The following is a 57,671-nucleotide window of genomic DNA, read 5'->3' as shown; positions in this document are numbered from 1 at the left end:
CTGGCGGTGCTGGTGTTGGCGCTTGGCTATAACTTTTTCATCAGCGACATGGAAAACCAGCTGGAAGCCAAGCGTCAGGAAGAGGACACCTTGAAGGAGCAGTTCGCCAGCAAGGCGCACATGGCCGCCAACCTGGAGCTGTACACCCAGCAGATGAAGGAGATGGAGAACTCCTTCGGCGTACTCCTGCGGCAGTTGCCCAGCGACACCGAAGTCCCGGGATTGCTCGAAGACATCACCCGCACCGGGCTGGGCAGTGGTCTCGAATTCGAAGAAATCAAGCTGCTGCCGGAAGTGACCCAGCCGTTCTACATCGAGTTGCCGATCCAGATTACTGTCACCGGGGCTTACCACGACCTCGCGACCTTCGTCAGTGGCGTCGCCGGGTTGCCACGGATCGTCACCTTGCACGATTTCGAACTGGCACCGGCCAATCCCGACGGCGGGACGAAGCTGCGCATGAGCATTCTCGCCAAGACCTACCGCTATAACGACAAGGGGTTGGACAAATGACCCCGATCCGTTATTTCGCCCTGTCGGTGCTGTTGCTGGGTCTTGGCGGATGCTTTGGTGGAGATGACTTCAGCGACCTCGATGCCTACATGAACGAAGTGCGTCTGCGCCCGGCCGGCCGGATCGAGCCGACGCCGACGTTTCATTCCTATCCTACTTTTACCTACAGCGCGGCCAACCTGCGTAGCCCGTTCTCGCGCCAGGTGCGCGTCGATCTGGCCGGGCAGCAGCGTGGCTCGCGCAACGTCAAACCCGACCCCAACCGGGTCAAGCAATACCTCGAAGGTTTCAACATCGAGCAGTTTGAAATGGTCGGCACGATCTCCAATGCCAGCGGCTCCTTCGCCTTGCTGCGCGGGGCGGGTGCAGTGCATCGGTTGAAAGTCGGCGACTACCTGGGGCGCAACGACGGGCGCATTGTCGCCATCAGCGCCACTCAGGTCGATGTGGTCGAGATCGTGCCCGACGGCGAAGGCGCCTGGCTGGAACGTCCGCGCACCATTCCTTTGAAAGAGCACTCATAGTGGAAGTCGAACAATGAACAGGATTTTCTCCACCCTCGGTTTTTCGCTATGGATAGCGCTGCTTTCACCGATGGTTCAGGCGGTCAGCCTCAAGACGCTGGATGTCGCGGCGTTGCCGGGTGACCGCATCGAGTTGAAGCTGTCGTTCGACAGCCCGCCACCGCAACCCAAGGGCTACACCACCGAATCGCCGGCGCGAATCGCCCTGGATCTGCCGGGTGTCGCCAGCCAACTGACGAACAAGACCCGCGATCTGGGCAGCGGCAATGCGCGAACCGCTACAGTGGTCGAAGCCAACGACCGTACGCGCCTGATCATCAACCTGACGCAACTGACGCCCTACACCTCACGGGTCGAGGGCAACAATCTGTTCGTGGTGGTCGGGCAGGGCGCCAAGCCTGCTGCGCCACGGCCAGCCGTTGTTGCGCCACGACCGGTCGCGGCGCCGGCGAAGGCTTATACCCCCGTCGCCAAAACCATTCGTGGCGTCGACTTCCAGCGCGGCACTGCGGGGGAGGGCAACGTCGTCATCGACCTGTCGGATCCGACCATCGCCCCGGACATCCAGGAGCATGACGGCAAGATCATCCTGAGCTTTGCTCGCACGCAGTTGCCCGACAGGCTGCGGGTGCGCCTCGACGTCAAGGACTTCGCCACCCCGGTGCAGTTCGTCAACGCTGCCGCCACCGGTGATCGTGCGGTCATCACCGTCGAACCCAGCGGTACGTTCGACTATTCCACCTACCAGACCGACAACAAACTGACCGTCAGTATTCGCCCGATGACGGTCGATGACCTGCAAAAGCGCAACGCTGACCGCAACAGCTACAGCGGCGAAAAGCTTTCGCTGAATTTCCAGGACATCGACGTGCGTTCGGTGCTGCAACTGATCGCCGACTTTACCAACCTCAATCTGGTGGCCAGCGATACGGTGCAGGGCGGGATCACCCTGCGTCTGCAGAACGTGCCGTGGGATCAGGCGCTTGATCTTGTGTTGAAAACCAAAGGGCTGGACAAGCGCAAGATCGGCAACGTGTTGCTGGTGGCGCCGGCCGACGAAATCGCTGCCCGTGAACGCCAGGAACTGGAGTCGCAGAAACAGATCGCCGAACTGGCACCGCTGCGCCGCGAGCTGCTGCAAGTGAATTACGCCAAGGCCGCGGACATCGCCAAGCTGTTCCAGTCGGTGACCAGCGCCGAGGCGAAAATCGACGAGCGTGGCTCGATTACCGTCGATGAGCGCACCAACAACATCATTGCCTACCAGACCCAGGATCGCCTCGACGAACTGCGGCGGATCGTGGCGCAACTGGATATTCCGGTGCGCCAGGTGATGATCGAGGCGCGGATCGTCGAGGCCAACGTCGATTACGACAAGAGTCTGGGCGTGCGCTGGGGCGGTTCGATCCAGAACAAGGGCAACTGGAACACCTCGGGGGTCAGCAATGGCTCGTCGACCACCATCGGCACACCGGGCAGCACCAGTACCAACTCGCCTTTCGTCGACATGGGCACGGTGGGTAATACCTCGGGGATCGGCATCGCCTTCATCACCGACAATGTGCTGCTCGATCTTGAGCTGACCGCCATGGAGAAGACCGGCAACGGTGAGATCGTCTCGCAGCCCAAAGTGGTCACCTCCGACAAAGAGACGGCGAAGATCCTCAAGGGCACCGAGATTCCGTATCAGGAAGCCAGCTCCAGCGGCGCGACGTCGGTGTCTTTCAAGGAGGCTTCGCTGTCGCTGGAAGTGACGCCGCAGATCACCCCCGACAACCGCATCATCATGGAGGTCAAGGTCACCAAGGACGAACCGGACTACCTGAACAAAGTGCAGGATGTACCGCCGATCAAGAAGAACGAAGTCAACGCCAAGGTGCTGGTTAACGACGGCGAGACCATCGTGATTGGGGGCGTTTTCTCAAATACTCAAAGCAAGGTCGTAGATAAGGTGCCATTTCTTGGCGATGTGCCGTATCTTGGCCGCCTTTTCCGGCGTGATGTGGTTTCGGAGAAAAAATCCGAGCTGCTGGTATTTCTCACTCCGCGTATCATGAATAACCAGGCGATTGCTGTGAGTCGTTGATTCTGTGCGAAATTTGATTCTTGTAGGACCGATGGGCGCTGGAAAAAGCACCATCGGCCGGTTGCTGGCCAAAGAGCTGCGCCTGCCGTTCAAAGATTCCGACAAGGAAATTGAACTGCGCACGGGCGCCAATATCCCGTGGATCTTCGACAAGGAAGGCGAGCCCGGCTTTCGTGACCGTGAGCAGGCGATGATCGCCGAGCTGTGCGCGTTCGACGGCGTGGTGCTAGCGACCGGCGGCGGCGCGGTGATGCGTGATGCCAACCGCAAGGCCCTGCACGCGGGCGGACGGGTGGTGTATCTGCATGCCTCCGTCGAGCAGCAGGTCGGGCGTACGTCGCGCGATCGCAATCGTCCTTTGCTGCGCACCGCCGATCCGGCGAAAACCCTGCGAGACCTGCTCGAGATCCGCGATCCGCTTTATCGGGAGATCGCCGATCTGGTGGTGGAAACCGACGAACGGCCACCGCGCATGGTGGTGCTCGACATTCTCGACCGTCTGGCACAGCTGCCACCCCGTTAAAGCGCCGCCGGAAATGCGCTATCCTCGGCGTCCTGTCACAACCGCCGAGGTTGTGGCGGATGGCGTGCGAGCGGCGTCAGATTCGCTACAGGCCGCAGACAACCAATAATTCAGGGCAGGACGCCTGCTTCCATCTTCACTGTGGGGACACATGCAGACACTCAAGGTCGATCTAGGCGAGCGCAGCTACCCGATTCATATTGGCGAAGGTTTGTTGGATCAGCCCGAATTGCTGGCGCCGCATATCCATGGGCGGCAAGTGGCAATCATCTCCAACGAGACCGTTGCGCCGCTCTATCTCGAACGTCTGACCCGCAGCCTTGCGCAGTTCTCGGTGATCTCGGTGGTGCTGCCGGACGGCGAAGCCTTCAAGAACTGGGAAACCCTGCAACTGATCTTCGACGGCCTGCTGACTGCCCGTCACGACCGCCGCACCACGATCATCGCCCTCGGCGGCGGTGTCATTGGTGATATGGCCGGTTTTGCCGCCGCCTGCTACCAGCGCGGTGTCGATTTCATCCAGATTCCTACCACGCTGCTGTCCCAGGTCGATTCGTCGGTGGGCGGCAAGACCGGTATCAACCATCCGCTGGGCAAGAACATGGTCGGCGCGTTCTATCAGCCGAACGTGGTGCTGATCGATACTGCATCGCTGAAAACCCTGCCGGAGCGTGAACTGTCCGCCGGTCTTGCCGAAGTCATCAAGTACGGTCTGATCTGCGACGAGCCGTTCCTGACCTGGCTCGAAGACAACGTCGACGCTCTGCGCGCGCTGGACCAGAAGGCCCTGACCTACGCCATCGAGCGTTCCTGCGCGGCCAAGGCGGCAGTGGTCGGTGCCGATGAGAAGGAAACCGGAGTGCGCGCCACGCTCAATCTCGGCCACACCTTCGGCCACGCCATCGAGACCCACATGGGCTATGGTGTCTGGTTGCATGGTGAGGCGGTGGCCGCTGGCACCGTGATGGCGCTGGAAATGTCCGCGCGTCTGGGCTGGATCAGCGAGCAGGAACGTGATCGCGGCATTCGTCTGTTCCAGCGTGCCGGTCTGCCGGTGATTCCGCCGGAAGAAATGACCGAAGCCGATTTTCTCGAACATATGGCAATTGATAAAAAAGTGATCGACGGTCGTCTGCGCCTGGTGCTGCTGCGCCGGATGGGCGAAGCGGTGGTGACCGCCGATTATCCGAAAGAGGTTCTACAGGCCACGCTGGGAGCGGATTACCGCGCTCTGGCTCAGCTTAAAGGTTAATAAGATTCCGATGACTAGTTTGCATGCCGACGAGGCGTTCCTCGGCCATTTCCAGTTAAGTCACGACCCTTTCGCGCCGCGGGTGCCGGGCTTCAAATTCTTCCCGGCCCAGCGCAAACCGGTGCTGGGGCAATTGCACCACCTGGCGCGTTACAGCCAGTTGCTGCTGGTGGTCACCGGCCCGCAGGGCAGCGGCAAGACCTTGCTGCGTCAGGCGCTGGTAGCCAGCACCAACAAGCAATCGGTGCAAAGCGTTGTCGTGTCGGCCCGTGGAGCTGGCGATGCCGCCGGCGTGCTGCGTCAGATGGCTCAGGCACTGAACGTGGCTCAGGCCGAAGTTGGCGCGATTCTGGATCAGGTGGTGCAGCTCGCGCTTACCGGCCAGGAGGTCTATCTGCTGGTGGATGACGCCGAGCAGCTCGACGAATCCGCGCTCGAAGCGCTGATGGCGCTAGGGGCCGGTGCACCGGAAGGTCGCCCGCACGTGTTCCTGTTCGGTGAGTCGTCGCTGATCGCGCAACTGGAGGCCTTGCACCTCGAGGAAGAGCGCTTCCACGTCATCGAACTGCAGCCGTATACCGAAGAAGAGACCCGCGAATATCTCGACCAACGGCTCGAAGGTGCGGGCCGGGGTGTCGAACTTTTCACCGCGGATCAGATCTCTGAGATTCACGAAAGCGCCGAGGGTTGGCCTGGCAACATCAACCAGGTCGCTCGCGATGCACTGATCGAAGTCATGATTGCCAGCCGCTCTGCGGTCAAGCGTCCAAGTATGGGGTTCAACATGCCGAAGAAACACGTATTGGCGATATCCGCCGTCGTTGTGGTCGCGGTCGCCGCCGCCTGGCTGATGCCGGGTCGCAACAAGGCGCCAACCACTGGCGCACCCGCCAACGAACAGGCACAACTGCCATTGGGTCAGGGCGCCAAGGGTGGCGCGCCGAACGTCGAGTTCGCCGGCAATACCCAGCCGATGCCGCTGCCGCTGGTGGGCAACTCGCAACCGGTGATGCGCGGCCCGTTGGCTGAAGCCGCAGGCGGCATCACTGAAGGTGACGACGGCGTGCCGGTCGAAGGCTCCAGCGCAACGCCGCCGACCGTCACGACTTCCGCACCACCGGCAGGTGTTCCGGCCGGCCCGGCTCCGACGCCAGTACCTGTTCCGGCGGCCAAGCCGACCCCGGCACCGACTCAAGTCGCCACCGCCAAGCCTGCTCCGGCAGCGTCAGCGGCCAAACCGGCTCCGGCCCCGGCCAAGCCTGTTGCGGCTGCCAAACCGGCCGAGAAGCCGGTTACCGTGGCCAAGGCTGCCGGTGGCAGCTGGTACGCCGGTCAGCCGACCAGCAATTACGTGGTGCAGATCCTCGGCACCAGCTCCGAAGCGACCGCGCAGAACTTCGTCAAGGAGCAGGGCGGCGAGTACCGTTATTTCAAGAAAGTCCTCAACGGCAAGCCTCTCTACGTGATCACCTACGGCAACTTCGCCAATCGTGATGCAGCCGTTTCTGCCATCAAGGCCTTGCCAGCGAAGGTTCAGGCTGGTAAACCTTGGCCTCGCACTGTCGCCAGCGTCCAACAGGAACTGGCAACAACTCGCTGAAGATTCGGCGGCCTTACCCAGGCCGCCTCTCCAAGCACCTCAAAATTTCTACGAGTGCGCGCCGTCTCTACAGACCGCGTGCCTTGTGGTGTCTGCGTCACAGTAGTCTTTGAGTCGTTGCAGTCAAAATTAAAAAAGTTTTGACTAGCACAGCAGATCGCTTTAAACCTTTCACAAATGCGACATGAATTTGCGACATTTCGTCGTCAAATTTGTGAGCCTCTGTGTCGCTGTGTACAATGACCACCCTTTTGCCCCCGCAAAGCCGGCGTACGTTCGGCGCGGCAAGCAAGTGGTTGAATTGAAAAGAAATTTGCCTCGAAAAGAGGCAGCCTGGTGAGAAAGTGTCTATGAAAGCAGGTCTGTACCAACCAGATGAATTCAAGGATAACTGCGGTTTCGGCCTGATAGCCCATATGCAGGGCGAGCCCAGTCATACCCTTTTGCAAACGGCCATCGAGGCCCTGACCTGCATGACCCACCGCGGTGGGATTAATGCCGACGGCAAGACCGGTGACGGTTGCGGTCTGCTGATTCAAAAGCCTGACGCGTTCCTGCGGGCGATGGCCCAGGAAAACTTCAGCGTCGAACTGCCCAAGCAATATGCCGTGGGCATGGTCTTCTTCAACCAGGATCCGGCCAAGGCCGAAGCCGCTCGCGAGAACATGAACCGCGAGATCCTCGCTGAAGGCCTGCAACTGATCGGCTGGCGCAAAGTGCCGATCGACACCAGCGTCCTCGGCCGACTGGCCCTCGAGCGCCTGCCGCAGATCGAGCAGGTGTACATCGGCGGTGAAGGCCTGAGCGATCAGGACATGGCGGTCAAGCTGTTCAGCGCCCGTCGTCGCTCGTCGGTGGCCAACGCCGCCGACACCGACCACTACATCTGCAGCTTTTCGCACAAGACCATCATCTATAAAGGCCTGATGATGCCGGCCGACCTGGCCGCGTTCTATCCGGACCTGGGTGACCAGCGCCTGCAAACCGCGATCTGCGTGTTCCACCAGCGCTTCTCCACCAACACCTTGCCGAAATGGCCGCTGGCCCAGCCATTCCGTTTCCTCGCCCACAACGGTGAGATCAACACCATCACTGGTAACCGTAACTGGGCACAGGCCCGTCGGACCAAGTTCACCAACGATCTGATGGATCTGGAAGAGCTCGGCCCGCTGGTCAACCGTGTCGGTTCCGACTCCTCGAGCATGGACAACATGCTCGAACTGATGGTCACCGGTGGCATCGACCTGTTCCGTGGCGTGCGGATGATCATTCCGCCAGCGTGGCAGAACGTTGAAACCATGGACCCGGATCTGCGTGCGTTCTACGAGTACAACTCGATGCACATGGAACCTTGGGACGGTCCGGCCGGCGTGGTGATGACCGATGGTCGTTACGCGGTGTGCCTGCTCGACCGTAACGGTCTGCGTCCGGCGCGCTGGGTTACCACCACCAACGGTTTCATCACCGTTGCTTCGGAAATCGGCGTCTGGAACTACCAGCCAGAAGACGTGATCGCCAAGGGCCGTGTCGGTCCGGGGCAGATCCTCGCCGTGGACACCGAGACCGGGCAGATCCTCGACACCGACGCGATCGACAACCGTCTGAAATCCCGTCATCCGTACAAGCAATGGTTGCGCAAGAATGCCCTGCGCATCCAGGCGACCATGGAAGACAACGACCACGGTTCGGCGTTCTACGATGTCGATCAGCTCAAGCAATACATGAAGATGTATCAGGTCACGTTCGAAGAGCGTGATCAGGTGCTGCGCCCGCTTGGCGAACAGGGCTACGAAGCCGTTGGTTCGATGGGCGACGACACGCCGATGGCCGTGCTGTCGCAGCGTGTGCGCACGCCGTACGACTATTTCCGCCAGCAGTTTGCGCAGGTCACCAACCCGCCGATCGACCCGCTGCGTGAAGCGATCGTGATGTCGCTGGAGATCTGCCTCGGTGCCGAGCGCAACATCTTCCAGGAATCGCCGGAGCACGCCTCGCGCGTGATCCTCAGCTCGCCAGTGATCTCGCCGGCCAAGTGGCGCTCGCTGATGAACCTCGACCGCCCGGGTTTCGAGCGGCAGATCATCGACCTCAACTACGACGAAAGCCTCGGCCTCGAAGCGGCGATTCGCAACGTCGCCGATCAGGCTGAAGAAGCCGTGCGCGCCGGGCGTACCCAGATCGTCCTCAGCGACCGCCATATCGCCCCGGGCAAGCTGCCGATCCACGCTTCGCTGGCCACCGGCGCGGTGCACCACCGCCTGACCGAAAAAGGCCTGCGCTGCGATTCCAACATCCTCGTTGAAACCGCCACCGCGCGCGATCCACATCACTTTGCGGTGCTGATCGGTTTCGGCGCCTCGGCGGTCTATCCGTTCCTGGCCTACGAAGTGCTGGGCGACCTGATCCGTACCGGTGAGGTGCTGGGCGACCTCTATGAGGTGTTCAAGAACTACCGCAAAGGCATCACCAAAGGTCTGCTGAAGATCCTGTCGAAGATGGGCATCTCGACCATCGCCTCGTACCGTGGTGCGCAACTGTTCGAAGCCATCGGCCTGTCCGAAGAAGTGTGCGAGCTGAGCTTCCGTGGCGTGCCGAGCCGCATCAAGGGTGCGCGTTTCGTCGACATCGAAGCCGAGCAGAAAGCCCTCGCTACCGAAGCCTGGAGTCCGCGCAAGCCGATCCAGCAGGGCGGTCTGCTGAAGTTCGTCCACGGCGGCGAATATCACGCTTACAACCCGGACGTGGTCAACACCCTGCAAGCCGCCGTGCAGCAGGGCGACTATGCCAAGTTCAAGGAATACACCTCGCTGGTGGATAACCGCCCGGTGTCGATGATTCGCGACCTGTTCAAGGTCAAGACCCTCGACAAGCCGCTGGACATCAGCGAAGTCGAACCGCTGGAATCGGTGCTCAAGCGCTTCGACTCCGCCGGTATCTCGCTGGGCGCACTGTCGCCGGAAGCGCACGAAGCCCTGGCCGAAGCCATGAACCGCCTCGGTGCGCGTTCCAACTCCGGCGAAGGCGGCGAAGACCCGGCGCGCTACGGCACCATCAAGAGCTCGAAAATCAAGCAGGTCGCGACCGGCCGTTTCGGTGTCACCCCGGAATACCTGGTCAACGCCGAAGTGCTGCAGATCAAGGTTGCGCAGGGCGCCAAACCGGGCGAGGGCGGGCAACTGCCGGGCGGCAAGGTCAACGGTCTGATCGCCAAGCTGCGTTACGCAGTGCCGGGCGTGACCCTGATTTCGCCACCGCCGCACCACGACATCTACTCGATCGAAGACTTGTCGCAATTGATCTTTGACCTGAAACAGGTCAACCCGAAGGCACTGGTTTCGGTGAAACTGGTGGCGGAAGCGGGCGTCGGCACCATCGCCGCCGGTGTGGCCAAGGCCTATGCGGACTTGATCACCATCTCCGGGTACGACGGTGGCACCGGTGCTTCGCCGCTGACCTCGATCAAATACGCGGGCGCTCCGTGGGAACTCGGCCTCGCTGAAACCCACCAGACCCTGCGCGGCAACGACCTGCGCGGCAAAGTCCGGGTGCAGACCGACGGCGGCTTGAAAACCGGCCTCGACGTGATCAAGGCGGCCATCCTCGGCGCAGAAAGCTTCGGCTTCGGTACCGCGCCGATGATCGCGCTGGGCTGCAAATACCTGCGCATCTGCCACCTGAACAACTGCGCCACCGGCGTTGCGACGCAGAACGAGAAGCTGCGCAAGGATCACTACATCGGTACCGTTGACATGGTGGTGAATTTCTTCACCTACGTCGCCGAAGAAACCCGTGAGTGGCTGGCCAAGCTCGGCGTGCGTTCCCTCGAAGAGCTGATCGGTCGTACCGATCTGCTGGAAATCCTCGAGGGCCAGACCGCCAAGCAGCACCATCTGGATCTGACCCCGCTGCTGGGCAGCGATCACATCCCGGCGGACAAACCGCAATTCTGCGGCGTTGAGCGCAACCCGCCGTTTGACCAAGGCCTGCTGGCCGAGAAAATGGTCGACATGGCGACGTCGGCGATCAACGACCTCAGCGGCGCCGAGTTCGAACTGGACATCTGCAACTGCGACCGTTCGATCGGTGCGCGGATCTCCGGCGAAATCGCACGCAAGCACGGCAATCAGGGCATGGCCAACGCGCCGATCACCTTCCGCTTCAAAGGCACGGCCGGTCAGAGCTTCGGCGTGTGGAACGCCGGCGGTCTGAACATGTACCTGGAGGGCGACGCCAACGACTACGTCGGCAAAGGCATGACCGGCGGCAAACTGGTCATCGTACCGCCGAAGGGCAGCGTCTATCAGACTCAGAACAGCGCCATCATCGGCAACACCTGCCTGTACGGCGCCACCGGCGGCAAGCTGTTCGCCGCCGGCACCGCAGGCGAGCGTTTTGCCGTGCGCAACTCCGGTGCCCACACCGTCGTGGAAGGCACTGGCGATCACTGCTGCGAGTACATGACCGGTGGTTTCGTCTGCGTCTTGGGCAAGACCGGTTACAACTTCGGCTCTGGCATGACCGGTGGTTTCGCCTACGTGCTCGATCAGGACAACACCTTCGTTGACCGGGTCAACCACGAACTGGTGGAAATCCAGCGGATCAGCGGCGAGGCGATGGAAGCCTACCGCAGCCACCTGCAGAACGTGCTGAACGAGTACGTCAAGGAAACCGAGAGCGAGTGGGGTCGTGAACTCGCCGAGAACCTTGATGACTACCTGCGTCGTTTCTGGCTGGTCAAGCCTAAGGCTGCCAACCTGAAGTCGTTGCTTTCCAGCACTCGTGCCAACCCGCAGTGATATGCGCCTGAAGAGTTTGATGAGGTTTTAACAATGGCTGAACGTCTGAATAACGACTTCCAGTTCATCGATGTCGGGCGCAAGGATCCGAAGAAGAAACTGTTGCGTCAACGCAAGAAAGAGTTCGTCGAGATCTACGAACCGTTCAAACCCCAGCAGTCGGCCGATCAGGCCCACCGCTGCCTGGGTTGCGGCAACCCGTATTGCGAGTGGAAGTGCCCGGTGCACAACTTCATTCCCAACTGGCTGAAGCTGGTGGCCGAGGGCAACATCCTCCAGGCCGCCGAGCTGTCGCACCAGACCAACACCCTGCCGGAAGTCTGTGGCCGGGTGTGCCCGCAGGATCGGCTGTGCGAGGGTGCCTGCACCCTCAACGACGGTTTCGGTGCGGTGACCATCGGTTCGGTCGAGAAGTACATCACCGACACCGCATTCGCCATGGGCTGGCGCCCGGACATGTCCAAGGTCAAACCGACCGGCAAACGTGTCGCGATCATCGGTGCGGGCCCGGCGGGTCTGGGCTGTGCCGACGTGCTGGTACGTGGCGGCGTGACCCCGGTGGTGTTCGACAAGAACCCGGAAATCGGCGGTCTGCTGACCTTCGGCATTCCCGAGTTCAAGCTTGAGAAGACCGTGCTGAGCAATCGTCGCGAAGTCTTCACCGGCATGGGCATCGAGTTCCGCCTCAACACTGAGATCGGCAAGGACGTGACCATGGAGCAACTGCTCGCCGAATACGATGCGGTATTCATGGGCATGGGCACCTACACCTACATGAAGGGCGGTTTTGCCGGTGAGGATCTGCCGGGTGTCTACGACGCGCTGGACTTCCTGATTGCCAACGTCAACCGCAACCTGGGCTTTGAAAAGTCGCCGGAAGATTTCGTCGACATGAAAGGCAAGAAGGTCGTGGTACTCGGCGGCGGCGACACGGCGATGGACTGCAACCGCACTTCGATTCGTCAGGGCGCCAAGTCGGTGACCTGCGCCTATCGTCGTGACGAAGCGAACATGCCCGGCTCGCGCAAAGAGGTGAAGAACGCCAAGGAAGAAGGCGTGAAATTCCTCTACAACCGCCAGCCGATCGCGATCGTCGGTGAAGACAAGGTCGAAGGCGTGAAGGTGGTCGAGACCCGTCTCGGCGAACCGGATGCCCGTGGCCGTCGCAGCCCCGAGCCGATCCCGGGCTCCGAAGAGATCATCCCGGCCGACGCCGTGGTCATTGCGTTCGGTTTCCGTCCAAGCCCGGCACCGTGGTTCGAACAGTTCGAAATCCAGACCGACAGCCAGGGCCGCGTCGTCGCGCCTGAGCAAGGTCAGTACAAGCACCAGACCAGCAACCCGAAAATCTTCGCCGGTGGCGACATGGTGCGCGGTTCCGACCTGGTGGTAACGGCAATCTTCGAAGGCCGCAATGCGGCTGAAGGGATCCTCGATTACCTGGGTGTCTAAGCAAACAACGCAATACCTTGTAGGAGTGAGCCTGCTCGCGATGACGGTAGATCAGTCCCTGATGCATTGACTGAAACACCGCTATCGCGAGCAGGCTCACTCCTACAGTTGTTTTGGGGTGTTGCAAAATCAGTATTCCAACGCAATAAATTGACCCGATAGACAAAAGGCTGACCTGCATCCGTGCCTTTTGCGTCGCGCTCTGAGAAAATGCCCGCACTTTTTTTCCGGATGCCGACATGACTGCCCTGAAGAACGACCGTTTCCTCCGCGCCCTGCTCAAGCAACCTGTAGACGTCACCCCGGTGTGGATGATGCGCCAGGCCGGCCGCTACCTGCCGGAATACCGCGCCAGCCGTGCCCAGGCCGGTGATTTCATGAGCCTGTGCATGAATCCGGAATTCGCTTGCGAAGTTACGTTGCAACCGCTCGACCGCTACCCGCAACTGGACGCGGCGATCCTGTTCTCCGACATCCTCACCATCCCCGATGCCATGGGCCAGGGTCTGTACTTCGAGACCGGTGAAGGCCCGCGCTTCAAGAAAGTCGTCAGCACCCTGGCCGACATCGAAGCGTTGCCGATCCCTGATCCACACAAGGATCTCGGCTATGTGATGGACGCGGTCAGCACCATTCGCCGCGAGCTGAATGGTCGTGTGCCGCTGATCGGCTTCTCCGGCAGCCCGTGGACCCTCGCCACTTACATGGTTGAAGGCGGCTCGTCGAAAGACTTCCGCAAGACCAAGGCGATGCTCTACGACAACCCGCAAGCCATGCACCTGCTGCTGGACAAGCTGGCGCAGTCGGTGACCTCGTACCTCAACGGCCAGATCCAGGCCGGCGCGCAAGCGGTGCAGATCTTCGATACCTGGGGCGGCAACCTGTCGGCGGCGGCGTATCAGGAGTTCTCCCTGGCGTACATGAAGAAAATCGTCAGCGGCCTGATCCGCGAGCACGACGGTCGCAAAGTGCCGGTGATCCTCTTCACCAAGAACGGCGGCCTGTGGCTGGAAAGTATCGCCGACGCTGGCGCCGACGCACTGGGCCTGGACTGGACCTGCGACATCGGCAACGCCCGCGCCCGTGTCGGCGACAAGGTCGCGCTGCAAGGCAACATGGACCCGACCGTGCTCTACGCCAAACCGGAAGCGATCCGCACTGAAGTCGGGCGCATTCTGGCCAGCTATGGCAAAGGCAGTGGCCACGTGTTCAACCTGGGTCATGGCATCACTCCGGAAGTCGACCCAGAGCACGCCGGTGCGTTCCTGCGCGCGGTGCATGAACTGTCGGCGCAGTATCACAAGTAAGATTTTGACACGACCGCCCGAATGCAATGTTCGGGCGGTAATTGATTTTTGTATGTTTAAGTTGAACGTGCAATAAACCTTGTTCGTAAAGATTGTTTACTTTGTGCAGTTTCTGTTAATGGTTTTCTCGTTGACGTTGATAATTAAGAGCCTTGTAATGGCGCCACTTGTTTATCAGGATGGTTGCAATGAAAAGGGTTGGATATTCGCGTCTCCAGATTGCTTTGCACTGGATATCTGCGGCAGTAATTTTATGGGCTCTGTTGTCTGGCTTCTATGTGTCAGTCATTAAAGTTGCAGCGGAAACAAAATCGATAGTCGGATTTATAAATGTTTCGGTGACGGCTTTATTTATTCCGATATTTATACTGAGATTGTATGTTTCTGTCAGAGGCTCTCACACCACTTGCGAGGTGGACAGGACCTTTTTGGAGCGTCTGGCGAGTTGGATGCATAAGTCTATTTATCTGATGACGGCGGTTGTCTTGCTCACAGGAATATTAATGATGGATCGACCGATCAATATATTTGATCTGGTTCTTATTCCGGCGCCGCTGAACGATCTACAGTGGATTGATCGGTTCTTCGTCATCCATGTTTGGGCGTGCGTGATGTTACTGGTTCAAGTAGCGCTACACATCGCAGCCGTTATCAAACACGAAATGTGTGGGCGCCGAATCCTGAAAAAAATGGTGTTCTGACTCAAGCGGGAGCGCTGCCACCGAGGGGCGGCAACTTCGCCAGTTTCAACGCCACCAACAGCGCGATCATCAACAGGGCGCCAATAAACAGGCCGATGCCATTCCACCCGCCGAGATGCCAGAACACCCCGCCAGCCGTGCCGGCAATACTCGACCCGGCGTAATAGCTGAACAAATACAACGACGACGCCTGGCCCTTGGCCTTGGTCGCGCGCCGGCCGATCCAGCTGCTCGCCACCGAGTGCGCGCCGAAGAAGCCGAAGGTGAAGATCAGCATGCCGACGATCACCAGCAACAGCGGTGTGAACATAGTCAGTGCAAGGCCGGCGAACATCAGTGCGATGGTTGCCCACAGCACTTTGCGCCGCCCCAGTTTGTCCGCCAGTGAACCGATCTTCGCCGAGCTGTAGATGCCCGACAGGTACACCAGCGACAGCAAACCGACGAACACCTGATCGAGGTTGTACGGCGCGGCCAGCAGGCGATAGCCGATGTAGTTGAACAGGGTGACGAAAGCGCCCATCAGCACGAACGCTTCAAGAAACAGCAGCGGCAGGCCGGCGTCGCGAAAGTGCATGGTGAAGCCATCAAGCAGGCTGCGTGGATGCAGCGAGCGCGAGCGGAAGTTGCGCGATTCGGGAAGGATCTTCCAGAACACCGCCGCTGCGACCAATGCCAAACCGCCGATCACCAGCATCGCCGTGTGCCAGCTGACAAAGTCGATCAGCACCCCGGTGATCAACCGCCCGCTCATCCCGCCAATTGCGTTGCCGCCGATGTACAGGCCCATCGCCAGACCGATGTGCTGCGGATGGATTTCCTCGCTCAGATACGTCATCGCCACCGCCGCCAGACCACTCAACGACAGCCCGATCAGCGCGCGCATGATCAGCACACCGTGCCAGCTCGGCATCATCGAGCTGGCGATGGTGCACAACGCGGCGGCGAACAGTGCCGCGACCATCACCGGTTTGCGTCCGACCCGGTCGGAGATCGGCCCGGTGATCAACAGCCCGACGGCCAGCATGCCGGTCGCCACCGACAGAATCAGGCTGCTCTGCGCGGCGTTGATCGAATACTCGTGAGACAGCAGCGGCATCATTGGCTGCACGCAATACAGCAAAGCGAAGGTCGCGAAGCCACCGCTGAACAGCGCGAGCACCGTGCGCATGAACATCGGCGTGCCTTTTTCGATGTAGATCTCCTGCAGCTCGGCGATGACATCGTCCGTCGCGGCAGGCGGAACTTCATGGGCAAGAGGGGCGGCGGCGGTTTTCACATCAGACCTCGGAGGGCACGGCCAGGCAGGCAATGAAAAAATCATATAGCTGGCTAATGTTTCTATCCAATATATTGTTCGACCTGTTTGATAGCTTTAACGACCTAGTGGGGTTTCCATGGAATTGCGTCATCTGCGCTACTTCATCGCCGTCGCCGAAGAACTGCATTTCGGCCGCGCCGCACAGGTGCTGGGGATTTCTCAGCCACCGCTGAGCCAGCAGATCCAGGCGTTGGAGCAAGAGGTCGGCGCGCGGTTGTTCGAGCGCACCAATCGTCGGGTCGAGCTGAGCGAGGCCGGCCGATTGTTTCTGCAGGAGGCGCGACTGGTGCTGGCGCAAGTCGACAAAGCGGCGGACGTTGCCCGGCGTGCGCAACTCGGCGAACTCGGCGAATTGAAGATTGGCTTCACCTCGTCGGCGCCGTTCAACTCGACCATTCCCCAGGCGATTTTTGCTTTTCGCCAGCGTTTCCCGGCAGTGCACCTGAACCTGCGGGAGATGAGCAGCACCATGGTCGCGGATGCGCTGGTGGATCAGTCGATCGAAGTAGGGATCATGCGCCCGCTGGGCCTACCGGATTCGCTGAGTGTGGTGGAGCTGATGCGTGAGCCGCTGGTGGCGGTGCTCGGCTCCAAACATCCGTTGGCGCAGGGCAGCGAGGAAGGCTTGTTCCTCTCGGCGCTGGCGCTGGAGCCGTTCGTGTTCTTTCCACGCAGCTATGGCAGCGGTTTGTATGCGCAACTGCTCAGTCTGGCCCGCGATGCCGGATTCAGTCCGCACTTCGCCCAGGAGGCGGGTGAGGCGATGACCATCATCGGACTGGTCGCAGCGGGGCTGGGGGTTTCGGTGTTGCCGGCGTCCTACCAGCGGATGCGCATTGATGGTGTGGTCTATCGACCACTGCTCGATCCGGAGGCGGTGTCGGCGGTGTGGCTGGTGCAGCGCAAGGATCAGAAATCGCCGATGGCCAAGGCGTTTGTCGAACTGCTGACACGCAAGGTTGAGCCTTCAAAAGCTTGATTGCTGCGCAATCAAATCGCGAGCAGGCTCGCTCCCACAGGGGAACGCATTCCAAGGTTGGAGCGAGCTTGCTCGCGAAGGCGTCAACTCGAACACCAACGCCCCTCAGGGCAACCGCACCAGATCCCCCTTCAACGCCACCCGCGTCACAAATACCCCGGCCCGGCACTCATAGGTATTCAAATCCTTGCGCACATGCTGGTCGTAATAACTGACGATATTGACCACCGCATTCGCCCCGACCCGTTTGGCATCGGCCTGCAACTTGATCAGGTTCGACTGCAGCACCCACTCGCAGGAATCGTGATCACTCTTGTTGAAGCCGTTGGTCTTCAGATCACTGACCACATCCCGGCGCAACAAGCGCTGCGTGCCCTGCGGCCCGTTGCCGATCAGATAGAACTTCACACTGCCATCCAGCCGCCCGGCGCGAATCGCATCCGAGAGCACGGTTTCGAACGGCATGTACATCAGGTTGGTGGCGTGGCTGGCGCTAGGCAATAACCCGAGGAGCGTGGCGGCGATCAGGGCTTTCACTTGCATGGTCATCTCCTTGACGGTGAAAGAGAACCGCGAGTGCTCGAACAATGGGCTCGCCGTTCTGGCAGGCGATGGTTGAGGCCCGCAGGGCGAGTGTAGTTGTCGTTCAGGTGATGAGAGGAGTCAGCCCTTTACATTTCTGGTAACGGAACTGCTTTAGGGAAAGTTGCGGTAAATGCGCAAAATCAGTTCTTTTTAGTGAGTGCCATGGATGCCACTTCTCTATCAGCCCAAGGAGGGCAGTGTTCTGATCTGTGATTTCAGAGGTTTTGAAGTACCGGAGATGGTCAAAATCAGGCCCGTGGTGGTGATACGCAAGCACCGATCCAACAGTTTGTTGGTGACTGTGGTGCCGTTGAGTACAACTGCGCCGGATTGTGTGCTGGAGCATCATCTGGAGCTCGCCAGCCATCTTCAAGGTGCCCGTTCAACCTGCTGGGCAAAATGCGACATGGTAGCGACGGTCAGTCTTGCGCGACTGGACAGGATCAGAAGTAAAGACCGTCACGGAAAGCGTGTTTACTTGATTTCACATCTTGCAACAGACGAGTTTTACGCCATCAAGACTGCGGTTAGAAAGGCCTTGGGCGTGTAGTAGCCGTTGAGAGGGTGCACCGAAGCCAATTGCCATCCATTGCTGGTAATGACATTTCAGGCAATACTGCCGGCGTTCCCGAAAGGGGCTTGTGAGACTCTGAGGATCCTGGGCAACCAGCCATCACAGAGCCAGACAGGTGGAAGGGCGATGACAAGCCAACCTGTTTGTGAAAGGGCGCCGCAAGGCGCCCTTTGTCGTTTCTACAGTTCAATCAATCAACGTGCGCCAAATCCCCACGCAACGCCACGCTCGACACCACAAGGCCGGCGCGGCACTGGAATTTCTCGGTGTCTTTGTACAGGTCGCGCTGGTCGACGCTGGCGATGTTGATCACGGCGTTGGCGTCGGCTTTTTTCGCGGCGTTCTGCAGGGTGGCGAGAGCCGACTGCAGGGCCCAGAAGCAGGCGTCGGCGTCGGATTTGTTCGAGCCATTGGTCTTGCGGCTGCTGCTCACGGTGTCGAGTTTGCGCACTTGCTTGGGCAGGGTTTCGCCGGCCAGGTAGAACTTCACGCTGCCGTCGAGCAGGCCGGCGTCGGTGGCGCGTTTGACGCCCTCGCGAAAGCTCAGGTAGGTCGGTTCGTCGGCGCCTTGCTTGACGATGCCCAAGTCGTTGACGAACTCGATGTCCGGGTTGATCGACAGTTCCTTGAGCACGTTGTCGCGCAGGCGGTTGACCCAGCGATTGTAGTTGCCGTGGATCTTGCCGTCCTTGGCGTCGAGGCCGTAGCTGCTGCGGTAGTCAATTTCAAACGAGGTCGGGCTGAACGGGATGTCGACTTCGGCGTGGTGACGGCCGCGTACGGTAATCGCCGCTTTGATCATGCCCGGGCGCACCGACTGCACCACCCACTGGCGATCATTGAGTGCGGTGACGATGGCGCGGCTCATCTGTTGCTGGGTGAAGCCGAGGTTGGGCGAGAACTCTTCCTTGGCGTTGTAAACCGGTTTGCTGGTGCAACCGCCGAGCACAAAGGCCAGGGCCAGCAGGGCGGCGATGCGGTGAAACTGAGTCATTCCCTTCACTCCAAACGTGTTGCGGTCAGTGCCAGCGGCGGAAAATCAACGAGGTGTTGACGCCACCAAAAGCGAAATTGTTGTTCATCACGTACTCGTGATGCATCTGGCGGAATTCGCCGCGCAGGTAATCGAGCTTGCCGCAGTGCGGGTCGACCTCGTCGAGGTTGAGCGTGTGCACATACAGGTCGCGATTCATCATCTCGATGCTGAACCATGACTCCAGCGCCCCGCAGGCCCCCAGCGTGTGGCCGAGGAAACTCTTCTGCGAGCTGATCGGCATGTGTTCGCCGAACAGACTGCTGGTCGCTAGTGTTTCGGCAATGTCGCCCTGTTCTGTAGCGGTGCCGTGACCATTGACGTAACCGATGGCATCCGGCGTCAGCCCGGCGTCTTCCAGCGCCAGTTCCATGGCGCGGCGCATGGTCACCTGCTCGGGGCGGGTGGTGTGCTGGCCGTCGGCGTTGCTGCCGAAACCGACAATCTCGGCGTGGATCCGCGCACCGCGCGCCAGCGCATGCTCCAGCTCTTCGAGCACCAGCATGCCGCCGCCTTCGCCGATCACCAGACCGTCGCGGCCCTTGTCGTACGGACGTGGGCTGGTCTGTGGCGCGTCGTTTTTCAGGCTGGTGGCGTACAGCGCGTCGAAGACCATGGCTTCGGTCGGGCACAGCTCTTCGGCACCGCCGGCGAGCATCAGCGGCAGCCGTCCGAACTTGATCGCCTCGTAGGCGTAACCGATGCCCTGACTGCCGCTGGTGCAGGCGCTGGACGTCGGGATCAGGCGTCCGGTGAGGCCGAAGAAAATGCTGATGTTGGCCGCGGTGGTGTGCGGCATCATCCGCACGTAGGAGTTGGCGTTGAGGCCTTCGGCCACCGAGTTGAGCAGCATGTTGCCGAACGCCTTGATCTCGTCGGTGCTGCCGGTGGATGAGCCGCAGGCCACACCCATGCGTCCGTCCTTGATCGATTCGTCACCGAGCAGGCCGGCGTCAGCCAGCGCCTGTTCCGCCGCACCCACCGCCAGCCGTGACACCCGGCCCATGCTGCGCAGTTGCTTGCGGGTCCAGTGCGGCGGCACGACAAAATCATCGATCGGCCCGGCGAGACGGGTGTTGAGTTCGCTGAAGCGGTCCCACTCGTCCATCCGGCGGATGCCGCTGCGGTTGGCCGCGAAGTTGCCGGCGATGGTCTGCCAGTCGCTGCCCAGCGAGGTGATGCCGGCCATGCCGGTGACGACAACGCGCTTCATCAGCACAAGCCTCCGTTGACCGCCAGGACCTGGCGGGTGATGTACGAGGCTTCCGCCGACATCAGGAAATTAACCGCAGCAGCGACCTCTTCCGGGGTGCCCATGCGTTGTGCGGGGATCATTTTCATCAGCTCTTCCACCGGCACGTTTTCGTCGAGCATCGCCGTGTCGATCAGGCCCGGCGCGACGCAGTTAACGGTGATTTTGCGCTTGCCCAGTTCGATCGCCAACGCTTTCGCCGCACCGATCACCCCGGCCTTGGAGGCGCTGTAGTTGACCTGGCCACGGTTGCCGATCAATCCCGACACCGAGGTGATGCAGACGATCCGACCGGCGGCGCGACGACGGATCATCGGCATCATCACCGGGTGCAGGACGTTGTAGAAACCATCGAGGTTGGTGCGCAGCACCACGTCCCAATCGTCATCGCTCAGCGCCGGAAAAGCGCCATCGCGGGTCAGGCCGGCGTTGAGCACCACGCCGTAATAGGCACCGTGGGTTTCGACGTCGGCTTCGAGGATGGTTTTGCAGGTTTCGCGGTCGGCGACGTCGAATTGCAGGATGCGCGCGTTGCGGCCCAGCGCTTCAACTTCGGCTTTCACCGCCTGGGCTTCAGCCACGCCGCTGCGGCAGTGCAGGACGATGTCGTGCCCGGCCTGCGCCAGACGCAAGGCAATGGTGCGGCCGATGCCACGGCTGGAGCCGGTGACCAGTACGGATTCAGTCATCGTTCGACTCTCTGGTTTGTTCAAGGTATTGGCTGGGCTGCGGCGGGCGGAAAACGTTCAAGCGTGCACTGGCCTCGATGCCGGGGGCGTTGATGTGGCATTCGAAAACACCCATGCCGTTGTCGTCTTCCAGCGAACGGATGCCATGGATAGTCAGTTCGCTGCCGGCCGGAAACGCCTCGACGTTGCACTCGAACTTGCGGGTGCCGAGGAGGAAGCCGAGCTCGACCGGTTTGCCCTTCAAGCGAGCATGACAACCGGCGAAGGCGGCGACGCTCTGCGCCATCAACTCGATGCCGACCCACGCCGGCAGGCTGCCGTCGGGCATGCTGAACAAGCCGTCGGGCTTGACCGTGAGGCGGGTGTGGATCTGCTCCTCGTCGAAGCTGAGGATGCGGTCGATCAGAATCATGTCGCCAGCGTGGGGCAGCAGTTCGGCGAGCGGCCAGTCGTTCATGGGGCGTCTCCGATAATCAGGCTGACGTTGTTGCCGCCGAAGGCAAACGAGTTGCTCATCAGGTAGCGGGGTGCAATGGACGACAGGCGTTCGCTCGCGGTCACCCACTTCAACGCCGGCAAGTCGGGGTCGGGCTGGGCGTCCCAGACGTGTGGCGGCAGGGCGTGCTGCGGGTTGTCGGCGCTCAGGCTCAGCCAGCAGAACGCCGCTTCGAGGGCGCCGGCAGCGCCGAGGGTATGGCCGGTCATCGGCTTGGTCGACGAGCAGGCCACGCCGTCGGGGAACAGCGTGGCGACCGCCAGACTTTCCATCGCATCGTTGTGCTGGGTCGCGGTGCCGTGCAGGTTCAGGTAGCTGATTTGCGCCGCTTGCAGCTGTGCGCGGCTCAAGGCTTTCTGCATCGCTTGCAGGGCGCCGCGGCCGCTCGGTTCCGGCGCGGAAATATGGTGCGCGTCGGAGCTGGCGCCGCTGCCGAGCAGGGCAATGGCCGGGCCGTCGCTGCGCTGCTTGCTCATCAGGAACAGCACCGCCGCTTCGCCGATGTTGATGCCGTTGCGGTTGGCCGAAAACGGATTGCAGCGCTCGTCGGACACCGCTTCCAGCGCGCTGAAACCGTTGAGCGTCAGTTTGCACAGGCTGTCGACCCCGCCGCACAGCACCGCATCGCACAGGCCCAGATCGAGCAGACGCTGCGCGCTCATCAACGCCCGCGCACTGGACGTGCAGGCGGTGGAAATCACATAGGCCGGGCCGCTGAGTTGCAGCCAGTCGGCGAGAAAATTCGCTGGGGCGCCGAGTTCCTGTTGCCGATAGTCGTACTCGGCCGGGAACTGCTGCTCACGAAGGTAGTGCGCCAACCCGCGACTGGCTTCGTCGATCCCCGAGGTGCTGGTGCCGAGCACCACGCCGATGCGCGCGCGACCATAGGTCTGGATCGCCCGATCGATGTCCTCGCGAATCTGCAGTGCGGCTTCCAGCAGCAGTTGATTATTGCGGCTGCTCTGGTCGGCCAGTTCGGCCGGAATCGCCGCCAGTTCACCGTGCACCGCCGCCACCGGCAACTCACGCCCGGCCACCCAGCCGGACTCGCGGCGCATGCCCGAGCAGTCACCGGCAAACAGGTTGTGCGCGACCTGGTGCTTGTCGCGGCCCAACGCGCAGATCACGCCGAGGGCATTGAGGTAGGCAGTCATGGCGTCGGTTCACCGAGAGGAGAAACCCGATAGTGCGGGCCTTGGGGCAGATTCAATTGGAAACTCAACGGTTGTGCATAACGGATCGTCCAGCGCGGCACCAGCGTGCGTTGCTCGCCCTGCTGCTGCGCGGCGGGATAATTGCGCGCCAGTTCGCCGGAGGGGGTCAGGGCGAACAGCAGCGCGGCAAACAGCTCCCGGGCTTCCGGGTTGGGCGGCAATAGCCCGTCGGCCTGCCAGCGACCGTCGATCAGTTGTTGACGCGCCTGGGGGATGCCCAGCGGGTCCATCATCGACCAGCGGATGCCGGAGCCTTCGCGCTGGATCACCAGCAGCCAGTCCTGGCGTTGATCGGCCTGTTGGCGTTCGATGTGCAGTTGCAGCGGTAACGGCAGCGTCGGGTTGCTCGCGGGCAGCGGGGCCTGGCTGGCGCAACCACTCAACAGGGCGAACATCACCAACATCAGCCACACCGCAAACCTTGTAGGAGTGAGCCTGCTCGCGATGACGGTGGCACATTCGAAAAACATGTCGGCTGACCCACCGCTATCGCGAGCAGGCTCACTCCTACAGGTTATGTGTCGCATCAGAGACCACCTTCAAGCGGCTTGCGCGCGACGACATTCACCAACGTTTCCTCACGCTCGCCAAACGGCTTCGGCCGGCGCAACCCGAACCGCTCCAGCAAGCCGAAATCCTTCGAACGACTCCACCACAAATACGGGTACGAGACATTGCGTTCGCCAAACTCGAAACCCTGCTGGCGAATCATCTCCAGGTACTGCGCCGCGCTCTTCTGCACATGCATCGGATGGCGGAACAGCCAGCGAATCACCCAGGTATCAATGTAAGCCTCGGTGGACTCGGCGAACAGCAGATAACCACCCGGCTTCAGTACGCGGTAGAACTCGGCGAGGGCTTTTTCCTGTTCGACCAGATGATGAAAGGTCTGATGGCAGAACAGCAGGTCGACACTAGCGTCCGCCACGTTGAGCGTCGCGCAGTCACTGCCGATCAGCTCCACATCGAAACCCTGACGCGCCGCTTCTTCGGCGCTCAATTCAAGGCTATGCGGATCGGCATCGACACCGATCAAGCGCTGCGGGGCGAAGGTCTGGCGCAAATGCCGGAACGACTTGCCCTGACCACAACCGGCATCCAGCAGCACCGGATTGGCCGGCAGCGACTCGCTGAACAGCCCGCGCAAATCGTTGATCGCCACGCGCAACACGTGGTGCTGCCAGGTGTGGCTGCGCAGGAACCAGAAACCGAAGCGGGTTTCCTCGACGTAGCTGTCGCTCAAGTAATTCATGGGGCGTCCTTTGCACAGAGTTCGGAAATCATCTTCAACCGGCGGCGCGCTTCGCTGACGAACGGGTTGCGTTCATCCCAGGCATAACCGGCGAGGATCGAGCAGATCATTCGGCGAATCTCCGCCTGACTGTCTTGATAAAAAATCACGTCCTGAAAGGTGCCGGCATACCAGCCTTCGACGTAGCAGCGGAAGGTGTCGACCCCACGTTTGAGCGGTTCGGCGAACTCGCGCTGCCAATCGACGGTTTCGCCCTGCAACTGCCGGTGCAGGACGGCGGCGGCCATGCTCGCCGAACGCATGGCGATGGTCACGCCGGAGGAGAACACCGGGTCGAGAAATTCCGCGGCGTTGCCGAGCAGGGCGAAGCCGGGGCCATGCAGGGTTTTCACATTCGCCGCATAACCACCGAGGGTGCGCGCCGGAGTGTCCCACACCGCGTTGTTCAGCACGCCGGCGAGGCTTGGGGTTTCGGCGATGAAGCCGCGCAGGCAGGCGTCCAGATCGCTGTCGCGACCCTTGAAGTGTTCGGCGGCAGCCACCACGCCCACCGAGCAGCGCCCGTTGCTGAACGGGATCGTCCAGAACCAGATGTCGCGGTGCTCAGGGTGGGTGGTGACGAGGATCTTCTCGCGGTCGAAGGCCGGATTGTCGATGTGATCTTCAACGTGGGTGAACACCGCCTGGCGCACCGGGAAATTCGATGGAGCCTCCAGATCAAGCAAACGCGACAGCACGCGCCCGTAGCCGCTGGCGTCGAGCACGAAATCCGCTTCGACGCGGTACTCGCTGCCGTCTTCGCGTAGCACGTCGAGCTGCGGTTTGGCCCGGTCGAAATCAACGCGGACGATGGCATCGCCGTAACGGATCTCGGCACCTTGCAGTGCAGCCTGATCGGCCAGCAGCTTGTCGAAATCGGCGCGCTGCACCTGGAACGTGGTGGGTTTACCTGCGGTGAAGGTGTCGCTGAAATCGAAGGCGCTGTAGCGCTCGCCCCAAGCGAACGCAGCACCGGTCTTGCGCTGGAAGCCGGCGGCGTTGACGGCGTCGAGCATGCCGGCCTCTTCGACGAAGTCCAGGCAATGGCTGAGCAGGCTTTCACCAATGGAAAATCTCGGGAAGTGCTGGCGCTCGAGCACCAGCACATCGTGGCCCTTGCGCGTGAGTAGCGCAGCGGCGATGGCGCCGGACGGGCCGGCACCAATGATCACTACCTGACGACGTTGCATTTCAACGGTTGGCACGTGAACTCCCGGGCGCAGTGGCGGTGGTTTTCAGGGGCGCGCGGTGCAGGCCGATCAGGGCCGGCAACAGCGTCGCGATCAGGCCCATCAGCATCAGCGCGAAGTACAGCGCCGGGCTGATCAGCTGTTGTTGCAGCAGCAGGTTGAGAAAGACGATTTCGCTCAGCCCGCGAATGTTCAGCAGCACGCTTTCACGCCAGCGGCTGGCGCCTTCGAACGACGCACCGGCCCAGCCCAGGCCCAGCCAGTTGCCGAGCAGTTTACTGGCAATCGGCAACAGCAGCAGTGCCGCCCATTGCACCGCGCCGAGACTGGCGAGGGCGCTGTGCACGTCAATCTGCACGATACCGAAGGTGAGGATCAGCGGGATCGCGATCCATGTCTGCAAACGGCTCATCCACCGCGCCGGCAATGGCAGCACCAGCGGCACTTTCAGCAAGGCCATGCACAGCAGATAACCGATGCCGAAAATCAGCGCGTTGAGTTTGTAGTGCTCGGCCAGCACCAGCAGCGCAAAGAAACCGAGGCTGTAGGTCAGCGGTCGACGCACGCGCAGCAGATGCAACAGCAGCGGCACGCAGGCCAGTCCCAGCGGCAGCAACAGACTGCTCAGATGCAGACTGCCCTGAGCGAGACCGAACAGCGTCCAGCAGGTCAGGTCGATGAGGATGGCGGTCTGCACCAGACGCCGGGTGGCGGCGGGCGGGTAGTCGATGTGACGCAAATACAGATACAGCACCGGGATCGCCGTGATCGCGAACACCAGCCCAATGGCCAGCGAGTTCAGCCACGGTTGCGCCGGCAGCAGCCAGCAGGCGGCGGCCAGACCGCAGGCGAACGGCACGGCAAAACTCGGCACGGCGATTTTCACGCTCTGGCGGTCCAGCCGCAGGTCGATCACATCACTGAGAATGTGCCCGAGCAACAGCGCAAAACTCAGGCTGTAGAGGTCTTTCAGCCACCCCGGCGCGATCAGTTCGGCACCGCTGAGCTGCCAGCCCGGTTCGATCCAGAAGTACATCAACAACGGCAAACCGAAACTCGCCAGCAGCAACTGGCTGACGATCGGTATCAGGCCGAAATGCCGACCGGCACGGGTCGCCACAGCGAACAGCGCCAAGGCCATCAGCCAGAAACCGACGACCATCACGCTGCCGGCTCCACGACGGCGGCGCGGTGGACGTGACGTCCGGCCCACGGCGCCAGAATGAAACTGAAGGCCAGCCCCAGGCTCACCGACAGGCCGAAATTGCTCACCGCCGGCGTGCTCGACACCGCCAGCAAACCGAACGACAGCCAGGTCGTCAGCGCTGCCAGCAAGGTGCCCAGCAAGCTGACAGCCGCACCGCCGACCTGCTCACGCATGAGGATCGCGTAATCGACGCTGATCGCCGTCACCAGCAGCAGGCCGAACAGGCTGAACAGGGTCAGCGGCTGACCGAGCCAACCGAGACTGGCCAGGCTGCACAGCGCCGCCAGCAGCGGCAAGGCGACGATGCGCAACGCGCCGCCGAAGCCGAACGGCACGGTCAGCACCAGCACAATCAACACGCAGGAGGCGAGTTTCAGTTCGGCGGCGCTGATCTGGGTCGCGGCGAACACGTTGTTCAATTCGCCGAGACGATCCACCAGCATCACCCCCGGCAAGTCCAGCGCTTGCACCCGCAGCAGTGACGGATTGTTCAGGCCTTGCAGGCTGGTCATCGCCGCCACGCCGTCAGCGGTCGGGCCGAGCCACAGCGTACGGTAAGGCTCGCCTAACGGCCCGGCCAGTGCCGCGTCGATGTCTTCGGCAGGCAGGCTCTGCAACTGCTGCAACTCGGTTTGCAACGCCGCGAGCGGTACGCCGAGGTCGAGCAATGGCTGCCAGTATTGCGGCAGTTTGCTCAGTGCCTCGCGCACTTGCTGTTGCTGGCTCGGCGGGCTGAGCAGTTGATCGAGGGCCAGATAACCTTGCAGTTTGTCGAGGTTGACCAGTTGCTGCAGGCGTTCGCTTAACGCGGCCTGACGCTCCAGCAGTTGCTGCTGATTGGCGCCGCGCACGAGGAAGAACTGGCTGGTCGGCTGATAGCCGGTGATGCGCGCGATGGTCTGCGCTTCATCGGTCAGGCGTTGTGGCGCACCGACCCACTGGCGGATGTCGTTCTTGCTTTGCAGCTGCACCAGACCGCCAGCGCAGAACGCGATCAACAGCGCCAGCAGCACCGGGGTGCGCACGTGTTCGAGCAGGGTTTCGCGCAGTTGCACCAAGCGCTCGGCCAGGCGCAGCGGCCATTGCGCCGGTTGCAGCTCAACGTTGTTCAGCAGGGCCGGCAGCAGGCACACCGCCGACAGATAGGCACCGAGCAATCCTGCGGCAGAGAACACCGCGATTTGTGTCAGCGCCGGGAAGGGCGTCCAGGCCAGCGCCAGATAACCGATGGCGCTGGTGATCAGGCTCAGCGTCAGTCCGGAGAGTGTCAGGCGCAGCGCCGGCCAGCTGCGCCACGGCTTGAGGCTCCAGCTTTTCGACAGATAGTGCAGCGGGTAATCCACCGCCACGCCGATCAGGCTGGAACCGAGTACCAGGGTCATCACGTGCATGTGGCCGAACAGCGCCACGCAGGCCACCGCGCCGAACAGCATGCCCACCAGCACCGGCACGAACGCCAGCAGCACCCGCCAGCGGCGAAACGCCAACAGCAGCAACAACAGAATCCCGAGAGTGGCGCCGCCGCCGACCCAGGTCATTTCGCGGGTGGCTTGTTGCTGGCCGTTGGCGGCGTACAGCAGACCGCTGGCGGCCAACAGTTGCACGTCGGCTCTCGCCGCCTGCTCGCGACTGTGCTGCAGCAGATCAGCGACTTTCAGCGGCAGGTTCATGTCGAAGGCATTGCCGGTGGTGCGCGCGCGCAGCAGCACCCAGCGCTTGCCGTCGGCATCGGCGACCAGTGCGCCGCTGCCGATGTCCAGTTGCACCGCGCCGTGTTTCGGCTGGCTGTTCTGAATGCGTCCGGTCAGGCCCAGCCAGTCGTCCTGGCTCGGCACCAGGGTGAAACCGTTGAACGGGTCGAACAGTGCCTGCACCCGTTGCTGAATGAACGCATCGGGATGCTCGGTCAGCAGTTGCCGGTCATCCGCTGAGAGCATCGCCAGTCGCCCTTGCAGCAGTTGCGTGCGCAGCGCTGGCAGATCCGCCTGCAGGTTCCACTGAACCTTTTCGAACAGACCGCTGGCCTGCCATTGCTCGCCGAGGGTCTGCGCCATGGCCACCGCTTGCTGGCGATCGGCGTGGCCGACCAGCACCAGCATTTCCCGATTGAGCGGTTCCTGCATGCGTTGTTCGGCGCGCAGTTCGAGGGCGTCAGGGTTGGTCCCGGGCACCAGTTCCATGAGGTTGGCCGACAGCGGCGCACCGTCGCGCCACTGCCACCCGGCCAGCGCGACGACCGCCAGCAGCAGGATCAGAAACAGCCACGGCAGCCTGCGCTCACTCGGCAAAGTCATGTTGCTCCGCTTCGCTCAACGGTTGACCGGAGGTGCTGTCCTGCATGCGCAGCACGGTGCTGTCGCCCTGGGTTTCCAGCAGTTCGATGGTCTGTACCAGCTCACCGCCGTCGATATTGATCTGATTGAACACTTGCTTGAGCAGCACCGAACGCGGGGTCAGGGTGAGTTTCCACTGCTGTGCGTCGCCGCTCAGGGCCAGTTCGAAATCCCGCTGCAAGCCGCTGCTGTCGCCTTGCAGCACGGCGAGGAACAAACGGTTCTGTTCGGCCCCGGCGCTCTTGTTCGGCAGCAACTGCCAAGCGTTGCCGTCACGACGGGCGATGCCGTTGGCGGTGATGCGGTAATCCTGTTGCAGCGGGGTCTTGAGCAGCCAGAGCAGGCCGTGGTTTTTCGCCAGGACGAAGTTGCCCTTGCTGATCAATGGCTGAGGCAGGGCGCGCAGGTGTTTTTCCTGAATGAACTGGCCGTGGATCACTTCCGGTTTCGCCAGTTGCTCGCTGAGCTGTTGCAGGTCGAAGGCGTTGGCCAGCGTCGACACGGCGAGCAGCGCCATCGCGCCAAGGCATTTGCAGAACAGGTTCATCGCAGCATCCTTTCCACCGCATCGGTGAACACTTTGGGTGAGGCCAGTTGCATCTCGCGGCTGCTGATCTCGACCGCTACCTGCACCGAGCTGGCACGGGTCAGGCGTTCGCCGGTCTGCAGGTCGGTGATCAGATAATTGATCTTCAAGCGGTTCTCCCACTCCACCAGACTGGCGCGTACGTTCAAGCGCTGGCCGAATACCGCGCCGCGCACATAACGCAGTTGCAGGTCGATGATCGGCCACGCGTAACCGGACTCGGACATCTGCGTGTAGTTGTGGCCGATCTGGTCGAGCAGCGCGCAGCGCGCCACTTCCAGGTATTTGACGTAATGCCCGTGCCAGACCACGTGCATAGTGTCGACGTCGAAAAACGGTACGAGGATTTCCGTGTCGGCGTGCAGCACTCCGGCGCTACGCATGCAGCCTCCAGTGTTGCTCGGCGATACGTTGCAGACACAGGCGCAATTCGCCTTCGAGTGCACGGTCTTCGATGACCGGCGGGAAGTCCTTGGCCAGCTCTTCGTGCATGGCGGCCAGCGAAGGTGGCAGCGCGCGTGCGTCTTCATCGCGACCACGCAGCCAGACGCCCTGATTGGCCGCGAGCAACGTGGCGGCGGCGACTTGTTCGGTCAGCTCCAGCACGCGGATCGCGTCACGGGCGGCGATGGTGCCCATGCTCACCTTGTCCTGGTTGTGACACTCGGTGGAGCGTGAGAACACGCTGGCCGGCATGGTGTTTTTCAGCGCTTCGGCGGTCCAGGCGCTGGTGCCGATCTGCACAGCCTTGAAACCGTGGTTGATCATGGCGCGATCCGCCGGGGCGCCGGACAGGTTGCTCGGCAAACCGTGGTTGTAGCGCTCGTCCACCAGCAGCGCGAGTTGCCGGTCGAGCAGGTCGGCGACGTTGGCCACCAGATTTTTCAGGCTGTCCATGGCGAACGCGATGTGCCCGCCGTAGAAGTGCCCGCCGTGCAGCACGCGTTCGGCTTCGGCGTCGATGATCGGGTTGTCGTTGGCGCTGTTGAGTTCGGTTTCGATGAATGAGCGCAGCCAGTTCAGGCTGTCGGCCAGCACCCCGAGCACGTGCGGGGCGCAGCGCAGCGAGTAGCGATCCTGCAGGCGATGCAGTGGCGCGGTCGGCGCGTCGATCGCCAGATCCTTGCGCAGCCATGCGGCGACTTGCATCTGCCCCGGATGCGGCTTGGCGGCGAACAGACGCTCGTCGAAGTGTTCCGGATTGCCTTGCAGCGCGACCACGTTGAGCGCGGTGATGCGCGTGGCCAGTTGCAGCAGATAGTCGGCGCGGGCGAAGGCGAGGCAGGCGAGGCCGGTCATCACCGCCGTGCCGTTCATCAAGGCCAGCGCTTCTTTCGGACGGAGCACCAATGGCGTCCAGCCCAGTTCGCGATGCACGTCGGCCGCTTGCCGGCGTTCGCCACGGAACAGCACTTCGCGCTCGCCGGACAGGGTGGCGGCGACGTAGGACAGCGGCGTCAGATCGCCGCTGGCCCCGACCGAACCTTCTTCGGGGATCAGCGGCAGGATGTCGTGTTCGAGGAAGGCCTGCAGGCGCTCCAGCAGTTCGATGCGCACCCCGGACACGCCGTGACACAGCGACTGCAAACGCGCCGCCAGCACGGCGCGGGTGGCTTGCGCGTCGAGCAGTTTGCCGAGGCCGCAACCGTGGAAGGTGTAGAGATGACGCGGCAGTGCCTCGACGTGATGCAGCGGCACCGCGACCACGCAGGAATCGCCGTAACCGGTGGTCACGCCGTAGATCACGCCTTCCTTGTCCAGCAGCGAATCGAGGAACCGTGCGCCTTTGGCGATGCGCTCGCGGTAAGCGGCGTCGCTCTGCAACTGCACGGGCGCCTGACGGTTGGCCAGGGCCAGCACGTCTTCGATGCGCAAAGGGCGTTCGCCGAAGGTTACCGGCTCATGGGTTGGCGTCGTCATCGGTCTTCCAGAAAGGGTAAAAGTTGAACCATTGGTGCGGGGCTTCGAGGCAATAGTGACTCAGGCGCTGCGCATAGCGGGTGGCCCACTGATGAATGACCTGCTCGCGCTCGCGGCGTGTCCAGGTCACGCTGTCGGCGAACGGCTCGAGGGTCAGGCGATAGTGGCCGTCCGGTTGTTTCAGGCACATCAGCAGATTGACCGGACACTTGAGCAAACCGGCCAGCAGCCACGGGCCTTGCGGAAGCGCTGCCGGGTGGCCGAGAAAGTCCACGCTGACGCTGCGCCCGCCATGCAACGGCACGCGGTCGCCGGCAATCGCCAGCCATTCGCCGCGCTCCAGGCGTTCGTGCAGTTGCAGCATGATCACCGGATCCAGTTCGCTGACCTGAATCAGGCGCAGATTGGTCGCCCCGGCCTCGCCCAGCAAGCGGTTGAACTGCTCGGCGTGCTTGGTGTGCACCAGCACGTTCATGGTGACCTTTTCGCCAATCTCCGCCAGCGCGCGGCAGACTTCGAGGTTGCCTAGGTGCGCGCCGACCAGCAGTTGCCCGCGACTGCCGCGCAACTGATTGCGCAGCAATGCCGGGTCGATGATTTCGATCTGCTCGATGCGCAGCTTGCCGTTCCACACGTCGAGCTTGTCGAGCAGCGAATCGGCGAACGCCATGAACTGGCGGAACACCCGCCAGTAACTCGGGCGCAATTCGGCGCGGTTGCTCCAGTCGGCCAGCCGTTGCTGGTATTGCCAGGCACTGTTGCGCGCGGTGCGGCCGAACAGGAAGAAGTACAGGACGATACCGTACAGCAGCGGACTGAGCAGGCGTCGGCCAAGCACTTTGGCGGCGAACGCGGTGAATTTCATCAGCAGGAAGCTGCCGCGCTCTTCGCGGTCGGCCCAGTGCTTCTTGTCGGTCTCGACGCTCATGTGCGCCACCGGCGCCAGAGGATGACGGGCAGGCGCAGCAGCATGCCGAAGAACAACCGGGTGTGCATGCTGGAAATCAGCGCGTTGTCGTGGAACAGGCGGAAGTGCGAGACGCCGTCCAGCGGGTAATGCACGCTGGTCTGCAGCCAGCGCATCGGCTGGTTGCGCCACGCCAGACGCACGAGGATGTCGGAGTCGAAATCCATGCGCTTGCCGACCCGCGCCGAGTCGATCACCGCCAGCGTCGGGGCCAGCGGATAGACGCGAAAGCCGCACATCGAATCGCGGATCTGCAGCGACAGCGTATTGATCCAGACCATCACGTGGGTCAGATAACGTGCGTACAAGCGGCCCTTGGGCACGCTCTCGTCGAACAGCGGATAACCGCAGATCATGGCGTGCGGATGGGCGCGGGATTCCTCGACGAAACGGGCGACGTCGTGCAGGTCGTGCTGGCCGTCGGCGTCAACTTGCAGGGCATGGGTGAAGCCCAGGCGCGCCGCTTCGCGCAGGCCGGTCATCACCGCGCCGCCCTTGCCCTGATTGAGGGTCAGGCGCACCAGATGCACGCTTTCGCGTTCGGCCAGCGCATCCAGCACTCGCGCGCAGGACGGGGTGCTGGCGTCGTCCACCAGAATGCACGGCAGGCCTTGGGCGAGCAGCGCGTCGACCACGGTGCCGATCGCGGTTTCATGGTTGTAGACCGGAATTACGGCGCAAGGGTTATGCATCGGCGGCTCCTAGCAGGATTCGTCCGCTGGAGCAGGTCGCGGTGTCGTTACGGTAGGCGAAATACAGTTTGTCGCGCTCGGGATCGAAACGCAGGTGCAGCTGGATTTCATCGCCCGGGCGCACCAGTTGCTGGAATTTCAGCACTTCCATGCCGGCAAATTTGCCGGCCAGGTTCAGCAGTTGTCGGCCAAGGTTCAGCGCCCATTCGACCTGTACCACACCGGGCAGCACCGGGGCCTTGGGGAAGTGGCCGCTGAAGTAGGCCAGGTCCGGCGGAACACTCAATTGCAGGCTCCACTCGCCGTCGGTTTCGACCTGCTCCAGCACTTCCGGGGCTTTCGGCCGTGGCGCCAGCAGCAGCGCTTCGATGTCGGCCTGCGGCAGCTTGCCCTGGCTGTTCAGCGGCAGTTGTCGCACCAGACGCCAGCGCCGGGGCAAGGCCAGGGCTTCGCAATGCTGGCTCAGGTGTTTGCGCAGGGCTTCGGTCAGGCTGCGACGACCGTGTTCGCGCAAGGCAAACAGGCCGGCGTCGCTGAGCACCAGCAAGGCGCCAAGTACCGCGCGGTTTTCCTGAACCACGCCCAGCCGTGCTTCGGCGACCCACTCGTGGGCGACCAGTGCCTGTTCGAGCATCGGCAGGGAGATGCGCTTCTCTTCGAGTTTGACGATGCGGTCCAGCCGCCCGAGCAGTTCGAAACGTCCGTCGGCGGCGATGCGCACGGCATCGGCGGTATGTTCGACATGCCCGGCCGGCAGATAGGGAGAAGCGATCAGCAGGGCGCCTTCGCTGTCCTGGCTTAGCTCAACCCCGGCGAAGGGCTGCCACAGACTGGCGCCCTGACGCCAGGCTATGCCGCCGGTTTCCGAGCTGCCGAGGATTTCGGTCGGCCACTGTTGCAGGCGTTGCTGCAGGCTCTGCGCCGCGTCTGCGGGTAAAGCGCCGCCGGAGGAAAACACTTGGCGCACGGCGCTCAGGGCCGGCCAGTCGAGGTTATCGCCCATGCGCTTGAGCAATGCCGGGCTGCCGACCCAGGCGAAGGCCGGGTGTTCGCGGCTGGCGCGCTGCAGGTCTTCCGGAAACGCCAGTTGCCTGCGCACGAACGGGCGTCCGGCGCACAGTGGCCACAGCACCCGGAACAACAAACCGTAGATGTGCTGGGTGGCGACGCTGCCGATGATCCAGGCTTCTCCCAGATCCGCGCCCCACAGTTGCTCCAGTGCTTCGACCTCGTTGGCCAGTTGGCGCAGAGTCTTGTCGATACGCTTGGGCTCGCCGCTGGAGCCGGAGGTGCACAGGCTCAGGCGGCACTGCTCGAGGTCGAGTTCAGCACCGGGCAGGGCCGGCTGCAGCAGATCGCTCAAGTGAACATCCGCGCTGTGATCGGTCAGCCATAGATCGACTTCATTCGACCAGCGCTGGCGGGTCTGCGCTTGCAGGTCAGCGGGCAGCAATACACTGACACCCGCACGCCAGGCCCCGAGCAGGGCGATGGCGAGGTCGGCGGCATCTTCCAGATGCACCGCCATGCGCTGCACGCCGCGTGCCTGCAGGCCGGCGGCAACGCTCAGCGCCTGCTCGCGCAGTTGCGTGTGGTCGAGCGCCGGGGCGGCGCTGATCGCGCGCTCCGGCAGGGCCTTGAGCAACAGTTGCTCAAGTTTTATCCAGTTCATTTACGGCCTCTTACCCGTTGTCGTATCAGCCATTCAATGGCAAACATCAGGCCGATCAATCCGTAGGAGATCAGGCCGGTGTACAACATCCACCAATGCAGCGGCGCCCACAGGGTCAGGAGCGCGGCGCACAAACCGTTGCAGAAGAAAAACACGCTCCAGGCCACCGTGACCTGGCGGGTGTAGCGGATCGCTTCGGGCGGCAATTGCGGCTCGCGCAATCGCGCCAGACGCTCGACCATCGGCGGCCCGTATTTCAGGCTCAGGCTGAACAGCACCAGCATGAAGCCGCTGATCAGCACCGGATACCAGCGCAGCAACAGCGGACTGTCGAACAGCGCCAGCAGCAGGCAGAACACGATCGCTACGCAGGCCATCCAGCGGCTGCCGGGTTCGCGCTCGCCGGTCAGCGCGCGCGCCAGCCACAGCCCGCCCAGCAGCAGTCCGAACTGCCACGGGGCGAAATGCTCCATGCCGAAATACACCGCAAAGGGGTACAGCAGCCCCGCCAGCAGCAGGCCGAGGCCGATCAATCGGCTCATGCGGCCGGTTGAACCAGACGGTAGACCGCCTCGACCACGTCACCGACGGTGCGCACCGATTTGAATTCTTCGGCGGCGATTTTCTTGCCGGTCTGGCGTTTGATGTGATCGATCAGGTCGACCGCGTCGATGCTGTCGATCTCCAGATCCTGATACAGGTTGGACTCCAGGCTGATCCGCGCCGGATCCAGTTCGAACAGCTCGACCAAGGCATCGCGCAGGGTGTTGAAAATGTCGTCACGAGTTTGCATGGTCCGGTCTCAAGCTGCCTGTTTTGCCGTGACGAACGCCGCAAGGCTCGCCACATTGGTGAAGTGGTTACGGGTGTCTTTGGCGTCGGCGTCGATCTTGATACCGTACTTTTTCTGGATCGCCAGACCCAGTTCCAGTGCGTCGACCGAATCCAGGCCCAGGCCTTCGCCGAACAGCGTCTGCTCGTCGCCGATGTCGTCGACGCTGATGTCTTCGAGGCCCAGGGCGTCGATGATCAGCAGTTTTATTTCACGGTGCAGATCGCTCATCTTCGGCGAGCTCCTTAATGTAGTAAGAGTGCAAATAATCATTGAGCTTGCGCGAGGCCTGCGGTGCCGGGCCTTGCGTGGCGAAAGTCTGTGGATCTATATCGGCCCCGACACGAAAACTGAAGTGCACGCGGCGGTGGGGGATGCGATACCAGGGTTCGGCCTTGGTCAGGGTGGTCGGATTGACCTTGATGGCCACTGGCGTAAGGATTTTCGCACCGCGCAGGGCAATCGCTGCAGCCCCCCGATGAAAGGCTGGCGCCTGACCAGGTTGAGTGCGCGTGCCCTCGGGGAAAATGATCAGGGTCTGGCCGTTTTGCAGGGACTCGGCGGCAGCGTCGAGCATGTCCATGCTGCCGTCGTTGCTGATGTATTCGGTACTGCGCAGCGGGCCGCGGGTGAAGGGGTTTTCCCACAGGCTTTTCTTCACCACGCAATTGGCCTGGCGCACCAGGCCGATCAGGAACACCACGTCGATCAGCGACGGGTGGTTGGCGATGATCATCTGCCCTGGACGCCCGAGGCGTTCGGCCCCTTGAATGTCATAAGTCAGTACACCGGTGCGGGCCATGAACCGCACGAAAAACCAGAACAGCCGACTGACGGTTTGCCGTGCGCGTTGACGATGCCTGAGCGCGTCACCCGGCAGACAGCCGAGCAGCGGAAATACCAGCAAGCGCAGGCAGAGCCCGCCGAGCCCGAACAGGGTGAAACTGGCGGCGGTGGCCAGCAAGCGCCAGTAATAGGCGTCGCGGTTCTTCTCGGTCACGGGTTGCGTTGCCAGGTCCATACACGATTTTTCCAGGCATGTTGGCAATGGGTTTGCTGACCGAGCAGGGCGCGCAACAGATTCAGCGCGTGGGGCCAGTGCGCTTTGGACACTGTTTCCTGGCCGCTGTTCAGGGTCAGCCGCCAGTCGGTACCGGGGGTGAGCAGCAGACCCAGCGCATAAGGGAACGGCACGTCGTCGACCCACTGCGAATAGGCCTCGGGCGGCTGTTCTTCGGTGATGATCAGCAGCACCGCGGGAGCGCCTTCAGCGAGCAGGGCGGAGGCTTCAACGATGCCGTGTTCCAGGCCATCGCCTGCGGCCGCCAGTGCAGTCATTTCGCTGTTTTCACCGCGCATGATCGACCACAGACCAATGATCGCGTTGTGCACCGACAGGCTGAACTGGGTCGGCGACAACGGCTCGTCCTTGGCCAGATCACTGAGGATCTCGAAGGTGCGCGGGGTTTCGCCGTGTCGTGAAACAAACACCAGCGGCAGGTTCTCCCGTCCGTCGGCCAGCGGCCAGCCGACGCTGAACGCCATCCGCGCCAGACGGCTGAGGCGTCGGCGCTGCATGGCTGGCAGAAACGACACATCGGGCGCGGCATCGCTGCTCGGGAGTACGACCGGTTGTCGGCTCCAGGCCTGCCACGCGTCCACGCTGTCGAGCCCCGGGGCCCACGCGCGCCATTGGGCGATGTTGAAGTTGATCACGGATGTTCATCCCGCCCCTGCGGGCTTTTATGACGCTTTGAGTCGCCAGGGCCGCGGCTGACCTGAGGTGGCGCATGGCGCCGGGTGGCGCGCATTATCCCGGTGCGACGAGTGTGTAGCAAATGTTGGTTACGTTTTACGCAACGAAATGTACCGAGTGGTTCGTGGAAAAAATGTCATTTGGCCATTATCCGGATCGTGCGGGATTTGTCTGTCGGGCATATCAGCGCACTCGGGAGGTTTTTGCCCGCTGTGCCCGCTGATTTTTGCGCCTGACTCTGTAGTCCGCGTCGTTGAAGGTAGCGAAGCGCACGCACAGGCAACTACACTCGGTCATTCTTTGATACACGGAGGTTTTGTCATGCGGCGCGTGGTGTTCAATCAGAAAGGTGGCGTGGGCAAATCCAGCATTGCCTGCAATCTGGCAGCGGTGAGTGCCAGCGAGGGCTATCGCACGCTGTTGGTCGACCTCGATGCCCAGGCCAACTCCACTCAGTACCTGACGGGGCTCACCGGCGATGACATACCGATGGGCATTGCCGACTTCTTCAAGCAGACCCTGTCTTCCGGGCCGTTCTCGAAGAAAAACCAGGCCGACATCTACGAAACCCCGTTCGACAACCTGCACATCATCACCGCTACCGCTGAGCTGGCCGACCTGCAGCCCAAGCTCGAGGCCAAGCACAAGATCAACAAGCTGCGCAAATTGCTCGATGAGCTGGATGGCGAATACGACCGGATTTATCTCGATACCCCGCCAGCATTGAACTTCTATGCGGTGTCGGCGTTGATCGCCGCCGATCGGGTATTGATTCCCTTCGACTGCGACAGCTTCTCGCGTCAGGCGCTATACGGGCTGCTGGCGGAAATCGAAGAGTTGAAGGAAGACCATAACGAAGGCCTGGAAGTCGAAGGCATCGTGGTCAACCAGTTCCAGGCCCGGGCCAGCCTGCCGCAGCAGATCCTCGATGAGCTGATTGCCGAGGGCTTGCCGGTGCTGCCGGTGTATCTGAACAGCTCGGTGCGCATGCGCGAGTCGCACCAGGCCAGCACCCCGCTGATCCACCTCGACCCGAGGCATAAACTGACGCAGCAATTTGTCGAACTGCACAACCTGCTCGAAGACCATTGATCCCTGAGCTACTCAGATCACCTGTAGGAGTGAGCCTGCTCGCGATGGCGTCCTGTCTGCGAGCATCTGAGTTGCCTGAAAAGAAGCCATCGCGAGCAGGCTCACTCCTACAATTGAATTTGTGTTGGATCAGATGCCCTGGCTACGCAGCCACGCCATCAACTGCGGCAACGGAAACGCCCCGCTCTGGCGCGCCACTTCCCGACCGTTCTTGAACAGAATCAAACTCGGAATCGAGCGAATCCCCAGCTGCGCCGACAACTGCTGATTGGCTTCGCTGTCGAGCTTGGCCAACCGGCACTTGCCCGCCAACTGCGCCGCCGCCTGCTCGAATACCGGCGCAAAGGACTTGCACGGCCCACACCAGTCCGCCCACACATCCACCAACAACGGCAGATCCCCTTTGATCTGGCTGGCGTAATCGCCTTGCTTGAGTTCGAACGGCTTGCTCAACAGCACCGCGGACTTGCAGCGCCCGCATTTCGGCTGGTCGGCGAGGCGTTCGGCGGGGATGCGGTTGAGGCCGTTGCAGACGGGGCAGGGGATGAGGAGTGGAGTGGTCATGACGGGCTCGGTTTAAGTTGATATCTCGTACGACTGATCTGGAGTCGTACGAGGCGTTTATCAAGGTTGAATCCGGAGCCTCAAGACGAACAACTGATCTCCAGATGCTTGCCCCACTCCGGCGGCCGCTCGGCATAACCTTCCATCCCCGGCTGCTCGTCGAACGGTTTGCTCAGCACCGCATGCAGGCGGCGTACTTCGGAGTAGTCGCCTTGTTCGGCGGCGTCGATGGCTTTTTGCGCCAGATAGTTGCGCAGGATGTACAGCGGATTGACCGCGTGCATCCGTGCACGGCGCTGTTCCTGATCGCTGTCGCCATCGCGGGCAACCCGTGCCACGTAGCGCTCGCCCCAGGCATCGAAGCCTTTGATGTCGACGAAGTCATCGCGCAAGCGGGCGACAGCCTGTTCTGCGGACTCCTCACCGAGATGGCGGAAGAACAAGGTGTAGTCGACGCCGCTGTTCTGCATCAGTTGCAGCAGGTCTTCGAGCAGCCTCTGGTCGTCATCCTCGGCGCTGGTGAAGCCGAGGCGGCGGCGCATCAGGTCGAGGTAGTGCGCCTGGAACAACGGCAGGTACAAACCAAGGGTTTCGCGCAGGGCTTCGACGCTGATGAACGGCGTCAGGGCCTGGGCCAGAGCGCTGAGGTTCCACTGGCCGATCGGCACCTGGTTGCTGAACGAGTAGCGGCCCTGATCATCCGAGTGGTTGCAGATGAAGTTGGCGTCAAAGTCGTCGAGGAAGGCGAACGGGCCGAAGTCGAAGGTGATGCCGAGGATCGACATGTTGTCGGTGTTCATCACCCCGTGACAGAAGCCGTAGGCCTGCCACTTGGCGATCAGTTCGGCATTGCGCTCGACGATCTCGCGGAACATCGCCAGATACGGTTCCGGTTGCTCCAGGCACTTGGGATAGTGCATCGCCAATACGTGTTCGCCGAGCAACTTCTGCTGCTCGGAACGCTTGGTGTAGTAGAAATACTCGAAGTGGCCGAAGCGCACATGGCTTGGCGCCAGACGCAGCACCATCGCCGCGCGTTCCTGCTTTTCGCGCCACACCGGAGTGTCGGAGCCAATCACACAGGCGGCACGTGAAGACGGGATGTTCAGCGCGTGCAGCGCTTCGGAGGCAAGGAATTCGCGGATCGACGAACGCAACACCGCGCGGCCATCGCCCATGCGCGAAAACGGCGTCTGCCCGGCGCCCTTCAGATGCAGGTCCCAGTGTTCGCCGGCGTTGTTGTAGACCTCGCCAAGCAACAGCCCGCGACCATCACCCAGTTGTGGCGTGTAGCCGCCGAACTGATGCCCGGAATAGACCATCGCTCGTGGTTCGGCATCGGCCCACAACTTGTAGCCGCCGAACAGTTCAGCAAATTCCTGAGTCTCAGCGGTTGCCGGATCAAGATCGAGCAAGGCCAGGGCCGCCGGGCTGGCGACGACCAAACGCGGGTTGTCGATCGGCTCGGGCAGCACGTGGGCGGAGAACGCATCGCCGAGGCGGGCGAAGCGATTGTCGAAGGTCAGTTCGTCGAGGGCTTTCAAGGGCCGGCTCCAGCAGAATGTCCGAACATTCTGCTGGGATCAGACCGGTTAGTCGAGTTTGGCCGGCGGCGGCTCTTGCAGCGGCTTTTGCTCGGCGCCAATCGGCACGATGGTTTTGTTCTCGTCCTCGATCGGCACCAACTTGTATTCCTGGCCATGAAGGTTTTTCAGGTACACCTCCATCTGGCGGAACGAGATGTTGATGTGCTGCTTCTTGAACTCGCGATTGATGAAGCGGTTCACTTCGTCGATCACCGGGTTGCGGTCACCGAGGTCACGCACGTGCATGCGCAATTCGTGGTCGAGGGTGCTTTCGCCGAAGTTGAGGAAGTACACGTGCGGCTCGGGCTCTTTGAGCACGCGCGGGTTTTCCCGGGCGGCCTTGAGCAGCAGCTCCTTGACCAGATCCAGGTCAGAGCCGTAGTCCACGCCCAGCTTCAAGGTGACGCGGGTGATGGTGTCGGTCAGCGACCAGTTGATCAGTTGCCCGGTGATGAACGTCTTGTTCGGGACAATGATGTCCTTGCGGTCGAAGTCGGTGATGGTCGTGGCGCGGATGCGGATCTTGCTCACCGTGCCCGACAGGTTGCCGATGGTGATGGTGTCGCCGATCCGCACCGGACGCTCGAACAGGATCATGATGCCGGAGATGAAGTTGGCGAAGATCTCCTGCATACCGAAACCGAGGCCGACCGACAGCGCCGCCACCAGCCATTGCAACTTGTCCCAGCTGACGCCGAGGGTCGACAGGGTCGAGACAAAACCGACACCGGCGATCACGTAAGACAGCAGCGTCGTGGTCGCATAGGCGCTGCCCTGCGCCAGATTGAGTTTCGATAGCACGAACACTTCGAGCAGACCCGGCAGGTTGCGGGCGAGGGCGAAGGTGATGCCGATGATGATCAGCGCGCCGAGCATGTCGCCGATGCTGATCGGCACCATGCTCATGTTGGCGCCAGTGCCGCTGGTGTATTCGTAGAGGGTGATGTTGTCGAGGTACGAGAACACCGAGATCAGGTCGGCCCAGACCCAGTACAGCGCGGCGATGAAACCGCCGAGCAGTGCCAGGCGGATCAGGCGCAGCGACTGTTCGTTGACCTTTTCGATGTCCAGGGTCGGCTCTTCGATGACTGCTTCGCCGTCGCCTGCTTCTTTCGCCGCCTGACGTTTGGCCAGGGCGCGCTGGTAGGCCAGGCGGCGTGCGGCGACCGCCAGACCACGGACGAAGGTAGCCTCGATCACCAGCCAGAACATCAGCAGGTACAGGGTGTTGATCAACCGGTCGCTGAGTTTCAGCGCGGTGTAGTAGTAGCCGAAGCACACCGCGACGAACAGGGCGATTGGCAGCAGGGTGAACATCACGCCCACGGCCCTGCGGAACAATGAGGTGTTTTCGTGGGCCGGGCTGCTGATCAGCAGACGGCTGAGCAGCCACGCCATCAGGGCGTAGCAGGTCAATACCACCGGCATGCCGAGCACGTCGTCAGCCAGCGCTGCCGGTTGCAATTCGGCCACCGCCACCACGGTCACCAGCGCCATCACCACCAGCCCGAGGCGACGGATCCAGCCCTGAAGGAATTCGACCTGCGGTTTGTCCCAGCGGAAGTGCAACTCCGCCACACCGCCCGGCGAGAGAATCCGGTAAGCGGTGTAGAACACCAGCCACGCCTGGCCCATTTGCAGCAACGCCGCGCCCATGTTGGCGTTTTGCCCGCGGGCGTCGATCTGCAAGGCCAGGCCGCACAGGCCCAGGCCCAGCGCTACCGGCATCGCCAGCAGAATATTGATCAGAATCGCCTGGGGCGTATGCCACTGGCTGTCACGTTTGAAGTGCCCGATGTCCTGGTGAACCTTGTTCAGTCGCGCATAAAGCGCCTTGCGCCGCCACAGCAGAGCGCCGATCAGCAAGGCCAGCGGCAGGAACAACAGCGGGCGCTGGGTCAGGCCGTCGGTCAGCTCGCTCAGGCTTGAGGCCAGCGGCAGGGTGTCGATCTGGCGCTTGAGCCGCTCTGGCACGCCGCGAATCCATTCCGCGTCCAGCGGCTTGTTGCTGGGGATCCAGAACATCTGCTCGTCAAGGGTCGCGCGCAGGCTCTGCGCGGTGCTCAGCAATTGTTTCTGGTTGAGTTGCAGGGTGATCGATTCGTTGAGCACCGCGCTCAGTTCGCGGTTCAGGCGCTCCAGCAGGTCGGCGCGGGTGTTGGCCAGTTCCATCAGGCTCTTGCGCAGTTGCGGGGTGACTTGTTCCGGCGGCTGGGTGGAGAGCAGGTTGTCGACGTAGGTCGCCGGATTGCTCAGGAGTTCGCGCTGCTGGCTGACTTCGAACTGATACAGGCGAATATCGGCGATCTGGTCCGCCAGATCGCGGTCGACCTTGAGTCGCGGCAGCGCCTGTTTCTGCTTATAGAGAATCTTCGACAGCAGCAGACTGCCCTTGAGCACGTTGATCTGCTCGTCGAGGGCCGAGTCGCTTTGGGTCAGGCTGTCGAGTTGCTGTTTGGTCTGCAGGTTCTGTTGAGTGACTTCGTTGAGGCGGTCGGTGCTTTTGAGCAGGTAATCGGAGAGCTTGAGGTTGGCCGCACTTTCGGTGGCGAGCAGGCTGCTGCCGCCGGCCTTCTGTGCTTCGATCGACTGCTGGGTCACGGTTTCCTGAGATTGCGCCAGACGCTTCTGGTTGATCAAGGTCTGCAGTTCCTGGATCTCGCGATCGAGACGGTCGGATTTCTCCGAGAGCAGGTCGTGCTGACTGTTGCCCAGATCCTGCAGCTGGCTGTTGCCCGCCAGTTCCTGGCGGCGCAGCGGAATCAGTGAGTTCAACGCGGCGAGCTCGGCGTTCAACTGGTCGCGCTGCTCGGCGCTGACGGTCTTGCCCGCGTCCTTGCCGGACTTGAGGATGTTGTTGATCTGCTGGATGCGCGTCTGGCTGGCAGAGATTTCCGCCTGCGCCCGCTCGGGACGGGTCTGGGCAGTGATGATCAGGCTGTTGGCATCGGCCAGGGCTTTTTGCAGGTCGCTCTGCTGGGTCGAGCGATCGGTGAGGATCTGCTCCAGTTGCTGGATCGACTCTTTGGTGAAGCGCTGCGCCACCGGCACCACTGGCGTGGCCTTGAGGCGCGTCAGTTCGCGGGTGTTCTCGATGGTCTGCCGAGGGGCGGAGGCCAGTTGCTGCTTGAGGTCGATCAGCTTCTGGTCGTAATCACGCCGGCTGTTGAGTTGATTGAGCGTGGTTTGCAGGACAGTCTGCAGGCTCTTTTTGTCGGCATCCGGCAGTTTGCTGTCGGCCAGTTTGTCGAGGCTGGCCTGCACGGCTTCGCTGGACGGCGGTTCGGCGGCGTAGAGCGGGCCGACGGAAAGACTCAGGCCCAGCAGGGCCGCGAAAAAGAAGGAGCGCAGGGTAGGCATAGAGACCGGTCAAGCAAGTGAGAGTGGACGCAGTTTAGAGGAAGAGACCGGGGCCCGGGCGACTTCCTTCGGGGAATCTGACGCCCACTTTGCCGATCTTGTTCCCGTCCATGACCGCGACCGTCCAGTGAGTGTTGTTCCACTCCACCTGGTCGCCAACGATCGGTGCCCCCCCGACCTTGTGGGCAATGAACGCACCCAGGGTCATGTCCGGATCGATGCCCTCGGCCGGTAACCCGTAAAGCGCTGCAACCGCTTTAAGCTGGGCGTCTCCTTCGAGCACGAAGTCGCCGAAGAAGCGCAGATCCAGACCGCGTTGCGGTGCCTGGCTGAACAGTTTTCCGAGTGCTGGCAAGTTGTGTTCATGGCCGATAACACACAGCAAATCATCGACTTCCAGCACCGTACTACCCGACGGATGGAGCAGTTGCTGGCCACGAAACAGGGCGGCGATACGTGTGCCTTCGGGCATTTTCAGCTCGCGCAGGGGCGAACCGATGCACCATTTCTCGGCACCGAGCTTGTAAACGAACAGCTCCCACTCGCTGGTGATGTGCACTTCAAGTGCCGAACGGGAAATCGGCGCCGGCTCCGGCGGGACCGTCACCTTCAACAGTTTGGCCACCCACGGCAGGCTCGTGCCCTGCACCAGCAGCGACACCAGCACAATGAAGAACGCGAGATTGAAGTACAGCTGCGCATTCGGCAACCCGGCCATCAACGGGAACACTGCGAGAATGATCGGTACCGCGCCGCGCAACCCGACCCAGGAAATAAACGCTTTCTCGCGACCGTGGAATGCCTTGAACGGCAGCAGGCCGACCAGCACCGACAGCGGCCGGGCGAACAGAATCATCCACAGTGCCAAGCCAAGAGCGGGCAGGGCGATCGGCAGCAAGTCATGCGGAGTGACCAGCAGCCCCAGCACCAGGAACATGCCGATCTGCGCCAGCCACGCCATGCCATCGAGCATGTGCAGAATGCCGTGACGGCTGCGCACCGGGCGGTTGCCGATCACCAGACCGCACAGGTACACCGCGAGGAAGCCGCTGCCGTGCAGGGCGTTGGTCAGGGCGAACACCACCAGACCACCGGCGATCACCAGAATCGGGTACAGGCCGGTAGCGAGGTTGATCCGGTTGACCAGTTGCAGCATCAGCCAGCCACCGCCAAGGCCGATCACGCCGCCGATGCCGAATTCGCGAATCAGGTGGGTCAACAGGCTCCAGTGCAGGCCGGTCTGGCCGCTGGCGAGCATGTCGATCAGGGTCACGGTGAGAAACACCGCCATCGGGTCGTTGCTGCCGGATTCGATTTCCAGGCTGGCGGTCACCCGTTCGTTGAGGCCCTTGCCGCCGAGCAGCGAGAACACTGCGGCGGCGTCCGTGGAGCCGACGATGGCGCCGATCAGCAGGCCCTGGATCAGGTTCAGGTCGAACAGCCATGCCGCGGCCATGCCGGTCAGCCCGGTGGTGATCAGCACCCCGACCGTCGCCAGCGACAGCGCCGGCCACAGGGCCACGCGGAAACTCGAAACGCGAGTGCGCAAGCCGCCGTCGAGGAGGATCACCGCCAGTGCGAGGTTGCCGACCAGATAGGCCGTCGGGTAGTTATCGAAAATGATCCCGCCGCCATCGACCCCGGCCGTCATGCCGACCGCGAGGATGATGACCAGAATGGGGATGCCGAGACGGGAGGAAAGTGAGCTGACAAGAATGCTCGCACCTACCAGCAACGCGCCGATCAAGAACAGGCTGTTGATGGTCGTCGCATTCAAAGGCAGTACTCCAGAAGCGTAAAGACGGGCACAAACTGACCATGCAGTCTGCGTGCCAGCGATTCTAACCTGTTGAAATGTGATGCTGTCAAAAAGCTTTTTACGTGGGCATCACATTGAATGGGCACCGAATGAAAACTGTGGTGAGGGGATTTATCCCCGATGGGTGGCGAAGCCGCCCTAAACGCTGAATGCGAGGTGCATCAGATACACCTCGCACGATGGTTTTACGACTGCTTCGCAGCCGATCGGGGATGAATCCCCTCGCCACAATGGATTGCTCCCGATATGGCGAAGTGGGCCTTACAGGCTGAAACGCCCGACCATGTTGTTCAGATCCAGCGCCAGGCGCGACAACTCGTTGCTCGCCGCACTGGTCTGATTCGCGCCGGTAGCCGATTGCACCGACAGGTCGCGGATGTTCACCAGGTTGCGATCCACTTCGCGGGCCACTTGTGCCTGTTCTTCAGCGGCGCTGGCGATCACCAGATTGCGCTCGTTGATCTCGACGATCGCGGTATTGATGGTGTCCAGCGACATCCCGGCACCCCGCGCGATGTTCAGCGTCGATTCGGCGCGCTCGGTGCTGTTGCGCATCGAATCCACGGCGTGTTCGGTGCCGCTCTGGATGCTGCCGATCATGCGTTCGATTTCGCTGGTCGACTGCTGGGTGCGATGCGCCAAGGCACGCACTTCATCGGCGACCACGGCAAAACCGCGACCGGCTTCACCGGCACGCGCCGCTTCAATTGCCGCGTTCAGGGCCAACAGGTTGGTCTGATCCGCCAGGCCACGAATCACGTCCAGCACCTTGCCGATGTCACGGGATTCATTCGCCAGATCGCCGATCAGGGTCGCGGTGCTCTGTACGTCGGCGCTCATGCGTTCGATGGCGCTGACGGTTTCCTGTACCAGATCACGGCCGTCGCCGGCCGAGGTGGTGGCGTTCTTCGAGGCTTCCGAAGTGCTCACCGCATTGCGCGCGACTTCTTCCACGGCGCTGGTCATCTCGTTGACAGCGGTGGCGGCCTGCTCGATTTCGTTGTTCTGCTGGGTCAGGCCACGGGCGCTTTCGTCGGTGACGCTGTTCAGCTCTTCCGCTGCAGATGCAAGCTGGGTGGCCGAGCCGGAGATGCGCTGCAGGGTGTCGCGCAGCTTCGATTGCATCTTGGCCATGGCCGCCAGCAGACGCCCGGCTTCGTCGGTGCCGTCGACGTGGATCGGCTGGGTCAGGTTGCCTTCGGCGATGGTTTCCGCCGCGTCCAGCGCTTTGGAAATCGGCTTGGTGATGCTGATGGTCAGCAGCCAGGCGAACAGGAAGGTCAGGCCGGTCGCCACGACCAGCAGGGTGACCACCAGATTGAACGCCGAGGAATACTGGTCGACCGCCTCTTGATTGGTCTGGCTGATCTGCTCGCCGTTGATCTGCATCAGGCGGTTGAGCACGGTGTTCATCGCTTCGGAGTTGTTCAGCAACTCGGTGTTGAGCAGGTTGCGCAGCTCGTCCACCTGATTGTTGCGCGACAGGCTCTTCATCCGGTCTTCGATCTGGCGGTACTGGCCGAGCAACTGCACATATTGATCGTAGGCTGCGCGTTCCTGCGGGCCGCTGATCAACGGCTCATAGGCCGATTGGGCGGCGCGGATCTGCTGGTTGCGGGTGTCCAGCAGTTCCATGGTCTTCTGCTGCACGTCCGGCTCGCGATTAACCAGCAAGCGGTAGGACAGCACCCGCAGGCGCAAGGTCAGTTGGGTGAACTCGTCGAGGTTCTTGATGCTCGGCACGCTGCTGTTGGTGATGTCCTCGGCAGCGCCGCGGATTTTGCTCATCTGGTTCAGGGCGAACACGCCGAGAATCAGCATCAGGCCGCCGATCAGTGCGAAGCCGGTGAACGCCCGGGGGGCGATATTCATATTGCGAAGGGACATGGCGCGGATACCAAAAAGGGCCGCATCCATGCGGGCTGAGACTGCTGTATGGATGACTTATCGGTCATACGACTAAAGTCTTGAGGCACTGTGCGTATTTGTCGCATATGGGCCTGAGCGACGAAGTGCAGGAACCAGATCGGCAGATCACAGTCTTTTAAACTCGCGAGAACGGTCGGCCGCCAGGAAAATCAAGGCCTTGCGCCGGTATAACCCTGGCATCCGCAGTGACTTTTCTTTATCGTACGCGCCCTTTGAAAAACGCCTGGAAGATCAAAATGTTGGAAGCATCCCTCAGCCAATTGGAACAGCTCGTCAGCGACCTGGTGCAACAGAACCAGACCCTCACGCAATCCAACCAGACCCTGTCCACGGAACTGGCCCAGGCCAAGGATGAAAACGAAAGCCTGCAACTGAGCCTGATGGAACAGGAAGAGAAGCACGGCGCCACCGCAGCGCGCATCCAGGCTCTGGTTGATCGCGTCAACGCAGGCCCTGTCAGCGCATGAACCACGGCACCGCAGGGGTAAAAGTCATCTCCATTCTCGGGGAGGACTATTCGATCAAGGCACCGGCCGGGGAAGAACAGACCCTGTTGGATGCCGCACTGATGCTCAAGGCCGCCCTGGCCGACACCAAACGCAAATACCCGACGCTGATCGGTGACCGCTTGCTGGTGCTGGCCGCGATGAACCTGTGCTCGCAGCAGATCGAAATGAAGAAGCAGCATCAGGCAGAACTCGACCGTTACCAAGAGCAAGTCAGCGCCACGGTCGACACCATCGCCAAGACCATCAATCAGGGCTGATGGGGTTGCGCACAACCAAAGAATAAATTGTCGATACGGGTTGTATACAATCGGCACGGCTGTTGCATTGTTTCGGCCACTTATTCTTTGGGGGTGCTCCATGCAGTTGTGGCGACGCAGTATTCAATGGCAGCTGATTCTCAGCATGGGCACCGCCCTGCTGGTCAGCATCCTGATCGTGGTTGGCATTTATACCCTGGTGGTCAACCGCCTCGCCCAGAGCTATCTGGTCGAACAAGCGCTGCCGTCGAGCATTGAAGCGACGCGCAACGATATCGAACGCATCCTCGTCCAGCCGCTGACCGCCGCCAAAGACATCGCCAGCAATTCCATGGTGCGCGACTGGTTGGCCTCGGGTGAAGACAGCAGCAAAACAGCGGCTTTCGCGCAGTATCTGGAAGGCATCCGCGCCGAACACAAAGCCTTCACTGCACTGATCATCGGCACCGATTCCAATCACTACATCACCGAAAAAGGCCTGGATCGCACGCTAAGCCGGACCAAACCAGCCGATGCCTGGTTCTATTCCTTCCTCGACAGCAACCAGCCGCGCACCCTGAACATCGACAACGATGGCGCCACTGGAGAATTGGCGCTGTTCATCGACTTGAAGGTCGAGCAGGCCGGCAAAGTGGTCGGTGTCGCCGGGCTGGGCTTGAGCATGAAAGAGCTGTCGGAGCTGATTCACAACTTCAGCTTTGGCGAGCGCGGCAAGGTCTATCTCGTGCGTTCCGACGGTTTGATCCAGGTCCATCCCGAGGCGCAGTTCAGCGGCAAGCGCACCCTCACGGAGCAAATCGGTGCGTCGGCGGCGCAAGCGGTCATGGGTCAAAAAGTCGCCACCAACAGCTCCTTCCAGCGCGATGGCGAAGACTTCCTCGCCTTCAGCCTGCCGCTGCGCGATCTGGGCTGGACGCTGGTGGCCGAAGTGCCGCAATCGTAGATCTACGCCGAGGCCCGCAAGGCGATGTGGATGAGTGGCGGCATCGGTCTGGCGGTGGCGCTGGTGTGCCTGGCGCTGGTGGTGTGGCTGGCCCAAGGGCTGGTGCGACCGATTCGTCAGGTAACAGCCGCGCTGGTAGCGATCGGTAGCGGCGGTGGAGATTTGACCCATCGGTTAGATTCCAGCCGCGCCGATGAGCTGGGCGATCTGGCCCGGGGTTTCAACCGCTTCCTCGACAGCCAGCGCGGGCTGATCGGCGAAGTCCTGACCACCAGCGAGCGTTTGCGCACGGCGGTCGGCCAAGTGGCGAAAGTGGTGGAAAACACCGCCGAACGCTCCGGGCGCCAGCAGGAAATGACCGACATGGTCGCCACGGCGGTGCACGAGATGGGCCTGACCGTGCAGGAAATTGCGCAGAACGCGGGCAACGCCGCGCTGGCTTCACAGACTGCTCGCGATGAAGCAATGCAGGCGCGGGAGGTGGTCGGCGGCTCGATCCGTCATATCGAAAGCATGTCCGACGAGATTGGTGTGGCGGCAGGTGCGGTGGGTGAGCTGGCGCATCAGGTGGCGTCGATCGACTCGGTGCTGGCGGTGATTCGCGGGGTGTCCGAGCAGACCAACTTGCTGGCGCTCAACGCGGCGATTGAAGCGGCGCGCGCCGGAGATATGGGGCGCGGGTTTGCGGTAGTGGCGGATGAAGTGCGCACCTTGGCGCGCAGAACCCAGGCCTCCACCGACGAGATTCAGCAAATGATCGGCAGCCTCAAGCAAGGCGCCGAGAATGCCGTGTCATCGATGCGCACCGGGCAGGCGGCGACCGGCACCGGGGTTGAATCGAGCCAGCGCACGGGCGCCTCGTTGACCGCGATTACCGGGCAGGTCGAGCGCATCAGCGACATGAACCATCAGGTTGCGACCGCGACGGAAGAACAGTCGGCGGTGACTGAAGAGATCAACCGCAACGTGCAGGGAATTTCCGATCTGGCCCGGGCCACGGCCGGAGAGGTGAGGGCGTGTCGCGAGGATTGTCAGATGTTGCAGCGGTTGGCGGATGATCTGGCAAGGCAGATGGGTGGGTTCAAGTTGAGCTGATTGATGCGTAGCCTGGGCTGATGCCTTCGCGAGCAGGCTCGCTCCCACATTGGCTCCGGTGTGTTCACATAAGCCGTGATCACCTCAATACCTGTGGGAGCGAGCCTGCTCGCGAATGGTTTCAGCCGCTAAAAAGCTCCTGGATCAAAACCACGCATCCTGCATCGCCAGACACGTATCATCCCGTGCCTCCAGCAACGCCAGCTCATGGTGACAGCCCGGCACTTCCCACGTCAGGAAGTACCGCGCCGCCTGCAGCTTGCCCTTATAGAAGTCAGCATCCGCCGCATTGCCTTTGGCCAAGCCTTCCTCAGCCCGAATCGCCTGTTCCAGCCAGCGCCAGCCAATCACCGTGTGCCCGAACACCTTCAGGTACAGCGCCGAATTCGCCAGGCTGCTGTTGACCTTGCCCTGCGCCAGATCGGTCAGCAGGCCGATGGTGACTGTTTGCAGGCGAGCCACCAATTGCTCCAGTGGCTCACGCAGTGCGGTCAACGATTCGTACGCTGTCGCGCGCTCGGCGGTGTTGGCGATCAGACGGATCAGTTGCTTCAATCCGGCGCCGCCGTTCTGCGCCAGTTTGCGCCCGAGCAAGTCCAGCGACTGAATACCGTGGGTGCCTTCATGGATCGGGTTCAGGCGGTTGTCGCGGTAGTACTGTTCCACCGGGTATTCGCGGGTGTAACCGTGACCGCCGAGAATCTGGATCGCCAGTTCGTTGGCCTTCAGGCAGAACTCGGACGGCCAGGATTTGACGATCGGCGTCAGCAAGTCCAGCAGCTCGTGGGCCTGTTTGCGCTCGGCTTCGGTTTCCAGCGTGGTGGTGTCATCGAACAGCCGCGCCGCGTACAGGCCGAGGTCAAACGCCCCTTCGACGTAGGACTTTTGCGTCAACAGCATGCGTCTTACGTCTGCGTGCTGAATGATCGCTACCGGCGCGGTGCTCGGATCCTTGCTGTCCGGCACTCGGCCTTGCGGGCGTTCGCGGGCGTATTCCAGCGAGTACAGGTAACCGGCGTAGCCGAGCATCACCGCGCCCATGCCGACGCCAATCCGCGCCTCGTTCATCATCTGGAACATGTAGCTCAAACCATGGTGCGGCTTGCCCACCAGATAGCCGACGCACTCGCCGTTATCGCCGAAGTTCAGCGCGGTGGAAGTGGTGCCGCGCCAGCCCATCTTGTGGAACAGCCCGGCCAGCAGCACATCGTTGCGCTGGCCGAGGCTGCCGTCAGCGTTGACCAGAAACTTCGGCACGATGAACAGCGAAATGCCCTTCACCCCCGGCGGCGCGTCCGGCAGCTTGGCCAGGACCATGTGCACGATGTTTTCCGACAGCGGATGATCGCCGCCGGAAATGAAGATCTTGTTGCCCTTCAGGCGATAGGTGCCGTCAGACGCCGGCTCGGCGCGGGTACGAATATCCGACAGCGAGGAACCGGCGTGCGGTTCGGTCAGGGCCATGGTGCCGAAGAAACGGCCGTCGATCATTGGTTGCAGGAATCGCTGTTTCTGCTCGTCGGTGCCAAAGCTTTCGATCAGATTGGCCGCGCCCATGGTCAGGAACGGGTAGGAAGTAGTCGCCGCGTTCGCCGCTTGAAAGTGCGCAAAGCAGGCTTGCGACAACAGTGTCGGCAGTTGCATGCCGCCGGCTTCGAAGCTTCGCGCGGCATTGAGGAAGCCGGCCTCGAGGAACGCGTCCACCGCCGGTTTCACTTCGGGAATCAGCATCGCCTGACCGCTCTCGTAGCGCGGCTCGTTCTCGTCGCCCTTGCGGTTGTGCGGTGCGAAGTATTTCTCGGCGATGCTGCGCGCGGTGCCGATGGCCGCGTCGAAGGTCTCGCGGTTGTGTTCGACGAAGCGCTCACGCCGGGTCAGGCCCTCGGCATCGAGGACTTCGTACAGCTCGAAAGCCAGATTGCGGGAACTGAGCAGCGTCTCGGACATGGCGGCCTACCTGAAAATTGGGGTTGGGCCGAGTCTAGGCGTGCTGATAAAGACTGAATACGATGATTGATAACGGTGATGTCAGGGCCGAGCACCGACTTAACAAACACCCCAAAACAACTGTGGGAGCGGGCTTGCTCGCGAATGCGGTGGATCAGTCACTGCAGATGTCGACTGACACAACGCCTTCGCGAGCAAGCCCGCTCCCACATTGGGATTTGATTGTCAGGCAACCATCGCGGTTGCCTGACTTCTCGGGTTTAACCGATAGTCATCAAGCTCGCATTACCCCCCGCCGCCGCGGTGTTGACGCTCAATGCACGCTCGATCACCAGACGCTCCAGCGCAATGTTGGTCTCGCCCTGGGACAGGCCCTGAACGCCAACGATCGCACCGGCACGCTTGGCAATCTGCTGGCAGACGCCACGCAACTGGTCGGAATGGCCGTGATGCAGAACCGCATCAAACACCACTTCATCCTTGTGCCAGTCGGCAACCCGTTTGATCCGCGCCTGAACTTCCTTCGGCAGGCGTGCGAACAAGGCCTCGCTGATGTCGGACTCCGGCCATACCGCCGAACCGCCGACAGCCAATACCGCCGCCAGTTGAGTCAGCAGATCGCCTTCGACGTCGGCCAGGCACAGCACGTGTTCACGCGGCAGGATCGCGTAGCTGTTCTTCTCGCCGGTCGGGCCGGCCAGCACGCGGGTGATGCCGCTTTGCGATTGCGCGGCGTACTGCACGCACAGTGTGCTCAGTTCGGCGTACTGGTTGCTCTCGGCCCAGGCCTTGAAGGCGTTCAGCGGTTTACTCATGGCATCACGCAGACGCACGTCCGGGGCGACGGCTGCATCACCGCGAGCGAAGGATTGTTCGATCGCGTCAGTAGGACGGGTGGACAGCAGGCGGTACAGGTACAGCGGACCACCGGCTTTCGGGCCAGTACCCGACAGGCCTTCGCCGCCGAATGGCTGCACGCCGACCACGGCACCGACGATGTTGCGGTTGACGTAGACGTTACCGGCGTTGACGTTGTCGATCACCTTGGCGATGGTCTCGTCGATGCGGGTGTGTACGCCGAGGGTCAGGCCATAACCGGAGGCATTGATCTGGCCGATCAACTGGTCGATGTCTTTGCGCTTGTAGCGCACCACGTGCAGCACCGGGCCGAAGATCTCGCGTTGCAGTTCATCGAAGCTTTCCAATTCGATCAGGGTCGGCATGACGAAGGTGCCGCGTTTGACTTCTTCGCTGTCGGCGATAGCCACCTGGTACACGCTGCGACCTTTATCGCGCATGGCCTGGATGTGCTTGTCGATACCGGCCTTGGCTTCAGCGTCGATCACCGGGCCAATGTCCACGGACAGGCGCTCAGGGTTGCCGAGGCGGCTTTCAGCCATCGCGCCTTTGAGCATTTCGATGACACGGTCGGCGGAATCTTCCTGCAGGCACAGTACGCGCAGGGCCGAGCAACGCTGACCGGCGCTGTCGAAGGCCGAGGACACCACGTCGATTACCACTTGTTCGGTGAGTGCCGAGGAGTCAACGATCATCGCGTTCTGCCCGCCGGTTTCGGCGATCAGCGGAATCGGACGGCCCTGGCTGTCGAGACGGCCAGCGATGTTGCGTTGCAGCAGACGCGCGACTTCGGTGGAGCCGGTGAACATCACACCTTTGACGCGCTCATCACCGACCAGACCGGCACCGACGGTTTCACCGCGACCCGGCAGCAGTTGCAGCACGCCTTCGGGAATCCCGGCTTCCAGCAGCAAACGTACGGCTTGCGCGGCAACCAGCGGCGTCTGTTCCGCAGGTTTGGCCAGTACCGGGTTACCGGCGGCCAGTGCGGCAGCGACCTGACCACTGAAGATGGCCAGCGGGAAGTTCCACGGGCTGATGCACACCACCGGGCCCAGTGGGCGGTGGGCGTCGTTGCTGAAATCGTTGCGCGCCTGCACCGCGTAGTAACGCAGGAAGTCGACCGCTTCACGCACCTCAGCAATGGCGTTGGCGAAGGTCTTGCCGGCTTCACGGGCCAGCAGGCCCATCAGTGGCTGGATCTCGCCTTCCATCAGGTCGGCGGCACGCTCCAGAATCGCCGCGCGCTCGGCCGGCGGGGTGGCCTGCCAGATCGGTGCAGCATTCAGCGCGCACTGGATCGCGTTGTCGACGTCTTCGACGGTGGCTTCCTGCACGTGACCGACCACATCGCGGTGATCCGCCGGGTTCAGCACCGGTGCCGGGGCTTCGTTGCTGGAAGCGCAACCGAGCATCGGCACGGCTTTCCAGTTGTTGTGCGCAGTGGCGAGCAGGGCGCAGGACAGCGAGGCCAGACGATGTTCGTTGGCCATGTCGATGCCGGCGGAGTTGGCGCGATCGGCGCCGTAGAGGTCTCGCGGCAGCGGAATGCGTGGGTGCGGCAGGCCGAAACCACCTTCCACGGTCGCCATCTGCTCGATCTGGGCCACCGGATCGGCCACCAGTTCCTGAATCGAAATCGACTGGTCGGCGATGCGGTTGACGAACGAAGTGTTGGCGCCGTTTTCCAGCAGACGACGCACGAGGTATGCCAGCAGGGTTTCGTGGGTACCGACCGGTGCGTACACGCGGCACGGACGGTTCAGCTTGCCTTCGGAAACTTTGCCGACAACCTGCTCGTAGAGCGGTTCGCCCATGCCGTGCAGGCACTGGAATTCGTACTGGCCCGGGTAATAGTTCTGACCGGCAATGTGGTAAATCGCCGACAGGGTGTGGGCGTTGTGCGTGGCGAACTGCGGGTAGATGACTTCCGGCACCGACAACAGTTTGCGCGCGCAGGCAATGTAGGACACGTCGGTGTACACCTTGCGGGTGTAGACCGGATAGCCTTCCAGGCCTTCGACCTGGGCGCGCTTGATTTCGCTGTCCCAGTACGCGCCTTTCACCAGGCGGATCATCAGGCGATGACGGCTGCGACGGGCCAGATCGATCACGTAGTCGATCACGTATGGGCAACGCTTCTGGTAAGCCTGAATCACGAAGCCGATGCCGTTCCAGCCGGTCAGTTGCGGTTCGAAGCACAGGCGCTCGAGCAGATCCAGCGACAGTTCGAGGCGGTCGGCTTCTTCGGCGTCGATGTTCAGGCCGATGTCGTATTGCTTGGCCAGCAGGGTCAGCGACAGCAGGCGCGGGTACAGCTCGTCCATCACCCGCTCGTACTGCGCACGGCTGTAACGCGGGTGCAGGGCCGAGAGCTTGATGGAAATGCCCGGGCCTTCATAAATCCCACGGCCGTGGGAGGCTTTGCCGATCGAGTGAATGGCTTGTTCGTACGACGCCAGGTACTTCTGCGCATCGTGTTCGGTGAGGGCCGCTTCACCGAGCATGTCGTAGGAATAACGGAAGCCCTTGGCTTCGAACTTGCTCGCGTTGGCCAGTGCTTCGGCGATGGTTTCGCCGGTGACGAACTGCTCGCCCATCAGACGCATGGCCATGTCGACGCCCTTGCGGATCATCTGCTCGCCGCTCTTGCCGATGATTCGGCTCAGCGACGAGGTCAGGCCGGCTTCGTTGTGCGTGGAAACAAGCTTGCCGGTCAGCAGCAGACCCCAGGTCGCGGCGTTGACGAACAGCGACGGGCTGTTGCCCAGGTGCGGCTGCCAGTTGCCGGTGCTGATCTTGTCGCGGATCAGCGCATCGCGAGTGCCTTTGTCCGGGATACGCAGCAGCGCTTCGGCCAGGCACATCAGGGCCACGCCTTCCTGGGACGACAGGGAAAATTCCTGCAGCAGACCCTGAACAATGCCTGCACGACCGCCGGCACTTTTCTGGTTACGCAGTTTTTCCGCGATGGTCGCGGCGAGTTTGTTGGTGGCGTCGGCCATCGGTGCCGGCAGGCGTGCCTGTTCGATCAGCATCGGCACCACTTCCGGCTCAGGGCGACGGTAAGCAGCGGTGATCGATGCGCGCAGTACCGATTGCGGCAGGATGCTTTCAGCGAATTCGAGGAAGCACTGGTGGGCGTGATCGGTATGGACTTCGCCAGCGTCATCGCTGTCTTTGGCGGTCAAACCGTTCAGTTCGGTCAGGGTTGCACCACCCTCGAGTTTTTCCAGGTAATTGAAAATTGCCTGCTTGATCAGCCAGTGCGGTGTGCGATCAATCGAGGTCGCGGCAGCCTTCAGGCGCTCGCGGGTCGGGTCATCGAGTTTGACCCCAAGGGTGGTGGTAGCCATATTTTTATCCTCATGGTTGCCACAGTTGCGTGGCATCAGCTGGCGGCAAGATTAGCCGTGCGCCGGAAGAGGTGCAACCGGGTGCAACCCTTTTTTTGTCGGAAAAATAAACGCTTCGTCAGGAATTATTTTCTGGTACTGAAGTGCCGCTCCTGCTTGGTGCTTTTACTTCTAGCGGAGCGCCGTGACTGCGCTAAAAAGGAGCAAAAACGGCATATTTATTGGTATATCCGACTAGGTGCAACTTAATCGCCAGAAACTGGTTGCACCTTTTTTACTTTGTTGCATAGCATTCGCGCCCAAGGTGCAACCGGGAATACCCGGTGCATCGGCTGGTGGCTTTCCTGGGGAAACATCAGTCCTAAATGCGCGGGATCCCGTTTCGTCTGCCAAACGTCGTCGTTTGTGGACGATCAATCACCGCTGCAACATAAAAACAAAGCCAGGGCGTAACTTAATGAGCGTAAGCAATCCAACACTGATCACGTTCGTGATCTACATCGCAGCAATGGTGCTGATCGGCTTCATGGCCTATCGCTCCACCAATAACCTCTCTGACTACATTCTTGGCGGCCGCAGCCTGGGCAGCGTCGTGACGGCTCTGTCTGCCGGTGCTTCCGACATGAGCGGCTGGTTGTTGATGGGCCTGCCGGGCGCCATCTACATGTCCGGTCTGTCCGAAAGCTGGATCGCCATCGGCCTGATCGTCGGCGCCTACCTGAACTGGCTGTTCGTCGCGGGCCGTCTGCGCGTGCAGACCGAGCACAACGGCGATGCCCTGACTCTGCCGGACTACTTCTCCAGCCGTTTCGAAGACAAAAGCGGCCTGCTGCGTATCATCTCGGCGGTGGTGATTCTGGTGTTCTTCACCATTTACTGCGCTTCCGGCATCGTGGCTGGCGCCCGTCTGTTCGAAAGCACCTTCGGCATGTCCTACGAGACGGCGCTGTGGGCCGGTGCTGCGGCGACGATTGCCTACACCTTCGTCGGCGGTTTCCTCGCGGTGAGCTGGA

The 57,671-nt window shown here is 61.7% G+C and carries 45 protein-coding genes and 3 pseudogenes (2 of these 48 only partly in view); 17 read left to right on the top strand and 31 right to left on the bottom strand.

The genetic code is table 11. The features are described 5' to 3' along the window. From pilO to HDC30_RS14880, 10 genes are all read left to right on the top strand, one after another. On the top strand, positions 1-513 hold the 3' portion of the coding sequence (gene pilO / locus HDC30_RS14925) for a type 4a pilus biogenesis protein PilO (RefSeq protein WP_027611313.1). Its footprint begins 111 nt before the window's first position; 513 of the gene's 624 nt are visible here — the last part of the coding sequence; its start codon lies beyond the left edge, outside the window; it ends in the stop codon at positions 511-513. Further along, positions 510-1,037: a pilus assembly protein PilP gene (locus tag HDC30_RS14920; RefSeq protein WP_027611314.1), complete on the top strand. Its 528-nt coding sequence runs from the start codon at positions 510-512 to the stop codon at positions 1,035-1,037. Before pilO ends, HDC30_RS14920 begins: the two co-directional genes overlap by 4 nt. A gap of 13 nt (positions 1,038-1,050) precedes the next feature. Next, positions 1,051-3,123, top strand: coding sequence for a type IV pilus secretin PilQ (pilQ, locus tag HDC30_RS14915; RefSeq protein WP_183783787.1), 2,073 nt, complete (start codon positions 1,051-1,053; stop codon positions 3,121-3,123). Between the two features lie 4 nt (positions 3,124-3,127). Next, a complete protein-coding gene (gene aroK, locus HDC30_RS14910) occupies positions 3,128-3,646 on the top strand; it encodes a shikimate kinase AroK (RefSeq protein WP_027611316.1) in 519 nt (172 codons plus the stop codon). A gap of 151 nt (positions 3,647-3,797) precedes the next feature. Next, positions 3,798-4,898 (top strand): 3-dehydroquinate synthase, encoded by a 1,101-nt coding sequence (aroB, locus tag HDC30_RS14905; protein ID WP_027611317.1) that lies wholly within the window; start codon positions 3,798-3,800, stop codon positions 4,896-4,898. A gap of 10 nt (positions 4,899-4,908) precedes the next feature. After that, positions 4,909-6,498 carry an AAA family ATPase gene (locus HDC30_RS14900; protein ID WP_183783785.1) on the top strand — a complete coding sequence of 530 codons (1,590 nt, stop codon included), beginning with the start codon at positions 4,909-4,911 and terminating at the stop codon, positions 6,496-6,498. A gap of 350 nt (positions 6,499-6,848) precedes the next feature. Then, on the top strand, positions 6,849-11,294 hold the full coding sequence (gene gltB / locus HDC30_RS14895) for a glutamate synthase large subunit (protein ID WP_183783783.1): 4,446 nt from the start codon (positions 6,849-6,851) through the stop codon (positions 11,292-11,294). A gap of 33 nt (positions 11,295-11,327) precedes the next feature. Next, on the top strand, positions 11,328-12,746 hold the full coding sequence (locus HDC30_RS14890) for an FAD-dependent oxidoreductase (protein ID WP_096794696.1): 1,419 nt from the start codon (positions 11,328-11,330) through the stop codon (positions 12,744-12,746). A 239-nt stretch (positions 12,747-12,985) separates the two neighbouring features. After that, positions 12,986-14,053, top strand: coding sequence for a uroporphyrinogen decarboxylase (hemE, locus tag HDC30_RS14885; protein ID WP_027611320.1), 1,068 nt, complete (start codon positions 12,986-12,988; stop codon positions 14,051-14,053). A 188-nt stretch (positions 14,054-14,241) separates the two neighbouring features. Continuing rightward, positions 14,242-14,754, top strand: a complete 513-nt coding sequence (locus HDC30_RS14880; protein WP_183783781.1) for a cytochrome b — start codon at positions 14,242-14,244, stop codon at positions 14,752-14,754. Position 14,755: 1 nt separating this feature from the next. Here HDC30_RS14880 and HDC30_RS14875 read toward each other — a convergent pair whose 3' ends face one another. After that, the gene (locus HDC30_RS14875; RefSeq protein WP_103368720.1) at positions 14,756-16,033 is read right to left on the bottom strand and encodes an MFS transporter; all 1,278 of its coding nucleotides are present in this window, start codon (positions 16,031-16,033) and stop codon (positions 14,756-14,758) included. Positions 16,034-16,151: 118 nt separating this feature from the next. On the opposite strand from HDC30_RS14875, the gene HDC30_RS14870 reads away from it, so the two are divergent. After that, entirely contained in the window at positions 16,152-17,054 is a 903-nt protein-coding gene (locus HDC30_RS14870; protein ID WP_098966825.1) for a LysR family transcriptional regulator, read from the top strand. A 105-nt stretch (positions 17,055-17,159) separates the two neighbouring features. Here HDC30_RS14870 and HDC30_RS14865 read toward each other — a convergent pair whose 3' ends face one another. After that, positions 17,160-17,597, bottom strand: coding sequence for an excinuclease (locus tag HDC30_RS14865; RefSeq protein ID WP_098966827.1), 438 nt, complete (start codon positions 17,595-17,597; stop codon positions 17,160-17,162). A 208-nt stretch (positions 17,598-17,805) separates the two neighbouring features. Here HDC30_RS14865 and HDC30_RS14860 point away from each other — a divergent pair, with 208 nt between their 5' ends. Beyond that, the gene (locus HDC30_RS14860; RefSeq protein ID WP_183783779.1) at positions 17,806-18,189 is read left to right on the top strand and encodes a type II toxin-antitoxin system PemK/MazF family toxin; all 384 of its coding nucleotides are present in this window, start codon (positions 17,806-17,808) and stop codon (positions 18,187-18,189) included. Positions 18,190-18,403: 214 nt separating this feature from the next. Here the strand turns inward: HDC30_RS14860 and HDC30_RS14855 are convergent, their stop codons facing one another. The 21 genes from HDC30_RS14855 to HDC30_RS14755 are packed head-to-tail and all read right to left on the bottom strand — an operon-like array spanning position 18,404 to position 37,303. Continuing rightward, positions 18,404-19,207, bottom strand: coding sequence for a hypothetical protein (locus tag HDC30_RS14855; RefSeq protein WP_027611326.1), 804 nt, complete (start codon positions 19,205-19,207; stop codon positions 18,404-18,406). Between the two features lie 25 nt (positions 19,208-19,232). Beyond that, positions 19,233-20,459: a beta-ketoacyl-ACP synthase gene (locus HDC30_RS14850; protein ID WP_027611327.1), complete on the bottom strand. Its 1,227-nt coding sequence runs from the start codon at positions 20,457-20,459 to the stop codon at positions 19,233-19,235. Further along, on the bottom strand, positions 20,459-21,187 hold the full coding sequence (fabG, locus tag HDC30_RS14845; RefSeq protein WP_183783777.1) for a 3-oxoacyl-ACP reductase FabG: 729 nt from the start codon (positions 21,185-21,187) through the stop codon (positions 20,459-20,461). Before fabG ends, HDC30_RS14850 begins: the two co-directional genes overlap by 1 nt. Further along, positions 21,180-21,644: a hotdog family protein gene (locus HDC30_RS14840; RefSeq protein ID WP_183783775.1), complete on the bottom strand. Its 465-nt coding sequence runs from the start codon at positions 21,642-21,644 to the stop codon at positions 21,180-21,182. The genes fabG and HDC30_RS14840 overlap by 8 nt, the downstream gene beginning before the upstream one ends. Continuing rightward, positions 21,641-22,837 (bottom strand): beta-ketoacyl-[acyl-carrier-protein] synthase family protein, encoded by a 1,197-nt coding sequence (locus HDC30_RS14835; RefSeq protein WP_183783773.1) that lies wholly within the window; start codon positions 22,835-22,837, stop codon positions 21,641-21,643. Before HDC30_RS14835 ends, HDC30_RS14840 begins: the two co-directional genes overlap by 4 nt. Next, positions 22,834-23,424: a hypothetical protein gene (locus HDC30_RS14830; RefSeq protein WP_183783771.1), complete on the bottom strand. Its 591-nt coding sequence runs from the start codon at positions 23,422-23,424 to the stop codon at positions 22,834-22,836. Before HDC30_RS14830 ends, HDC30_RS14835 begins: the two co-directional genes overlap by 4 nt. Continuing rightward, complete coding sequence (locus HDC30_RS14825; protein WP_183783769.1) at positions 23,424-24,149, bottom strand: class I SAM-dependent methyltransferase; 726 nt, start codon at positions 24,147-24,149, stop codon at positions 23,424-23,426. Before HDC30_RS14825 ends, HDC30_RS14830 begins: the two co-directional genes overlap by 1 nt. Beyond that, on the bottom strand, positions 24,146-25,393 hold the full coding sequence (locus HDC30_RS14820; RefSeq protein WP_183783767.1) for an NAD(P)/FAD-dependent oxidoreductase: 1,248 nt from the start codon (positions 25,391-25,393) through the stop codon (positions 24,146-24,148). Before HDC30_RS14820 ends, HDC30_RS14825 begins: the two co-directional genes overlap by 4 nt. Next, positions 25,380-26,543: a sodium:proton antiporter gene (locus HDC30_RS14815; protein ID WP_150369492.1), complete on the bottom strand. Its 1,164-nt coding sequence runs from the start codon at positions 26,541-26,543 to the stop codon at positions 25,380-25,382. The genes HDC30_RS14820 and HDC30_RS14815 overlap by 14 nt, the downstream gene beginning before the upstream one ends. Then, the gene (locus tag HDC30_RS14810; protein WP_183783765.1) at positions 26,540-28,879 is read right to left on the bottom strand and encodes an MMPL family transporter; all 2,340 of its coding nucleotides are present in this window, start codon (positions 28,877-28,879) and stop codon (positions 26,540-26,542) included. Before HDC30_RS14810 ends, HDC30_RS14815 begins: the two co-directional genes overlap by 4 nt. Continuing rightward, the gene (locus HDC30_RS14805; RefSeq protein ID WP_096794707.1) at positions 28,863-29,465 is read right to left on the bottom strand and encodes an outer membrane lipoprotein carrier protein LolA; all 603 of its coding nucleotides are present in this window, start codon (positions 29,463-29,465) and stop codon (positions 28,863-28,865) included. The genes HDC30_RS14810 and HDC30_RS14805 overlap by 17 nt, the downstream gene beginning before the upstream one ends. Continuing rightward, the gene (locus HDC30_RS14800) at positions 29,462-29,887 is read right to left on the bottom strand and encodes a thioesterase family protein (RefSeq protein WP_027611337.1); all 426 of its coding nucleotides are present in this window, start codon (positions 29,885-29,887) and stop codon (positions 29,462-29,464) included. Before HDC30_RS14800 ends, HDC30_RS14805 begins: the two co-directional genes overlap by 4 nt. Further along, positions 29,880-31,424: a histidine ammonia-lyase gene (hutH, locus tag HDC30_RS14795; RefSeq protein WP_183783763.1), complete on the bottom strand. Its 1,545-nt coding sequence runs from the start codon at positions 31,422-31,424 to the stop codon at positions 29,880-29,882. The genes HDC30_RS14800 and hutH overlap by 8 nt, the downstream gene beginning before the upstream one ends. Then, complete coding sequence (locus HDC30_RS14790) at positions 31,405-32,352, bottom strand: glycosyl transferase (protein ID WP_103368709.1); 948 nt, start codon at positions 32,350-32,352, stop codon at positions 31,405-31,407. The genes hutH and HDC30_RS14790 overlap by 20 nt, the downstream gene beginning before the upstream one ends. Beyond that, entirely contained in the window at positions 32,349-33,083 is a 735-nt protein-coding gene (locus HDC30_RS14785) for a glycosyltransferase family 2 protein (protein ID WP_183783761.1), read from the bottom strand. The genes HDC30_RS14790 and HDC30_RS14785 overlap by 4 nt, the downstream gene beginning before the upstream one ends. Continuing rightward, the gene (locus HDC30_RS14780) at positions 33,076-34,755 is read right to left on the bottom strand and encodes an acyl-CoA synthetase family protein (RefSeq protein WP_183783759.1); all 1,680 of its coding nucleotides are present in this window, start codon (positions 34,753-34,755) and stop codon (positions 33,076-33,078) included. Before HDC30_RS14780 ends, HDC30_RS14785 begins: the two co-directional genes overlap by 8 nt. Next, positions 34,752-35,297 carry a hypothetical protein gene (locus HDC30_RS14775; protein ID WP_150369496.1) on the bottom strand — a complete coding sequence of 182 codons (546 nt, stop codon included), beginning with the start codon at positions 35,295-35,297 and terminating at the stop codon, positions 34,752-34,754. Before HDC30_RS14775 ends, HDC30_RS14780 begins: the two co-directional genes overlap by 4 nt. Then, positions 35,294-35,548: an acyl carrier protein gene (locus HDC30_RS14770; RefSeq protein ID WP_003220947.1), complete on the bottom strand. Its 255-nt coding sequence runs from the start codon at positions 35,546-35,548 to the stop codon at positions 35,294-35,296. Before HDC30_RS14770 ends, HDC30_RS14775 begins: the two co-directional genes overlap by 4 nt. A gap of 9 nt (positions 35,549-35,557) precedes the next feature. Continuing rightward, a complete protein-coding gene (locus tag HDC30_RS14765) occupies positions 35,558-35,818 on the bottom strand; it encodes a phosphopantetheine-binding protein (RefSeq protein ID WP_007967290.1) in 261 nt (86 codons plus the stop codon). Then, complete coding sequence (locus tag HDC30_RS14760) at positions 35,799-36,608, bottom strand: 1-acyl-sn-glycerol-3-phosphate acyltransferase (RefSeq protein WP_183783757.1); 810 nt, start codon at positions 36,606-36,608, stop codon at positions 35,799-35,801. Before HDC30_RS14760 ends, HDC30_RS14765 begins: the two co-directional genes overlap by 20 nt. Next, positions 36,584-37,303: a beta-ketoacyl synthase chain length factor gene (locus HDC30_RS14755; RefSeq protein ID WP_183783755.1), complete on the bottom strand. Its 720-nt coding sequence runs from the start codon at positions 37,301-37,303 to the stop codon at positions 36,584-36,586. Before HDC30_RS14755 ends, HDC30_RS14760 begins: the two co-directional genes overlap by 25 nt. A 361-nt stretch (positions 37,304-37,664) precedes the next feature. Here HDC30_RS14755 and HDC30_RS14750 point away from each other — a divergent pair, with 361 nt between their 5' ends. Continuing rightward, complete coding sequence (locus HDC30_RS14750) at positions 37,665-38,435, top strand: ParA family protein (RefSeq protein ID WP_166495975.1); 771 nt, start codon at positions 37,665-37,667, stop codon at positions 38,433-38,435. A gap of 129 nt (positions 38,436-38,564) precedes the next feature. Here the strand turns inward: HDC30_RS14750 and trxC are convergent, their stop codons facing one another. From trxC to HDC30_RS29540, 6 genes and pseudogenes are all read right to left on the bottom strand, one after another. Beyond that, a complete protein-coding gene (gene trxC, locus HDC30_RS14745; RefSeq protein WP_096794713.1) occupies positions 38,565-38,999 on the bottom strand; it encodes a thioredoxin TrxC in 435 nt (144 codons plus the stop codon). 80 nt (positions 39,000-39,079) lie between these two features. Next, positions 39,080-40,543 carry a protein adenylyltransferase SelO gene (selO, locus tag HDC30_RS14740; RefSeq protein WP_183783753.1) on the bottom strand — a complete coding sequence of 488 codons (1,464 nt, stop codon included), beginning with the start codon at positions 40,541-40,543 and terminating at the stop codon, positions 39,080-39,082. A gap of 48 nt (positions 40,544-40,591) precedes the next feature. Continuing rightward, the gene (gene mscK, locus HDC30_RS14735) at positions 40,592-43,945 is read right to left on the bottom strand and encodes a mechanosensitive channel MscK (RefSeq protein ID WP_097087044.1); all 3,354 of its coding nucleotides are present in this window, start codon (positions 43,943-43,945) and stop codon (positions 40,592-40,594) included. A gap of 34 nt (positions 43,946-43,979) precedes the next feature. Then, complete coding sequence (locus tag HDC30_RS14730; protein WP_027611349.1) at positions 43,980-45,722, bottom strand: potassium/proton antiporter; 1,743 nt, start codon at positions 45,720-45,722, stop codon at positions 43,980-43,982. 303 nt (positions 45,723-46,025) lie between these two features. After that, positions 46,026-46,625, bottom strand: a pseudogene (locus HDC30_RS29545) (methyl-accepting chemotaxis protein); the annotation flags it as partial. 303 nt (positions 46,626-46,928) lie between these two features. Then, positions 46,929-47,585 (bottom strand): annotated as a pseudogene (locus HDC30_RS29540) (MCP four helix bundle domain-containing protein); the annotation flags it as partial. A gap of 344 nt (positions 47,586-47,929) precedes the next feature. On the opposite strand from HDC30_RS29540, the gene HDC30_RS14720 reads away from it, so the two are divergent. From HDC30_RS14720 to HDC30_RS14710, 3 genes and pseudogenes are all read left to right on the top strand, one after another. Then, positions 47,930-48,160, top strand: coding sequence for a hypothetical protein (locus HDC30_RS14720; protein WP_183783751.1), 231 nt, complete (start codon positions 47,930-47,932; stop codon positions 48,158-48,160). Next, entirely contained in the window at positions 48,157-48,459 is a 303-nt protein-coding gene (locus HDC30_RS14715; protein ID WP_027611351.1) for a cell division protein ZapA, read from the top strand. The genes HDC30_RS14720 and HDC30_RS14715 overlap by 4 nt, the downstream gene beginning before the upstream one ends. Positions 48,460-48,559: 100 nt before the next feature. Next, positions 48,560-50,497: pseudogene (locus HDC30_RS14710) on the top strand (methyl-accepting chemotaxis protein). A 144-nt stretch (positions 50,498-50,641) separates the two neighbouring features. Here the strand turns inward: HDC30_RS14710 and HDC30_RS14705 are convergent. After that, positions 50,642-52,444: an acyl-CoA dehydrogenase gene (locus tag HDC30_RS14705; protein WP_183783749.1), complete on the bottom strand. Its 1,803-nt coding sequence runs from the start codon at positions 52,442-52,444 to the stop codon at positions 50,642-50,644. A gap of 260 nt (positions 52,445-52,704) precedes the next feature. Then, complete coding sequence (gene putA / locus HDC30_RS14700) at positions 52,705-56,658, bottom strand: trifunctional transcriptional regulator/proline dehydrogenase/L-glutamate gamma-semialdehyde dehydrogenase (protein ID WP_183783747.1); 3,954 nt, start codon at positions 56,656-56,658, stop codon at positions 52,705-52,707. Positions 56,659-57,115: 457 nt separating this feature from the next. Here putA and putP point away from each other — a divergent pair, with 457 nt between their 5' ends. Continuing rightward, on the top strand, positions 57,116-57,671 hold the beginning of the coding sequence (gene putP / locus HDC30_RS14695; RefSeq protein WP_027611355.1) for a sodium/proline symporter PutP. It continues 929 nt past the right edge of the window; the window shows 556 of its 1,485 coding nt (coding positions 1-556); the start codon lies at positions 57,116-57,118; the stop codon falls past the right edge of the window.

It is taken from the genome of Pseudomonas sp. JAI115, from assembly GCF_014200835.1.
Lineage (GTDB): Bacteria > Pseudomonadota > Gammaproteobacteria > Pseudomonadales > Pseudomonadaceae > Aquipseudomonas > Aquipseudomonas putida_A.
The sequence above is the reverse complement of the archived record's forward strand: the minus strand, read 5'-3'. Positions and strand labels throughout refer to the sequence as shown.

Coding starts and splice junctions, on each gene's coding strand:
- HDC30_RS14920 (WP_027611314.1), top strand. CDS start 510: ATGACCCCGATCCGTTATTTCGCCCTGTCGGTGCTGTTGCTGGGTCTT.
- HDC30_RS14810 (WP_183783765.1), bottom strand. CDS start 28,879: ATGACTTTGCCGAGTGAGCGCAGGCTGCCGTGGCTGTTTCTGATCCTG.
- HDC30_RS14825 (WP_183783769.1), bottom strand. CDS start 24,149: ATGAATTACTTGAGCGACAGCTACGTCGAGGAAACCCGCTTCGGTTTC.
- trxC (WP_096794713.1), bottom strand. CDS start 38,999: ATGACCACTCCACTCCTCATCCCCTGCCCCGTCTGCAACGGCCTCAAC.
- putA (WP_183783747.1), bottom strand. CDS start 56,658: ATGGCTACCACCACCCTTGGGGTCAAACTCGATGACCCGACCCGCGAG.
- HDC30_RS14800 (WP_027611337.1), bottom strand. CDS start 29,887: ATGCGTAGCGCCGGAGTGCTGCACGCCGACACGGAAATCCTCGTACCG.
- HDC30_RS14900 (WP_183783785.1), top strand. CDS start 4,909: ATGACTAGTTTGCATGCCGACGAGGCGTTCCTCGGCCATTTCCAGTTA.
- HDC30_RS14805 (WP_096794707.1), bottom strand. CDS start 29,465: ATGAACCTGTTCTGCAAATGCCTTGGCGCGATGGCGCTGCTCGCCGTG.
- HDC30_RS14840 (WP_183783775.1), bottom strand. CDS start 21,644: ATGAACGACTGGCCGCTCGCCGAACTGCTGCCCCACGCTGGCGACATG.
- HDC30_RS14720 (WP_183783751.1), top strand. CDS start 47,930: ATGTTGGAAGCATCCCTCAGCCAATTGGAACAGCTCGTCAGCGACCTG.
- HDC30_RS14830 (WP_183783771.1), bottom strand. CDS start 23,424: ATGCGACACATAACCTGTAGGAGTGAGCCTGCTCGCGATAGCGGTGGG.
- fabG (WP_183783777.1), bottom strand. CDS start 21,187: ATGACTGAATCCGTACTGGTCACCGGCTCCAGCCGTGGCATCGGCCGC.
- aroB (WP_027611317.1), top strand. CDS start 3,798: ATGCAGACACTCAAGGTCGATCTAGGCGAGCGCAGCTACCCGATTCAT.
- HDC30_RS14785 (WP_183783761.1), bottom strand. CDS start 33,083: ATGCATAACCCTTGCGCCGTAATTCCGGTCTACAACCATGAAACCGCG.
- HDC30_RS14705 (WP_183783749.1), bottom strand. CDS start 52,444: ATGTCCGAGACGCTGCTCAGTTCCCGCAATCTGGCTTTCGAGCTGTAC.
- HDC30_RS14855 (WP_027611326.1), bottom strand. CDS start 19,207: ATGACTCAGTTTCACCGCATCGCCGCCCTGCTGGCCCTGGCCTTTGTG.
- HDC30_RS14715 (WP_027611351.1), top strand. CDS start 48,157: ATGAACCACGGCACCGCAGGGGTAAAAGTCATCTCCATTCTCGGGGAG.
- HDC30_RS14880 (WP_183783781.1), top strand. CDS start 14,242: ATGAAAAGGGTTGGATATTCGCGTCTCCAGATTGCTTTGCACTGGATA.
- HDC30_RS14890 (WP_096794696.1), top strand. CDS start 11,328: ATGGCTGAACGTCTGAATAACGACTTCCAGTTCATCGATGTCGGGCGC.
- HDC30_RS14765 (WP_007967290.1), bottom strand. CDS start 35,818: ATGAGCGATCTGCACCGTGAAATAAAACTGCTGATCATCGACGCCCTG.
- HDC30_RS14850 (WP_027611327.1), bottom strand. CDS start 20,459: ATGAAGCGCGTTGTCGTCACCGGCATGGCCGGCATCACCTCGCTGGGC.
- HDC30_RS14750 (WP_166495975.1), top strand. CDS start 37,665: ATGCGGCGCGTGGTGTTCAATCAGAAAGGTGGCGTGGGCAAATCCAGC.
- HDC30_RS14865 (WP_098966827.1), bottom strand. CDS start 17,597: ATGCAAGTGAAAGCCCTGATCGCCGCCACGCTCCTCGGGTTATTGCCT.
- HDC30_RS14835 (WP_183783773.1), bottom strand. CDS start 22,837: ATGACTGCCTACCTCAATGCCCTCGGCGTGATCTGCGCGTTGGGCCGC.
- gltB (WP_183783783.1), top strand. CDS start 6,849: ATGAAAGCAGGTCTGTACCAACCAGATGAATTCAAGGATAACTGCGGT.
- HDC30_RS14760 (WP_183783757.1), bottom strand. CDS start 36,608: ATGGACCTGGCAACGCAACCCGTGACCGAGAAGAACCGCGACGCCTAT.
- HDC30_RS14770 (WP_003220947.1), bottom strand. CDS start 35,548: ATGCAAACTCGTGACGACATTTTCAACACCCTGCGCGATGCCTTGGTC.
- hemE (WP_027611320.1), top strand. CDS start 12,986: ATGACTGCCCTGAAGAACGACCGTTTCCTCCGCGCCCTGCTCAAGCAA.
- pilQ (WP_183783787.1), top strand. CDS start 1,051: ATGAACAGGATTTTCTCCACCCTCGGTTTTTCGCTATGGATAGCGCTG.
- HDC30_RS14860 (WP_183783779.1), top strand. CDS start 17,806: ATGCCACTTCTCTATCAGCCCAAGGAGGGCAGTGTTCTGATCTGTGAT.
- hutH (WP_183783763.1), bottom strand. CDS start 31,424: ATGACGACGCCAACCCATGAGCCGGTAACCTTCGGCGAACGCCCTTTG.
- HDC30_RS14790 (WP_103368709.1), bottom strand. CDS start 32,352: ATGAGCGTCGAGACCGACAAGAAGCACTGGGCCGACCGCGAAGAGCGC.
- mscK (WP_097087044.1), bottom strand. CDS start 43,945: ATGCCTACCCTGCGCTCCTTCTTTTTCGCGGCCCTGCTGGGCCTGAGT.
- HDC30_RS14870 (WP_098966825.1), top strand. CDS start 16,152: ATGGAATTGCGTCATCTGCGCTACTTCATCGCCGTCGCCGAAGAACTG.
- HDC30_RS14775 (WP_150369496.1), bottom strand. CDS start 35,297: ATGAGCCGATTGATCGGCCTCGGCCTGCTGCTGGCGGGGCTGCTGTAC.
- HDC30_RS14780 (WP_183783759.1), bottom strand. CDS start 34,755: ATGAACTGGATAAAACTTGAGCAACTGTTGCTCAAGGCCCTGCCGGAG.